55 protein-coding genes and 1 tRNA gene (2 of these 56 cut by a window edge) are annotated in these 54,680 nt (G+C 69.5%); 21 read left to right on the top strand and 35 right to left on the bottom strand.

All coding sequences use genetic code 11. From position 1 onward, the window contains the following. The 3 genes in view from RAMLITH_RS17865 to RAMLITH_RS17875 are tightly spaced (at most 1 nt apart) and all read right to left on the bottom strand, a layout consistent with a single transcriptional unit that may run on beyond the window. Positions 1-778, bottom strand: partial view of a COX15/CtaA family protein gene (locus RAMLITH_RS17865; protein WP_168108804.1) — the 5' portion only. The gene continues 374 nt to the left of window position 1, outside the view; only the first 778 of its 1,152 coding nucleotides appear in the window; its start codon is at positions 776-778; the stop codon falls past the left edge of the window. A 1-nt stretch (position 779) separates the two neighbouring features. Beyond that, positions 780-1,499, bottom strand: a complete 720-nt coding sequence (locus RAMLITH_RS17870; RefSeq protein ID WP_168108805.1) for a hypothetical protein — start codon at positions 1,497-1,499, stop codon at positions 780-782. Beyond that, the gene (locus tag RAMLITH_RS17875) at positions 1,450-2,181 is read right to left on the bottom strand and encodes an SURF1 family protein (protein WP_337786176.1); all 732 of its coding nucleotides are present in this window, start codon (positions 2,179-2,181) and stop codon (positions 1,450-1,452) included. Before RAMLITH_RS17875 ends, RAMLITH_RS17870 begins: the two co-directional genes overlap by 50 nt. 15 nt (positions 2,182-2,196) lie before the next feature. On the opposite strand from RAMLITH_RS17875, the gene RAMLITH_RS17880 reads away from it, so the two are divergent. Further along, positions 2,197-2,418: a twin transmembrane helix small protein gene (locus RAMLITH_RS17880; RefSeq protein WP_168108806.1), complete on the top strand. Its 222-nt coding sequence runs from the start codon at positions 2,197-2,199 to the stop codon at positions 2,416-2,418. Between the two features lie 64 nt (positions 2,419-2,482). On the opposite strand, the gene RAMLITH_RS17885 is transcribed toward RAMLITH_RS17880, so the two are convergent. From RAMLITH_RS17885 to RAMLITH_RS17910, 7 genes are all read right to left on the bottom strand, one after another. After that, complete coding sequence (locus RAMLITH_RS17885; RefSeq protein WP_168108807.1) at positions 2,483-3,364, bottom strand: cytochrome c oxidase subunit 3; 882 nt, start codon at positions 3,362-3,364, stop codon at positions 2,483-2,485. A gap of 45 nt (positions 3,365-3,409) precedes the next feature. Then, positions 3,410-3,619: a DUF2970 domain-containing protein gene (locus tag RAMLITH_RS17890; RefSeq protein WP_168108808.1), complete on the bottom strand. Its 210-nt coding sequence runs from the start codon at positions 3,617-3,619 to the stop codon at positions 3,410-3,412. Further along, on the bottom strand, positions 3,619-4,191 hold the full coding sequence (locus RAMLITH_RS17895) for a cytochrome c oxidase assembly protein (protein WP_168108809.1): 573 nt from the start codon (positions 4,189-4,191) through the stop codon (positions 3,619-3,621). The genes RAMLITH_RS17890 and RAMLITH_RS17895 overlap by 1 nt, the downstream gene beginning before the upstream one ends. 6 nt (positions 4,192-4,197) lie before the next feature. Then, positions 4,198-4,314 (bottom strand): cytochrome oxidase small assembly protein, encoded by a 117-nt coding sequence (locus RAMLITH_RS25860; RefSeq protein ID WP_420376924.1) that lies wholly within the window; start codon positions 4,312-4,314, stop codon positions 4,198-4,200. A gap of 16 nt (positions 4,315-4,330) precedes the next feature. Next, complete coding sequence (gene ctaD, locus RAMLITH_RS17900) at positions 4,331-5,989, bottom strand: cytochrome c oxidase subunit I (protein ID WP_168108810.1); 1,659 nt, start codon at positions 5,987-5,989, stop codon at positions 4,331-4,333. Between the two features lie 36 nt (positions 5,990-6,025). Then, positions 6,026-7,186, bottom strand: coding sequence for a cytochrome c oxidase subunit II (gene coxB, locus RAMLITH_RS17905; RefSeq protein ID WP_168108811.1), 1,161 nt, complete (start codon positions 7,184-7,186; stop codon positions 6,026-6,028). 456 nt (positions 7,187-7,642) lie between these two features. Next, complete coding sequence (locus tag RAMLITH_RS17910; RefSeq protein ID WP_168108812.1) at positions 7,643-8,536, bottom strand: methyltransferase domain-containing protein; 894 nt, start codon at positions 8,534-8,536, stop codon at positions 7,643-7,645. A gap of 27 nt (positions 8,537-8,563) precedes the next feature. Here RAMLITH_RS17910 and RAMLITH_RS17915 point away from each other — a divergent pair, with 27 nt between their 5' ends. Further along, on the top strand, positions 8,564-9,268 hold the full coding sequence (locus RAMLITH_RS17915; RefSeq protein ID WP_168108813.1) for a ComF family protein: 705 nt from the start codon (positions 8,564-8,566) through the stop codon (positions 9,266-9,268). Between the two features lie 21 nt (positions 9,269-9,289). Next, entirely contained in the window at positions 9,290-9,775 is a 486-nt protein-coding gene (locus tag RAMLITH_RS17920; protein ID WP_168108814.1) for a tRNA (cytidine(34)-2'-O)-methyltransferase, read from the top strand. Here RAMLITH_RS17920 and RAMLITH_RS17925 read toward each other — a convergent pair. Both RAMLITH_RS17925 and RAMLITH_RS17930 read right to left on the bottom strand, forming a co-directional pair. Further along, positions 9,766-10,221, bottom strand: coding sequence for a MaoC family dehydratase (locus RAMLITH_RS17925; protein ID WP_168108815.1), 456 nt, complete (start codon positions 10,219-10,221; stop codon positions 9,766-9,768). The two genes, RAMLITH_RS17920 and RAMLITH_RS17925, sit on opposite strands and share 10 nt — an antisense overlap. 29 nt (positions 10,222-10,250) lie before the next feature. After that, a complete protein-coding gene (locus tag RAMLITH_RS17930; RefSeq protein WP_168108816.1) occupies positions 10,251-10,868 on the bottom strand; it encodes a ParA family protein in 618 nt (205 codons plus the stop codon). Between the two features lie 64 nt (positions 10,869-10,932). Between RAMLITH_RS17930 and kefF the strand changes: the two genes are divergently transcribed. After that, positions 10,933-11,586 carry a glutathione-regulated potassium-efflux system oxidoreductase KefF gene (gene kefF / locus RAMLITH_RS17935; protein ID WP_168108817.1) on the top strand — a complete coding sequence of 218 codons (654 nt, stop codon included), beginning with the start codon at positions 10,933-10,935 and terminating at the stop codon, positions 11,584-11,586. Further along, complete coding sequence (kefC, locus tag RAMLITH_RS17940) at positions 11,586-13,421, top strand: glutathione-regulated potassium-efflux system protein KefC (protein ID WP_168108818.1); 1,836 nt, start codon at positions 11,586-11,588, stop codon at positions 13,419-13,421. Before kefF ends, kefC begins: the two co-directional genes overlap by 1 nt. 6 nt (positions 13,422-13,427) lie before the next feature. Here the strand turns inward: kefC and pcaF are convergent, their stop codons facing one another. Next, positions 13,428-14,633 (bottom strand): 3-oxoadipyl-CoA thiolase, encoded by a 1,206-nt coding sequence (gene pcaF / locus RAMLITH_RS17945; RefSeq protein ID WP_168108819.1) that lies wholly within the window; start codon positions 14,631-14,633, stop codon positions 13,428-13,430. A gap of 104 nt (positions 14,634-14,737) precedes the next feature. On the opposite strand from pcaF, the gene RAMLITH_RS17950 reads away from it, so the two are divergent. Next, positions 14,738-15,172 carry a DUF1841 family protein gene (locus RAMLITH_RS17950; RefSeq protein ID WP_168108820.1) on the top strand — a complete coding sequence of 145 codons (435 nt, stop codon included), beginning with the start codon at positions 14,738-14,740 and terminating at the stop codon, positions 15,170-15,172. A 57-nt stretch (positions 15,173-15,229) separates the two neighbouring features. Here the strand turns inward: RAMLITH_RS17950 and RAMLITH_RS17955 are convergent, their stop codons facing one another. Next, complete coding sequence (locus RAMLITH_RS17955) at positions 15,230-15,940, bottom strand: c-type cytochrome (RefSeq protein WP_168108821.1); 711 nt, start codon at positions 15,938-15,940, stop codon at positions 15,230-15,232. A 91-nt stretch (positions 15,941-16,031) separates the two neighbouring features. Here RAMLITH_RS17955 and RAMLITH_RS17960 point away from each other — a divergent pair, with 91 nt between their 5' ends. The 5 genes from RAMLITH_RS17960 (at position 16,032) to RAMLITH_RS17980 (ending at position 19,701) form a co-directional block, all read left to right on the top strand. Beyond that, on the top strand, positions 16,032-16,874 hold the full coding sequence (locus RAMLITH_RS17960; RefSeq protein WP_168108822.1) for an AAA family ATPase: 843 nt from the start codon (positions 16,032-16,034) through the stop codon (positions 16,872-16,874). A gap of 22 nt (positions 16,875-16,896) precedes the next feature. Then, positions 16,897-17,505 (top strand): GNAT family N-acetyltransferase, encoded by a 609-nt coding sequence (locus RAMLITH_RS17965; RefSeq protein ID WP_168108823.1) that lies wholly within the window; start codon positions 16,897-16,899, stop codon positions 17,503-17,505. Continuing rightward, complete coding sequence (locus RAMLITH_RS17970) at positions 17,499-18,689, top strand: vWA domain-containing protein (protein WP_168108824.1); 1,191 nt, start codon at positions 17,499-17,501, stop codon at positions 18,687-18,689. The genes RAMLITH_RS17965 and RAMLITH_RS17970 overlap by 7 nt, the downstream gene beginning before the upstream one ends. A gap of 113 nt (positions 18,690-18,802) precedes the next feature. Further along, positions 18,803-18,877, top strand: a tRNA-Arg gene (locus tag RAMLITH_RS17975). 104 nt (positions 18,878-18,981) lie between these two features. Then, entirely contained in the window at positions 18,982-19,701 is a 720-nt protein-coding gene (locus tag RAMLITH_RS17980) for a LuxR C-terminal-related transcriptional regulator (RefSeq protein WP_168108825.1), read from the top strand. Between the two features lie 10 nt (positions 19,702-19,711). On the opposite strand, the gene RAMLITH_RS17985 is transcribed toward RAMLITH_RS17980, so the two are convergent. Next, positions 19,712-20,467 carry a YdcF family protein gene (locus tag RAMLITH_RS17985; protein ID WP_168108826.1) on the bottom strand — a complete coding sequence of 252 codons (756 nt, stop codon included), beginning with the start codon at positions 20,465-20,467 and terminating at the stop codon, positions 19,712-19,714. Positions 20,468-20,696: 229 nt separating this feature from the next. Between RAMLITH_RS17985 and RAMLITH_RS17990 the strand changes: the two genes are divergently transcribed. Next, positions 20,697-20,930, top strand: coding sequence for a hypothetical protein (locus RAMLITH_RS17990; RefSeq protein WP_168108827.1), 234 nt, complete (start codon positions 20,697-20,699; stop codon positions 20,928-20,930). 12 nt (positions 20,931-20,942) lie between these two features. Here RAMLITH_RS17990 and RAMLITH_RS17995 read toward each other — a convergent pair whose 3' ends face one another. Continuing rightward, complete coding sequence (locus RAMLITH_RS17995; protein ID WP_168108828.1) at positions 20,943-22,532, bottom strand: ABC transporter permease; 1,590 nt, start codon at positions 22,530-22,532, stop codon at positions 20,943-20,945. Between the two features lie 90 nt (positions 22,533-22,622). On the opposite strand from RAMLITH_RS17995, the gene RAMLITH_RS18000 reads away from it, so the two are divergent. Beyond that, positions 22,623-23,783: an ABC transporter ATP-binding protein gene (locus tag RAMLITH_RS18000; protein WP_168108829.1), complete on the top strand. Its 1,161-nt coding sequence runs from the start codon at positions 22,623-22,625 to the stop codon at positions 23,781-23,783. Here the strand turns inward: RAMLITH_RS18000 and RAMLITH_RS18005 are convergent. From RAMLITH_RS18005 to RAMLITH_RS18030, 6 genes are read right to left on the bottom strand one after another with little or no spacing between them, the layout of a single operon-like run. Next, on the bottom strand, positions 23,754-24,491 hold the full coding sequence (locus RAMLITH_RS18005; protein ID WP_168108830.1) for a lysophospholipid acyltransferase family protein: 738 nt from the start codon (positions 24,489-24,491) through the stop codon (positions 23,754-23,756). The genes RAMLITH_RS18000 and RAMLITH_RS18005 overlap by 30 nt on opposite strands. Before the next feature lie 4 nt (positions 24,492-24,495). Further along, on the bottom strand, positions 24,496-25,800 hold the full coding sequence (locus RAMLITH_RS18010; RefSeq protein WP_168108831.1) for a dihydroorotase: 1,305 nt from the start codon (positions 25,798-25,800) through the stop codon (positions 24,496-24,498). Further along, positions 25,797-26,762, bottom strand: coding sequence for an aspartate carbamoyltransferase catalytic subunit (locus RAMLITH_RS18015; protein WP_168108832.1), 966 nt, complete (start codon positions 26,760-26,762; stop codon positions 25,797-25,799). Before RAMLITH_RS18015 ends, RAMLITH_RS18010 begins: the two co-directional genes overlap by 4 nt. Positions 26,763-26,764: 2 nt before the next feature. Continuing rightward, positions 26,765-27,298 (bottom strand): bifunctional pyr operon transcriptional regulator/uracil phosphoribosyltransferase PyrR, encoded by a 534-nt coding sequence (gene pyrR / locus RAMLITH_RS18020; protein ID WP_168108833.1) that lies wholly within the window; start codon positions 27,296-27,298, stop codon positions 26,765-26,767. Further along, positions 27,295-27,717 carry a Holliday junction resolvase RuvX gene (gene ruvX, locus RAMLITH_RS18025; protein WP_168108834.1) on the bottom strand — a complete coding sequence of 141 codons (423 nt, stop codon included), beginning with the start codon at positions 27,715-27,717 and terminating at the stop codon, positions 27,295-27,297. The genes pyrR and ruvX overlap by 4 nt, the downstream gene beginning before the upstream one ends. Before the next feature lie 34 nt (positions 27,718-27,751). Continuing rightward, a complete protein-coding gene (locus tag RAMLITH_RS18030) occupies positions 27,752-28,351 on the bottom strand; it encodes a YqgE/AlgH family protein (RefSeq protein ID WP_168108835.1) in 600 nt (199 codons plus the stop codon). Positions 28,352-28,435: 84 nt separating this feature from the next. Here RAMLITH_RS18030 and RAMLITH_RS18035 point away from each other — a divergent pair, with 84 nt between their 5' ends. Continuing rightward, positions 28,436-29,917 (top strand): cryptochrome/photolyase family protein, encoded by a 1,482-nt coding sequence (locus RAMLITH_RS18035; RefSeq protein WP_168108836.1) that lies wholly within the window; start codon positions 28,436-28,438, stop codon positions 29,915-29,917. Here the strand turns inward: RAMLITH_RS18035 and RAMLITH_RS18040 are convergent, their stop codons facing one another. From RAMLITH_RS18040 to RAMLITH_RS18065, 6 genes are all read right to left on the bottom strand, one after another. Next, complete coding sequence (locus RAMLITH_RS18040) at positions 29,918-36,166, bottom strand: hybrid sensor histidine kinase/response regulator (RefSeq protein WP_168108837.1); 6,249 nt, start codon at positions 36,164-36,166, stop codon at positions 29,918-29,920. A 24-nt stretch (positions 36,167-36,190) separates the two neighbouring features. After that, complete coding sequence (locus RAMLITH_RS18045; RefSeq protein ID WP_168108838.1) at positions 36,191-38,470, bottom strand: methyl-accepting chemotaxis protein; 2,280 nt, start codon at positions 38,468-38,470, stop codon at positions 36,191-36,193. Between the two features lie 19 nt (positions 38,471-38,489). Beyond that, positions 38,490-39,020, bottom strand: coding sequence for a chemotaxis protein CheW (locus tag RAMLITH_RS18050; protein ID WP_168108839.1), 531 nt, complete (start codon positions 39,018-39,020; stop codon positions 38,490-38,492). A 15-nt stretch (positions 39,021-39,035) separates the two neighbouring features. Beyond that, positions 39,036-39,401 (bottom strand): response regulator, encoded by a 366-nt coding sequence (locus RAMLITH_RS18055; RefSeq protein WP_168108840.1) that lies wholly within the window; start codon positions 39,399-39,401, stop codon positions 39,036-39,038. Then, positions 39,401-39,775 (bottom strand): response regulator, encoded by a 375-nt coding sequence (locus RAMLITH_RS18060; protein WP_168108976.1) that lies wholly within the window; start codon positions 39,773-39,775, stop codon positions 39,401-39,403. The genes RAMLITH_RS18055 and RAMLITH_RS18060 overlap by 1 nt, the downstream gene beginning before the upstream one ends. Before the next feature lie 88 nt (positions 39,776-39,863). Then, positions 39,864-40,016, bottom strand: a complete 153-nt coding sequence (locus RAMLITH_RS18065; protein WP_181956435.1) for a rubredoxin — start codon at positions 40,014-40,016, stop codon at positions 39,864-39,866. Positions 40,017-40,132: 116 nt separating this feature from the next. Between RAMLITH_RS18065 and thiD the strand changes: the two genes are divergently transcribed. Both thiD and hemL read left to right on the top strand, forming a co-directional pair. After that, positions 40,133-41,071 carry a bifunctional hydroxymethylpyrimidine kinase/phosphomethylpyrimidine kinase gene (gene thiD / locus RAMLITH_RS18070; RefSeq protein ID WP_168108842.1) on the top strand — a complete coding sequence of 313 codons (939 nt, stop codon included), beginning with the start codon at positions 40,133-40,135 and terminating at the stop codon, positions 41,069-41,071. Then, positions 41,055-42,371, top strand: a complete 1,317-nt coding sequence (gene hemL / locus RAMLITH_RS18075) for a glutamate-1-semialdehyde 2,1-aminomutase (protein WP_168108843.1) — start codon at positions 41,055-41,057, stop codon at positions 42,369-42,371. Before thiD ends, hemL begins: the two co-directional genes overlap by 17 nt. A 91-nt stretch (positions 42,372-42,462) precedes the next feature. On the opposite strand, the gene purH is transcribed toward hemL, so the two are convergent. Genes purH through dusB form a run of 3 tightly spaced genes read right to left on the bottom strand, consistent with a single transcriptional unit; the run spans position 42,463 to position 45,363 of the window. After that, positions 42,463-44,034, bottom strand: a complete 1,572-nt coding sequence (gene purH / locus RAMLITH_RS18080; protein WP_168108844.1) for a bifunctional phosphoribosylaminoimidazolecarboxamide formyltransferase/IMP cyclohydrolase — start codon at positions 44,032-44,034, stop codon at positions 42,463-42,465. Further along, positions 44,031-44,270, bottom strand: a complete 240-nt coding sequence (locus RAMLITH_RS18085; RefSeq protein WP_168108845.1) for a Fis family transcriptional regulator — start codon at positions 44,268-44,270, stop codon at positions 44,031-44,033. The genes purH and RAMLITH_RS18085 overlap by 4 nt, the downstream gene beginning before the upstream one ends. 52 nt (positions 44,271-44,322) lie before the next feature. Continuing rightward, positions 44,323-45,363: a tRNA dihydrouridine synthase DusB gene (dusB, locus tag RAMLITH_RS18090; protein ID WP_168108846.1), complete on the bottom strand. Its 1,041-nt coding sequence runs from the start codon at positions 45,361-45,363 to the stop codon at positions 44,323-44,325. A gap of 199 nt (positions 45,364-45,562) precedes the next feature. Between dusB and RAMLITH_RS18095 the strand changes: the two genes are divergently transcribed. After that, positions 45,563-46,048, top strand: a complete 486-nt coding sequence (locus RAMLITH_RS18095) for a YqaA family protein (protein WP_168108847.1) — start codon at positions 45,563-45,565, stop codon at positions 46,046-46,048. A 9-nt stretch (positions 46,049-46,057) separates the two neighbouring features. Here the strand turns inward: RAMLITH_RS18095 and ychF are convergent, their stop codons facing one another. Next, positions 46,058-47,152 carry a redox-regulated ATPase YchF gene (gene ychF, locus RAMLITH_RS18100; RefSeq protein ID WP_168108848.1) on the bottom strand — a complete coding sequence of 365 codons (1,095 nt, stop codon included), beginning with the start codon at positions 47,150-47,152 and terminating at the stop codon, positions 46,058-46,060. 47 nt (positions 47,153-47,199) lie between these two features. Then, positions 47,200-48,057, bottom strand: a complete 858-nt coding sequence (locus tag RAMLITH_RS18105; protein WP_168108849.1) for an MOSC domain-containing protein — start codon at positions 48,055-48,057, stop codon at positions 47,200-47,202. A gap of 327 nt (positions 48,058-48,384) precedes the next feature. On the opposite strand from RAMLITH_RS18105, the gene RAMLITH_RS18110 reads away from it, so the two are divergent. From RAMLITH_RS18110 to RAMLITH_RS18125, 4 genes are all read left to right on the top strand, one after another. After that, positions 48,385-49,503, top strand: a complete 1,119-nt coding sequence (locus RAMLITH_RS18110) for an FAD-dependent monooxygenase (RefSeq protein ID WP_168108850.1) — start codon at positions 48,385-48,387, stop codon at positions 49,501-49,503. Positions 49,504-49,522: 19 nt separating this feature from the next. Next, entirely contained in the window at positions 49,523-50,239 is a 717-nt protein-coding gene (locus RAMLITH_RS18115; protein ID WP_168108851.1) for a DsbC family protein, read from the top strand. Positions 50,240-50,305: 66 nt separating this feature from the next. Then, entirely contained in the window at positions 50,306-52,069 is a 1,764-nt protein-coding gene (locus RAMLITH_RS18120) for a M61 family metallopeptidase (RefSeq protein ID WP_168108852.1), read from the top strand. Then, positions 52,048-53,145, top strand: coding sequence for a DUF3108 domain-containing protein (locus tag RAMLITH_RS18125; RefSeq protein ID WP_168108853.1), 1,098 nt, complete (start codon positions 52,048-52,050; stop codon positions 53,143-53,145). The genes RAMLITH_RS18120 and RAMLITH_RS18125 overlap by 22 nt, the downstream gene beginning before the upstream one ends. Before the next feature lie 9 nt (positions 53,146-53,154). Here the strand turns inward: RAMLITH_RS18125 and paaK are convergent, their stop codons facing one another. Next, entirely contained in the window at positions 53,155-54,450 is a 1,296-nt protein-coding gene (paaK, locus tag RAMLITH_RS18130) for a phenylacetate--CoA ligase PaaK (RefSeq protein ID WP_168108854.1), read from the bottom strand. Continuing rightward, positions 54,447-54,680: the 3' portion of a hydroxyphenylacetyl-CoA thioesterase PaaI gene (gene paaI, locus RAMLITH_RS18135; protein ID WP_168108855.1), read on the bottom strand. 207 nt of this gene lie beyond the right edge of the window; the window shows 234 of its 441 coding nt (coding positions 208-441); its start codon lies beyond the right edge, outside the window — the gene reads right to left on this strand; it ends in the stop codon at positions 54,447-54,449. The genes paaK and paaI overlap by 4 nt, the downstream gene beginning before the upstream one ends.

Raw genomic sequence — 54,680 nt, forward strand, 5'->3', positions numbered from 1 at the left:
CCTGGCGGAAATCCATCGTCGGCCACCAGCTGCCCTGGCAGGCCGGGAAGTCGCTGCAGGCGAGCACGGCGTAGTTGGTGCTGACCCAGCCGCCCAGCGCCGCCTGCAGCCACGCGAGCGCGGTGGCCGCCACCAGCCAGGTACGCAGCCGCGGCGCGATGGCGACGCGCGAGCGCCCCTGCTGCGCGTGCTCGTAGGCCACCGCCTGCCGGCACAGCAGCGCCAGCAGCACGAGCCCGGCCAGCAGGTGCATGGTCACCACGGCTGGGAACAGCTTCATCGTCACGGTCCAGGCGCCCAGCGCGCCCTGGAACGAGACCCACACCAGGGTGACGGTGGGCCACCACGGACTCACCGCCGCGCCGCGGCGGCGCAGCACCCAGGTGCCGGCCGTGAGGGTCAGGATCAGCACGCCGACCGCGGTCGCCAGGTAGCGGTGGATCATCTCGATCCACGCCTTCTGGTGCGTGACCGGCCCGGTGGGCATCGCGGCCTGAGCTTCGGAGATCTGCGCGTGGGCACCGGTGGGACTGGCCTGGCCGTAGCAGCCCGGCCAGTCGGGGCACCCGAGGCCGGAATCGGTGAGCCGGGTGAAGGCGCCGAACAGCACGAGGTCGAAGGTCAGGAACAGGACCAGCAGCGTCAGCGCCTGCAGGCGGCGCGCTGGAACCGCCTTCTTGTTGCGCAACCACATCCAGGACAGCGGGCCGAGCGCCACCACCACGCCCATCAGCATGATGTGCAGCACCGGCGAGAGGTCGTACAGCGGTTGTTCCATGTCAGGGGTTCCCTCGGCCGGGCTGGTCCCAGGACGAAGACGCCCGCAGCAGCCGCTCCAGGTCGCGCCTGGCCTTGCCGGCGCCGGCCACGTCGAGATCGGCCGGGAACCGCATCATCCAGTGGCCCATCGGATCGACCACGTACAGGTGGTCGGCCAGCCGCCGGCCGGCAGCGGGCGCGAGCCACGCCGCCAGCGGCGCCTCGCCGACGCGCAGCACCGTCGCCTGCCTGAGCGCCGGCAGCAATTCGGGGCGCAGCGGCGCGCCATCGGTGACCAGCCACACCCAGTCCATGCGCTCCTTGTCCTTGCCCAGCGCCTCCCGCAACTGGCGCTGCAGGTAGAGGTGCTTTTCGCACTGCGCATCGCAGGCGCCGCCACCGACGCTGACCAGGAGCCACTGCCCCTTGAGCGACGGCAGTGCGACCGCCGCCCCGTCCAGGTTCGTCGCAGCCAGCGGCGGCACAGGACGCTGCTCCACCAGGTCACCGAAGTTGCGCTGCCCTTGCGGCCGGACCACGTAGTAGCTGAAGTAGGAAGCGACGATGGGCGCCACGCAGACGGCGAGCAGCGCGAGCATCTTGAAGCGCCCGGAGCGCGTGCGGCGGCTGTCGGCGGCGACGGCGTGCTGCGGCGCGGGCAGCGAGTGCACCGTGAGCGCGAGCGGCTCGTCAAGCAGGCGGTGCCTTCCGGCGGGGGGCGATGAACTGGAACCAGACATAGAGGATGGCGGTGACCGCCGCGAGCGCCCACCACTGGAAGGCATAGCCGTAATTCTTGCCGGCACCGCTGGCGGGCTCGGGCCACTGCCGCAGGAGCCCGTCGGCAGCGCCGTCCCCCGTCTGGCGCACGGCGACGGCCAGCAGGGGCAGGCCGGTCTCGGCGGCAAAACGGCCCAGGTCGAGATTCTGCCGGATCGGGCCGGACACCGCCCCGCTGAACTCATAGAGCTTGGCCGGCAGTGGGGCAATGCGGCCGCGGATTTCCACGAGGCCGGGTGGACTGGCCACCGGTGGCAGCTGCTCGCGCCGCTCGAAATTCCGCGGTGCCCAGCCCCGCTCGACCAGCACGGCCCGGCGGCCGCCTTCCAGCAACAGCGGCGTCACGACGTAGAAGCCCTGTCGCCCGTTCATCTGCCGGTTGTCGAGGAACACGGTGTGCTGCGCGGCCCAGGTGCCGCGCACGACGACCGGCCGGTGCATCAGGTCCGCGGCCGGGTCGCCGCCGGGCAACGCCGCGCTGCCGAGCGGCGGCAGCAAGGCTCGCTGCGCGATCGCTGCGTGCAGCGCCTCCCGCTGGCGGCCCCGGTCCAGTTGCCAGGCGCCCAGGGCGAGCGTCGCCCCCACGGTGGCCACGGCGGCAAAGGTGATGATCCAGAAGCGAAGCGTGCGCACGGTGCTCACCCGATAATCCCCGCGATGAAATACCTGGTGATCCTGGGCTTTCTCGCCATCATCGGCAGTCTGGCGTCGGCCCTGTTCTTCATGATGCGCGACGGCCGCGACGGGCGTCCCAAGACGAGCAACATGGCCCGGGCGCTCGGCTTCCGCGTGGGCTTTTCGATCCTGTTGTTCGTGTGCATCCTGCTGGCCTGGAAACTGGGGTACATCCACCCGACCGGAATCCCGGTGGGGCAGTAGGCGCGGACTGCGGCCGCAACAAAAAAGCGCCTTGCGGCGCTTTCTTGTCGGGCTTGGCGGCCGGCTACATCCAGTACACGAGAGTGTAGAGGCCCAGCCAGACCACGTCGACGAAGTGCCAGTACCACGCGGCCCCTTCGAAGCCGAAGTGGCGCTCCGCCGTGAAGTGGCCCTTCATCAGGCGCAGCGTGATGAACAGCAGCATCAGCATGCCGACGATCACGTGGAAGCCGTGGAAGCCGGTCAGCATGTAGAACGTCGAGCCGTAGGCGCCGGAAGTCAGCTTCAGGTTCAGGTCGTTGTAGGCGTGGAAGTACTCGTAGCCCTGCACGGCGACGAAGGTGGCCCCCAGCAGCACGGTAATCCACATGAACGCGATGGTGCGGCCGCGATGGTTCTCGCGCAGCGCGTGGTGGGCGATGGTGAGCGTCACCCCCGAGGACAGCAGCAGCGCCGTGTTGATGGTCGGCAGCCAGAAGGGCGTCATCACCTGGAACGGCTCGATGATGCCGGCCGGCGACGCGGTGGTGCCGGGGGCGACCGTCGGCCAGACGGCCTTGAAGTCGGGCCACAGCAAGGCGTTGTCGACGCCGCCCAGCGCGGGAATCGAATGGGAACGCATCCACCACAACGCGGTGAAGAAGGCGCCGAAGAACATCACCTCCGAAAAGATGAACCAGCTCATGCTCCAGCGGTAGGACAGGTCGATCTTGCGGCCGTACTGCCCGCCTTCGCTCTCGCGGATCGACTCGCCGAACCACTGGTAGAGCACCCAGAAGAGCCAGGCCAGGCCGAAGAACAGCGCGTACTTGCCCCAATCCACGCCGTTGATCCACTGGGCGGCGCCCAGGATCACCCAGAACAGGCCGAATGCCGCGAACGCCGGATGCCGCGACGGCTCCGGGACGAAATAACGAGGCGCTGTGCCCGGTGTTGTGGTGCTCATCTCGACTCCTGATTCCCCAAACTTGTCTCTCTTGTTTCCGAAACCCTAGCCGGCCACCCAGTGCACCAGCGCCACCAGCGACCCGACGAACACCACGACGGCGACCAGCGCCACGACGACGATGTGCAGCGGGTTGAGGCTGCGCATGTCGTCACCCCATGCCCGGTTCTGCCGCACGCCCAGGAAGGCCCAGGCGACGGCCTTGGCCGTGCGCCAGAACGAGCCCTTGCGCGGCCCGGGTTCGACGCCCGCCATCACGTGCTCGGCCCCTTCGGCGCCGCCGGGAACGAGCCGCCGACCTCGAAGAAGGTGTACGACAGCGTGATCGTCGTCACGTCCCGGGACAGGCGCGGATCGATCACGAACGCGACCGGCCACTGCCGGCTTTCGCCCGGCTCCAGCGTGTGCTGCTCGAAACAGAAGCACTGGAGCTTGTTGAAGTGCGACCCCGCCTGCATCGGCGCATAGCTCGGAATGGCCTGGGCGACCATGCGCCGGCTCTGCACGTTGCGGAACTCGTACATCACGGTGGTCAGTTCGCCCGGGTGGACCTGCACCGAGCGCTGGCCCGGCTTGAACTCCCAGGGCCCGCGCGAATTGGCGTCGAACTCCACGGTGATGGTGCGGCTGCGGTCCACCTGGGTGTTCACCGGCGTGGCGGCCGCGTTGCCCGGCACCTGCCGCTCCGCGAGCGACAGGATGTTGATGCCGGTCGCCTCGCAGATCGCCTGGTACAGCGGAATGAGCGCGTAGCCGAACGCGAACATGCCGGCCGCCACCACGGCGAGCTTGCCCAGCATCCTGCGGTTTTCGGCGCGCAGCCCCATGTCGCCTCAGCCTCCGAACAGGACGAACTTGGCGATCACGCCCAGGAAGAAGGCGCCCGCGATCGTCGCCAGGACCAGCGCCATCCGCAGGTTCCTGTGCTTGCGCTCGTCACGGTCCGTCATCACGCTGGTCGCCATGTCAGTGCGAGCGGCCGGAGAGCTGGGGCTCCAGCAGCCGGTTGCCGCTCGCGTCGAGCCGGGGCGGCGTCTCGAAGGTGTGGAACGGCGCCGGCGACGGCACTTCCCACTCCAGGCCCTCGGCACCCTTGCCGTCCGGGTCGTTCCACGGACGCTGGGGCGCGGGCTCGCCCTTGCCGCGCATCATCGGCACGACCACGGCCAGGAAGAAGAACACCTGCGCCAGGCCGAAGCCGAACGCGCCGATCGTGGCCACCGCGTTGAAGTCGGCGAACTGCGCCGGGTAGTCCGCGTAGCGGCGCGGCATGCCGGCCAGCCCGAGGAAGTGCATCACGAAGAAGGTGATGTTGAAGCTGATCATCGACCACCAGAAGTGGATCTGCCCCATGCGCTCGTTGTACATGACGCCGGTCCACTTTGGCGCCCAGTAGTAGAAGCCGGCGAACATCGCGAAGAGCGAACCGGCGACCAGCACGTAGTGGAAGTGCGCCACCACGTAGTAGGTGTCCTGCAGCACGAGGTCGATCGGGGCCATCGCCAGGATCAGGCCGGTGAAGCCGCCGATCGTGAACACGAAGATGAACCCGACGGCCCACAGCATCGGCGTCTCGAAGGTCATCGAGCCTTCCCACATCGTCGCGATCCAGTTGAAGATCTTCACGGCCGTGGGCACGGCGATCAGCATGGTCGCATACATGAAGAACAGCTGGCCGGTCACCGGCATGCCGGTGGTGAACATGTGGTGCGCCCAGACGATGAACGACAGGATGGCGATCGACGAGGTGGCGTACACCATCGACGCATAGCCGAACAGGCGCTTGCGCGAGAACGCCGGCACCACCTGGCTGATGATCCCGAACGCGGGCAGGATCATGATGTAGACCTCGGGGTGGCCGAAGAACCAGAAGATGTGCTGGTACATCACCGGGTCGCCGCCGCCGGCCGGGTTGAAGAAGGTCGTGCCCAGGTGGCGGTCGGTCAGCGTCATCGTGATCGCGCCGGCGAGCACCGGCATCACGGCGATCAGCAGGTAGGCGGTGATCAGCCAGGTCCAGCAGAACATCGGCATCTTCATCAGCGTCATGCCGGGCGCGCGCATGTTCAGGATGGTGACGATGATGTTGATCGAGCCCATGATCGAGGAGGCGCCCATGATGTGCATCGCGAAGATGCCGGCGTCCATCGACGGGCCCATCTGCAGCGTCAGCGGCGCGTACAGCGTCCAGCCCGCGGCGGGGGCGCCGCCGGGCATGAAGAACGAGCCGACCAGCATCAGGCCGGCCGGGACCAGCAGCCAGAAGCTGAAGTTGTTCATGCGCGCGAACGCCATGTCGGGCGCGCCGATCTGCAGCGGGATCATCCAGTTCGCGAAGCCGACGAAGGCCGGCATGATGGCGCCGAACACCATGATCAGGCCGTGCATGGTGGTGAACTGGTTGAACAGCTCCGGATTCACCAGCTGCAGGCCGGGCTGGAACAGCTCCGCGCGGATCAGCAGGGCCAGGACGCCGCCCACCATCAGCATGGTGAACGAGAACAGCAGGTAAAGCGTCCCGATGTCCTTGTGGTTGGTGGCATACACCCAGCGCCGCCAGCCGGTGGGCGCATGGTGGTGGTCGTCGTGGGCGTGGTGGCCGGGATGGTCGAGGACGGCGCTCATCAGGAATTCCTTGTCTGGGGACTCGTTGCGGCCGGCTTACTTGCCGCGCTGCGCCAGCACTTCGGCGGGCTGCACGATCTGGCCGGTCTTGTTGGACCAGTTGTTCTTGGTGTAGGTGATCACCGCCGCGAGGTCGGTGTCGGAGAGCTGCTTCCACGCCGGCATCGCGGCGCGGCCATTGAGCACCACGTGGATTTCCTTGGCCTTGTCCGGATCCTGCACGACCGGCGAGCCGTCCAGCGCCTTGATCGGGCCGGCGCCCTTGCCCGTCGGCTGGTGGCAGGCGGCGCAATTGGCCGCGTAGACCTTCTCGCCGCGCCTGGCCAGGTCGTCGAGCACCCAGACCTTGTTGGGATCGTCGGCGCGCGCGGCCATCTTCTTCTTCTCGCCGTCCACCCAGGCGGCGTAGTCCTGCTGCGACAGCACCTTGACGTGGATCGGCATGTACGCGTGCTCCTTGCCGCACAGCTCGTAGCACTGGCCGTAGAAGTCGCCGGTCTTCTCGCTGCGGAACCAGGTGTCGCGCACGAAGCCGGGAATCGCATCCTGCTTCACGCCGAAGGCCGGCACGCCCCAGGCGTGGATCACGTCGTTGGCGGTGGTGATGATGCGAACCTTCTTGTTGACGGGCACCACCAGCGGGTTGTCCACCTGCAGCAGGTAGTTGTCGGGGACCTGGCCGGTGGCGCCGTCGTTCGACATCTGCCGGTGGCCGGCATCCAGCGTCGAGAGGAAGGAAATGCCCTCGCCCTCGCCCTTCAGGTAGTCGTAGCCCCACTTCCACTGGTAGCCGGTCGCCTTGATCGTGAGGTCGGCGTTGCTGGTGTCCTTCTGCGCGACGACCACCTTGGTGGCGGGCAGCGCCATGCCGATGACGATCAGGAACGGGATGACGGTCCAGACCACTTCCACGGTGACGGACTCGTGGAAGTTGGCCGGCTTGTGGCCGCGCGAGCGCCGGTGCTTCCAGATCGAATAGAACATCACGGCGAACACCAGCACGAAGATCACGATGCACGTGATCAGCATGAACCAGTGCAGCCAGGCCTGCTCGACCGCGATGCGGGTGGCGGCGGCGTGCAGGTTCAGCTGGCGCACCGCCGGCCCCCCGGGCAGGTCGTTGGCCGCATGGGCGGCCGTGCCGAACGCGCCCAACGGGAGCAGCAGCGAGGCCAGCTTGTCCGAAATGCTCTTCATGGTTCTCACTCGTTCTACTTTCACTCAATCCCGGCCGCTGTCTCCGCGCGGCTGTCCGGCGCCTTCACGCACAGGCCCTTCCGATCTTCGGCGCCACCGGCCGGGCTGCCTGCCGCGCATGCACGAGCAACGCGATGCCGGTTGCCGCCGGTTCGGTCCCGGCCAACGGCAGCACGAGCACGGCCCCTTGGAACCGGAAGATCGTGGCAAGTCCAAGCGACAAGGCACGGATCGAGGCACGAAGCCTGTCGAGCCGGGCCGGTCACCGAACGGTTTCGCCGCAGGAACCAAGAACTGCTCTGGTCCTGCACGACGGCGAAACGAGAAAGCGGGGACGGCAAGGTGTCGCTTGAAAAATGAAGCGCGGATTGTAGCGCCGGCCCGAAAACCGCCCGTACTGCAATTCCGACCGTCCCGCAAGGTGCTTTCCGGGAATTCCTTTGAGCCAGGTCAGATTCAGGGCGATTTTCCGGCCCCGGGGCGCAGCATGGCCCGCATGTCGTCGAGGGAAACGGCGCTTTCGCCGGCGACCTTGAACCGCGGCCGCGGCTTGACAGCATGCCCGTAGATGATTTCGAAGGTCAGCGCCAGGCGGCCGTCGGCATCGCGCAGGGCGCTCGCCAGTTCGCGCTCCAGCCGCTCGCGCCAGGCCCGGCCGCGCAGTCCCCCGAAACGCCGGGGATGGAGGTTCGCGCCAAGGCCGCGCAGCTCCTGCAGCAGCCGCTGCGGGTTTTCCCAGGTGATGGTGATCCGCTCCATGTCCATCACCGGATCGGCAAAACCCGCATGAGCCAGCATGTCCCCCCAGTCGTGCATGTCGGTGAACTCGTGCGCCGGCGGCGGCCAGCCCAGCGCCGCATAGATCCCGCGCAGTTCCTGCAGCGTGTCCGGCCCCAGGCACGAGAACATGAGGAAACCCTCGGCCGCGAGCGCGCGATGCCATGCCGCGAGGAGCGACTCGGGATCGGCCGCCATGTGCAGCGCCATGTTGGCCCACAGCATCTGCGCCGCCCCGTCCGGCACGGCGCCGTGCTGCACAGGGGCCGCGGACCAGCGGCGCCACCACGGCCTGGCGAGCTGCTGCCGGGCCAGCGCCGCACGCTGCGGGTGCGGCTCGTACACGTACGTGTGCGCCTGCGGATAGCGCCGCTCCACCAGGGCATGCGCCTCCAGGCCGCCGCGCACTGGCTCCCAGTCGGCCCAGGTTTTCGGATCGAGGCGGATCCACTGCAGCCGGTCTTCCATGCGCCGGCCAACCTCCTCGTGCAGCCACGGCGACGTCGCGGGAGCGACGCGCTGCCAGTGGCCGGCGGCGACCGGATCGATGGTGGGTGGGCGCTGGTTGGACATCGGGAAACCGGTCAGTATATTGACCGGATGCTGCGCCACCTGTTCGACGGACTTGCCGGCAAGCTGCCGGGCCAGTGCGCCGTCTGCCGGGCCTGGCCGGCGCAGCCCGTCTGCGAATCGTGCGCAGCCCGTTTCGGCCAGCCGCAGCCGCGCTGCCGCCGTTGCGCACTGCCGGTGCCCCCGGGCACGATCGACTGCGGCCGCTGCCTGCGCGAGCCGCCCCCGATCGACGCATGCCACGCCACCGTCGGCTACGGCTACCCCTGGGCGGCGCTGATCACGCAGTTCAAGTTCCATGGGCAGCCGGGCTGGGCCCGCACGTTCGCCGAGCTGATGCGCGGCGCCCCCGGCGTGCAGGCCGCGATCCGCCAGGCCGACGTCGTCGTGCCGATGCCGCTGTCGCGCGAGCGGCTGGCCGAGCGCGGCTTCAACCAGGCGTTGCTGCTCGCGCGCGGCCTCGACTCGCACAAGGCGAACCCCGGCGTGCTGCTGCGGATCCGGCATACGCCGGCGCAGACCGCGCTGGACCGCGACGGCCGCCTGGCCAACGTGAAGGGGGCGTTCGCGGTCGAGCCGTCACTGGAGGCCAGCGTGCGCGCCAGGCGCGTCGTGCTCGTCGACGACGTGATGACGAGCGGCGCGTCGGTGTTCGGCGCGGCTGCGGCCCTGCGGCAGGCCGGCGCGGCCGACGTGGCCGCCGTCGTGCTGGCGCGCACCGACGTGCCGGCGTGAGCCGGCCGCGACAATGGCGGCATGTTCCACATCGTCCTGGTCGAGCCCGAAATTCCGCCGAACACCGGCAACGTGATCCGGCTGGCCGCCAACACCGGCTGCGCGCTGCACCTCGTCGAGCCCCTCGGGTTTTCGATGGAGGACCGCCTCATGCGCCGCGCCGGCCTCGACTATCACGAGTATGCGCAGGTGCGCCGGCATGCCGACTGGGATGCCTTCCTGGCGGCCATGCGGCCCGATCCGCAGCGCATGTTCGCGCTGACCACGCGCGGCGAGCGCATCGTGCACGAGGTGCAGTTCCGGCCAGGCGACTGGCTGGTGTTCGGCTCGGAGACCGCTGGCCTGAAGCCGGCGGTGCGGGAATGGTTCGTGCCCGGGCAGCGCCTGCGGCTGCCGATGCGGGCCGGCCAGCGCAGCCTCAACCTCTCCAACGCCGTCGCCGTGACGGTGTTCGAGGCCTGGCGGCAGAACGGGTTCGCGGCTCCGGCGGCAATGCCTCAGGGATAGCGCCGGCTGAGCGACTCGGCAATGCAGACCGGCCGGTCGCTGCCTTCGCGCTCGACGGTGACTTCCCAGGTCATCTGCATGCCATTGGCCTCGATCGGCTTGCACTCCACCAGTTTCATGCGCCCGCGCAGGCGGCTGCCGACCGGCACCGGCGCCGTGAAGCGCACCCGGTTCAGTCCGTAGTTCACGCCCATGCGCGAGTTCTCGATGCGAAACGAGGTCTCGAAGAACTTCGGGATCAGCGAAAGCGTGAGGAAGCCATGCGCGATCGGCGCGCCGAACGGACCGGCCTTGGCCTTCTCGACGTCCACGTGGATCCACTGGTGGTCGCCCGTGGCCTGGGCGAACAGGTTGATCTGCTCCTGCGTGACGGTCAGCCAGTCGCTCACGGCGACTTCCTGGCCGACGCAGGCAGGCAGCTCGTCGAGGGTGTTGAAGGTCTTCATCGCGCGAATGTAGCAAGCGGCGGGGCCACTCAATTGTCCAGCCAGCGACAGATGCTCTCCCACTGCGCCAGGTCGCGCTCGACGCGGCCGGGCGCCACGTCGAACACCGTCAGCCCGCGCGCCGCGAGATGGATGTAGTTCTGCGTATGCCGCAGGAAGCCGAGCACCGGGAGCCCGAGGCTGTCGACGAACTCGTGCAGCTTGTCGGCGGCGATCGTGCGCTCGTCGACCCGCATGCCGACGATCCCGACCTGCAGCCGCCCGGCCTTGCGGCTGGCGGCGAGCTCGTCCAGGAAGGCGCGGGTGGCGAAGATGTCGAACACGCTCGGCTGCAGCGGCACCACCACCTTGTCGGCGAGCTGCAGCACGTCCTTCAACATGCCCCCGTGCATGCCGGCCGGCGTGTCCAGGACGACGTGCGTCGTGCCCTTGGGCGGTTTGGCGACGTTGCCCTTGCCCACCTCCCAGGTGCCGATCGGCCGGGCGGCGGCGGGACGCAGCCCGAGCCAGAGCCGGGACGACTGCTGGCGGTCGGCATCGCCCAGCATGACCGAGCGGCCCTTGCTGGCGAAATAGCCGGCGATCTGGGTGGCCATCGTGGACTTCCCGACGCCGCCCTTCGGATTCGCGACAACCACGATCGGCATGGCAGACTCCTTTGCAAGGTTGCACGCTCCCGCCGGGAGCGCGGCCTGCCGCTATGGTACCCGTATGGATGAGTTCTCGACCGTCGGCAGCCGCCCCGGGATCCTGGTGCTGGCGGCGCACCCGAACTGGCGCGAGTCGCGCGTCAACCGCCAGCTGCTGGCCGCGGCGCAGCGCGTACCCGGCGCCGCCGTGCACGACCTGTACGCCGCCTATCCCGACTACGACATCGACGCGGCCGCCGAACGGGCTCTGCTCGCGGCCGCCGGGCTGGTGGTGCTCCTGCATCCGGTGCAGTGGTATTCGATGCCGGCCCTGCAGAAGCTGTGGCTGGACGAGGTTCTCGCGTATGGGTGGGCCTACGGTCCCGGCGGCGATGCCCTGCGCGGCAAGGATCTCTGGCTCGCGGCCACCACCGGCGGTTCGGAGCGCTCCTATCACCCCCAAGGCTACAACCGCCATTTCTTCGACGCCTTCCTGCCGCCCTACGAGCAGACGGCGGCACTGTGCGGGATGCGCTTCCTGCCGCCGCTGCTGCTGCACGGCGCCCGCAGGGTGAGCGACGCCGCCGTGGCCGCGCACGTGGCGGTCTTCGAAGACCGGCTGCGCACCTATCCGGGCTGGCGCGAACTCGAGGACCTGCCGCAGTGTCCGGCCTGCGAGGTACCGGCCGGCGACCGGCCCGCGCCAGGCGCCGCGGACGACGCGCAGGGGCGGTGATGGAACACGCGCCCGCCTGGCTCACCAGCAGCCTGATCTACCTTGCCGCCGCGGTGGTGGCCGTGCCGCTGGCGCGCGCGCTGGGGCTGGGCTCGATCATCGGCTACCTTGCAGCGGGCATCGTGCTCGGGCCATGGGGCCTGGGCATCGTGAGCAACGTCGAAGCCATCCTGCACTTCGCCGAGCTCGGCGTCGTGCTGATGCTGTTCCTGGTCGGCCTCGAACTGGAGCCGCGGCGGCTGTGGAGCCTGCGCCGCTCCATCTTCGGCTGGGGCAGCGTCCAGGTGCTGGGCTGCGCCGCCCTGCTGTTCCTCGTGGCCACGCTGCTGGCCGGTGCGTCGTGGCGCATCGGCCTGGTCGCCGCCCTGGGGCTGGCGCTGTCGTCCACGGCCGTCGCCCTGCAGGTCATGGCCGAGCGCAACCTGCTGCCCACCATGAGCGGCCAGGCGGGGTTGTCGATCCTGCTGTTCCAGGACGTCGCGGCGATCCCGATCCTGGCATTGCTGCCCCTGCTGGCCGAGTCCACCGCCGCGACCCACCTGGTCGCCGGCGGCGGATGGCTGGCAGCGGCGAAGATCGTGGCGGTGGTCGGCGCCGTGGTGCTCGGCGGGCGGCTCCTGCTGCGGCCGCTGCTGCGGTGGATCGCCAGGAGCCGAACGCCGGAAATCTTCACGGCCGCCGCCTTGCTGCTGGTGGTCGCGACGGCCGCGCTGATGCAGTTCGTCGGCCTCTCGATGGCGCTGGGCGCCTTCCTCGCCGGCGTGCTGCTCGCCGACAGCGAGTACCGGACGGAACTCGAAACCGACATCGAACCGTTCAAGGGATTGCTGCTCGGCCTGTTCTTCATCGCCGTGGGCATGAGCATCGACTTCGGCGTGCTGCTGGCTTCGCCGGCGCTCGTGGCGCTCGCCGTGGCTGGATTCCTGGCCGTGAAGGCGATCGTCATCGCGCTGCTGGCGCGCCGGATCGAGCTGCCCGCGCCGGAGCGGCCGGTGTTCGTGCTGTTGCTGGCCCAGGGCGGCGAGTTCGCGTTCGTGGTGTTCCAGGCCGCGGCCGCCAGCGGCGTGCTGCAGGCCAGGACATCGTCGTTCCTGGTCGCGGTGGTGGCGATCTCCATGCTGCTCAGCCCGGTGCTGCTGGTGATCGCCGATCGCATGCCGCGCACGCGGGGCGCCCGTCCGGCGTCCGCGCCGGGGGAGATCCTCGAGCAGCAGCAAGCCCCGGTGATCATCGCCGGCTTCGGCCGCTATGGGCAGATCGTCGGCCGCCTGCTGGCGGCGCAAGGCATTGCCTCCACCGTGCTGGACCACGACGCCGACATGATCGCCACCGCCCGCGCGTTCGGTTACGAGGTGTTCTATGGCGATGCGACGCGGCTGGACCTGCTGCGCACGGCGGGCGGCGCGACGGCCAGGGTGCTGGTGGTCGCCGTCGACGACGTGCGCCAGTCGCTCGAGATCGTCGAGCTGGCGCGGACCCATTTCCCGCAGCTGGAAATCGTGGCGCGAGCCCGCGACGTGACGCACTGGAACGAACTGCGGGACCGCGGCGTGCGCAAGGTCGAGCGTGAGCTGTTCGAATCCAGCCTGCGCAGCGGACGCACGGTACTGGAGGTGCTGGGCCTCGCGCCGCACGAGGCGCGAATGCTGGCCATGCGCTTCCGCCGGGCCAACCTCCAGCTGTTCGAACGGATGTACCCGCATCACGCCGATCGCGCCAAGGTGATCGCGGTCACCAGGCAGGCGCGGCGCCAGCTGCAGGAACAGCTGGCCGTCGAGCGCGCCGCGAGCCTTGCGCGTCAGCGCGAGGAGGAGCAGGAGCGAGCGGCGCGCTGACGCCGCTCAGACGCGCTCGAGGATCACCGCGATGCCCTGCCACACGCCTATGCACATGGTGCACAGCGCGTAGCGCCCGCCGGTGCGGTGCAACTGGTTGACGGCGGTGGTCGCCAGCCGCGCGCCAGAGGCGCCCAGCGGATGGCCCAGCGCGATCGCGCCGCCGTTGGGATTGACGCGCGCGTCGTCGTCCTTCAGGCCCAGCAGGCGCAAGACGGCGATGCCTTGCGCGGCAAACGCCTCGTTGAGCTCGATGACGTCGATCTGCTCGAGCTTGATTCCGGTGAGGGCCAGCACTTTCTGCGTCGCCGGCGCCGGGCCGATGCCCATGACGCGCGGTGCCACGCCGGCCGTGGCCATGCCGACGATGCGCGCCCTGGGCGTCAGGCCGTGTCTGGCGGCGCTCGCCTCGTCGGCCAGCAGCAGCGCGCACGAGCCGTCGTTGACGCCGCTGGCGTTGCCGGCGGTCACCGTGCCGTCGGGCCTGACGATCGGCTTAAGCCTGGCCAGCGCCTCCAGGCTGGTCTCGCGCGGATGCTCGTCGCGGCTGACCACGATCGGATCGCCCTTCTTCTGGGCAATGGTGACGGGCGTGATCTCGCCTTCGAAGAACCCGGCCTGCTGGGCCGCCACGGCCTTCAACTGGCTGGCCAGGGCCATGCGGTCCTGCGCCTCGCGCTCGATCTTGTAGTCGGCCGCCACGTTCTCGGCCGTCTCGGGCATGGCGTCGATGCCGTACTTCTCCTTCATCAGCTTGTTGACGAAGCGCCAGCCGATGGTGGTGTCGTACACCGCGTTGTTGCGCGCGAAGGCGCTGTCGGCCTTGGGCATGACGAACGGTGCCCGGCTCATGCTCTCGACGCCGCCGGCGATCATCATGGTGGCTTCGCCGGCCTTGATGGCGCGCGCTGCCGTGCCCACCGCGTCCAGCCCGGAGCCGCACAGGCGGTTGACGGTGGCGCCTGGCACTTCCACCGGCAGTCCGGCCAGCAGCGAGGCCATGTGGGCGACGTTGCGGTTGTCCTCGCCGGCCTGGTTGGCGCAGCCGAAGATGACGTCGGTGACGGCCTGCCAGTCGACCTTGGGGTTGCGCGCCATCAGCGCCTTGAGCGGGATGGCGGCCAGGTCGTCGGTGCGCACCGACGACAGCGCCCCGCCGTAGCGGCCGAACGGCGTGCGGATGGCGTCGCAGATGAAGGCTTGTCGGGTCATGGGGAGGCTCCTGTGGTGGCGCGTGTGATGCTGCGCAGGGGGACGGGCAAGGCATTCTAGGACCCGCTGCCGGCGGCGCCAGTCGCGCGTGCTACGCTGGCAGGATGTTCAATCCCTCGCAAGCGGACGTGCGCCGGTTCTTCTGCGCCGTGCACACCAAGGCCCAGGCCGGACAGCCGATGGATGCGCTGGAAACCCTGGCCGGACAGTGGCTCCAGGAGCATCCCGAATACCACCCGGAGATGACGGACGCGGAAGGCGCCGTGGCCCGCGCCTACGACGGCCAGGACGGCCGCACCAATCCGTTCCTGCACCTGGCCATGCACCTGTCGATCAGCGAGCAGTGCTCGATCGACCAGCCGCGCGGCATCCGCCAGGCCGTGGAACTGCTGGCGGCCCGGCGCAACTCCCTGCACGACGCGCATCACGAGGCGATGGAGTGCCTCGGCCAGATGCTGTGGGAGAGCCAGCGTTCGGGACGGCCGCCGGACGGCGACGCCTACATTGCCTGCGTGCAGCGCCGCGCCACCAGCGACTGATCGCGGCGACAGAAGAACAAAGCCCCGCTTCGCGGGGCTTTGCCTGGGAACGAGCGCTCAGCGGAACCGCGGCTCGGGATGCACCCGCAGTTCGCTGTCCAGGGAGGCCATGTAGTTGGCGATGACCTTGAGTTCGGCGTTGCTGAACTGCTTGGCGATCGCGCCCATGACGCCGTTGTTGCGTCCGACCGCCGGATTGTTCTCCGCCTTGTACGCCTTCAGTGCGACGAACAGGTAATCCGCATGCTGGCCGGCGAGCTTGGGATAGCTCGGATCGATCGGCTTGGAGTAGTTGGCGCCGTGGCACGAGGCGCAGGCCGCCTTCTGCAGCAGCCCCGCCACCTGGGCATTCGGTTCGCGGCCGGGCTTGTCGCCGAGCGGCTTCACCTCCTTCGGCAGCGATTCGTAGTAGCCCGAGATCGTCGCGATGTCCTGCTCGGTGAGGCTCACCGCGATCCCGCGCATGGTGGGGTGCTTGCGGTCGCCGTTCTTGTACGCGTTGAGCGCGGCCGCGATGTACTTGGCACTCTGCCCGGCGATCATCGGTACCTTGTGCACCTCGGGAAAGCTTGCCTGGTAGCCGCGGATGTTGTGGCATCCCATGCACATGGCGACCTTCGCCTCGATGCTGGTGGCGCTTCCGGCCCCGGCGGCAGCCGCGGCTGGCTGCTGCGCGGGGGCGCCGGCGGGGTTCGTGGCCTGCGAGTGGGCCAGCCCGGTCGCGCAAGCGACACCCAGGGCGAGGAACGCGGTGAACAACGGCTTCATTTTGCGAGCAAAATCCCTGAAAGAGTTCTAGAAATGAACTTTTGAGTATAGCCACGCGGCTTTTCCGCCCATTCCCCCCGGATTTCTTCCCATGAAGTTCCAAGGCTCCCAGAACTACGTCGCCACCCAGGACCTGATGCTGGCGGTGAACGCGGCGATCACCCTGAAACGCCCGCTCCTCGTGAAGGGCGAGCCCGGCACCGGCAAGACCATGCTCGCCGAGGAGGTCGCGCAAGCGCTCAACATCCCGCTGCTGCAGTGGCACATCAAGTCCACCACCAAGGCGCAACAGGGGCTGTACGAGTACGACGCCGTCAGCCGCCTGCGCGACTCGCAACTCGGCGACGAGCGGGTGAAGGACATCCACAACTACATCGTCAAGGGCGTGCTGTGGCAGGCCTTCACGGCCGACCGGCCGGTGGCGCTGCTGATCGACGAGATCGACAAGGCCGACATCGAATTCCCGAACGACCTGCTGCGCGAGCTGGACCGGATGGAGTTCTACGTCTACGAGACGCGCGAGCTGGTCAAGGCGAAACACCGGCCGCTGGTGTTCATCACGTCCAACAACGAGAAGGAACTGCCCGACGCCTTCCTGCGCCGCTGCTTCTTCCACTACATCAAGTTCCCGGACGCCGACACGATGAAGCAGATCGTGGACGTGCACTTCCCCGGACTGAAGAAGGATTTGCTGACGTCGGCGATGAAGACCTTCTACGACGTGCGCAACCTGCCGGGCCTCAAGAAGAAGCCGTCCACCAGCGAGCTGCTCGACTGGCTGAAGCTGCTGGTGGCCGAGGACATCCCGCTCGAGGCGCTGCAGACGAAGGACGAGAAGGTCGCAGTGCCGCCGCTGGTGGGCGCGTTGCTGAAGAACGAGCAGGACGTCACGCTGTTCGAAAAGCTGGTCTTCATGCAGCGCCACAACCGGTGAGCGCGAAAGCCCAGGGGCCGCGATGAAGAAGCCGGAGCCGGTCACCTTGTCGTCCAGTGCGGTGCGGCTGGAGCCGCTCACGCCGCACCACGTCGCCGGGCTGGAAGCCGCCGCGCGCGACGGCGAGCTGTGGACGCTGCGGGTGACCTCGGTTCCCGCGCCGGGCGAGACGGCCGCTTACGTGGCCGCCGCGTTGAAGGGCCTGGCGGACGGGCACATGCTCCCCTTCGCCGTGCTCGACGCCGCGACCGGCGCCGTCATCGGCAGCACCCGCTACCACGACATCGTGCCGGCGGTCGAGCGGCTGGAAATCGGTTACACGTGGTATGCGAGGCAGTGGCAACGTTCGCACGTGAACACCACGTGCAAGCTCCTGCTGCTGACGCACGCCTTCGAAATGCTCGGGGCGCAGCTGGTCGGCTGGCGCACGGACAACTTCAACTTCGCCAGCCAGCGTGCGATCGAGCGGCTCGGCGCCCGCAGGGACGGCGTGCTGCGGCACCACGCGCTGCGCCGGGACGGCACCGTGCGCGACACGGTGATGTACAGCCTTGCCGCCGGGGAATGGCCGGAGGTGAAGGCGCACCTCGAATACCAGCTCGCCCGCCCGCGTGAGGCATCGCCATGCTGATCGACTTCTTCTACACGCTGCGCAGCGCCAAGCTGCCGGTTTCGGTCAAGGAATACCTGACGCTGGTCGAGGCGCTCAAGGCCGGCGTGGTGGGGCCGCAAAGCGACGGCGCGTACAGCGTCGACGACTTCTATTACCTGAGCCGCACGGCGCTGGTGAAGGACGAGAAGCACTACGACAAGTTCGATCGCGCGTTCGCCGCCTACTTCAAGGGCGTGGAAATGGTGGCCGACTTCACCAAGGACATCCCGCTCGAGTGGCTGCGCAAGAACCTTGAACTCGAACTCTCGCCCGAGGAGAAGGCGAAGATCGAGAAGATGGGCTGGGACGAGCTCATGGAGACGCTGAAGAAGCGCTTCGAGGAGCAGAAGGAGCGGCACGAGGGCGGCAGCAAGATGATAGGCACCGGCGGCACCTCGCCGTTCGGCGCGTACGGCTTCAATCCGCAGGGCATCCGGATCGGCCAGGACAAGGGACGCAACCGCAGCGCGGTGAAGGTGTGGGACCAGCGCGCCTACAAGGACTACGACGACTCGCAGGAACTGGGCACGCGCAACATCAAGGTCGCGTTGCGGCGCCTGCGCAAGTTCGCCCGCGAAGGCTCCGACGAGGAACTGGATCTCGACGACACGATCCGCTCGACGGCCGCGAACGCCGGGTACCTGGACATCAAGATGGTGCCGGAGCGGCACAACAACGTGAAGATCCTGCTGCTGATGGACGTCGGCGGCACGATGGACGAACACATCCACCGTGTCGAGGAGATGTTCTCGGCGGCCAAGGCCGAATTCAAGCACCTCGAGTTCTACTATTTCCACAACTGCGTCTACGACTTCATGTGGAAGAACAACCGTCGCCGCTTCTCGGAGAAGTTCCCGACCTGGGACATCATCCGCAAGTACAACAAGGACTACAAGCTGATCTTCGTCGGCGACGCGACGATGAGTCCGTACGAGATCCTGCAGCCGGGGGGCAGCGTCGAATACAACAACGAGGAAGCCGGGGTCGAGTGGCTCCAGCGCCTGACGAACGCCTTCCCCAAGTTCGCCTGGATCAATCCCGAGCCGCAGGGCGTGTGGCAGTACCGCCAGAGCATCAGCGTGATCCAGCAGCTGATGAACCATCGCATGTATCCGCTCACGATCAAGGGCCTCGAAGAGGCGATGCGCCTGCTGTCGAAATAGCCCTCCGTGTCTGGCTCCTTTCCCCCTCCTGGAGGGGGAAGGCGGGGGATGGGGGAGCCCACATCCGGCCGAACGGCGGCCGCCAGTGCGCCATTACAATGGGCGCACTCTCGGCCGCCGTAGTTCAATGGATAGAACGAGCGCCTCCTAAGCGCTAGATGTGGGTTCGATTCCCGCCGGGGGCGCCATGAGGCTGCCGGGTCGTCGCCCCCCGGAAAACCAGGGTTTCCCCTAGCAGCAATTAGCCACCGAACACCTAAACAAAAGGGTTTGCACAAACCCTTTGTGAGGCGTGGTTATTTCCGTACCGTCCAGTGACCCCTCGCCGCGCGGCGGGCCGCTGACAGGCGCACGCGATGAAGCGCCCACGGCCGGCGCTGGCCCGTGGCGGGTGGTGCTCGCCGACCGCTACGCGATGGTCCGTGCCGCGATCGGGGCGTTGCTGTCCACGGTCACCGGCTTCGAGGTGGTGGGAGAAGCCGCTACCGGCGCCGAACTCGTCGCGCTGGTGGAGCTTGCACACCCAGACCTGGCCATCACCGAAGTGTGCATGCCCGGCCCCGATGCGTTTGGTGCGATCGCCGAGATCCACCGGCGCTACCCGCACGTGCGCCTGCTGGCGCTCTCGGCGGACGAGACCATCGATGCCGTCAAGCACGCCATCAGCAGCGGCGCGTGCGGCTACCTGATGAAGAGGGCGCCCTCGTACGAACTGGAACATGCGGTGCGCAGCGTCATGACGCGCGGCTTCTACTACAGCCCCCTGGTGGCGCAACGGCTCCTGGATCAGCCACAGCCCGCCGCGGACCAGCCACTGACCCCGCGGCAGGTGCAGATCCTCACGCTGCTCGCCCAGGGACGTTCCAGCAGGGAGATCGCCGGCGACCTCGGCCTGAGCTCCAAGACCGTCGACGTCCACCGCGGACGCATCATGAGCCGCCTGGAGCTCAATGACGTCGCGAGCCTCGCCCGCTACGCGCTGCGCAACGGCCTGCTGCCCGGCGGCGGATAGCCCCGCCCATTCACCGCCCCGCCCACGCCCCCACGATCTCCTTGATCGCCCGGCCGCTGCCTTCCAGCGCCTCCGCATCCGGGACCATGTCGAGCAGCCTGAACGGGCGGTCCACGATCTCATGGTCGGTCGGCGCCGGGATCACTCCAATGCCTTCGCGCTCGAACAGCGCACGGGCACGCCGCATGTGCAGCGCCGACGTGACCAGCAGCACCTGCCGGATGCCGCGCTGCCGCAGCAGCCGGGCCGAGAAGGCGGCGTTCTCGGCCGTGGTCACGCTTGCGGGCTCCAGCACCATTGCCGCGGGGGGCACGCCCAGCTCGACGAGGAACAGGCGCATGACCTGCGCCTCGGGCGCTTCGCCTTCGTGCACGGTGCCGCCGGACAGCACCAGCAGCGGCGCCTTCGCCGCGCGGTGCAGGCGCGCCGCGTGCCACAGGCGGTCGGCGGACGCGCCCAGGTCCGGGTAGGGCCGTCGTGGCAGCCTTGCTCCGCGGATGCTGCCGCCCAGCACCACGAGGGCCTGCGCAGGCGGCAACGCTTCGACCGCGCGCGACCCTGCGGCTTCCTCCAGCCAGCCGCGCAACCCGTCGCTGGCGACCGGCAGAGACCAGATCGCCAGCCAGCCCAGTGCGCCGGCGATCAGCAGCAGCCCGGCGCGTCGTCGCACTGCGGATGCGCCGGTGGCCAGCGCCAGTCCCGCCAGCCCCAGCAGCAACGCCGTCCCCAGCGGCGAAATGGCCGCGATCACCAGCTTCGAGAGCAACGGGATCCTTTCTCCGTCAGTGAAATGGCTGAGCGATCTTAGCCAGCACGCCGCAAGGGCCCCGCCGCCACCCGTCAAGAGCCGCCATGCGTAACCTGCTGCAACGCAACATTACATCCGGAGACACCTGTGACGGGCAGTTTGCAAGGGCGGTCCCCCGCCCGGGAGCTGGATGCTTAGCATGGTCCGGACGAACCGATTCCAGCCAGCAGACAGCCAGGGGGCTCCCATGTCGCCAGCCGATTTCCGCGTCGAGAGCAATCACCCGATCACCGGCCGGCTGTGGCCCGCCGCCGGCAGCCAGCAGTACTTCTTCAGCAACCGCGACCTGGCCGTCGCCATGGCGGCCAAGAGCGTGACCAAACCGTCGGGCCAGGAGATCAGGGTGGTCCACGTGCCCACCGGCGAAGTCGTCTACCGCAAGCCGGCCGTCAACCGGTCCGAGTGGGGCGACGAGCTCTGACCGGCCTTGCTGCTACGACGGCGGATTGCGCAGCGTGCGACTGAGCAGCACCACCGGAATCAGGCCCACCAGCACCAGCGCCAGCGAGGGCAGCGCCGCCTCGCCCAGCCGCTCGTCGCGCGCGAGCTGGTAGGCGACCACGGCCAGCGTGTCGGTGTCGAAGGGGCGCAGCACCAGCGTCGCCGGCAGTTCCTTCATCACGTCCACGAATACCAGCAGCGAGGCGGCGGTTGCCGAGCGCCGCAGCAGCGGCCAGTGCACGCGCGCCAGCAGGCCGAAACCGGCCGCACCCAGCATGCGGGCGCTGTCGTCGAGGCTGCCCGGAATGCGCGAATAGCCGCTTTGCAGCGACTGCAGCGCCACGGAGACGAAGCGCACGAGGTACGCCCACACCACGCCGAGGACCGTGGCGGTCACCAGGGCGCCCAGCCCCGCCTGCGGAATCGTCGCCTGCAGCCAGCCCACCGGCAGCAGCAGCCCCACGACGATCACCGCGCCAGGGACGGCATAACCGAGCGCCGCCAGCTGCACCACGCCGCGCGTCACCGCGTCGGGTGAACGCCGCAGGCTGAAGGCAAGCAGCGTGGCAAGCAGCACGGCCAGAGCGGCGCTGATCGCCCCCAGCCGAACGCTGTTGAACGCCCACTCGACGAAACGGTCCCAGGGCAGCACCGACCAGTCTGCAGCGAGCGGGCGCAGCATGAACAGCACCGGGAGAACGAATCCCATCAGGACCGGCACGCCGCAGACGATCCACGCCAGCACGAGGCGACCGCCAGTCAGCGCCACGGGCCGGTTTTCCGCGGAGCCGGCCCGCCCGCCGCGCGCCGAGACGAAGCGCAGCCGGCGCTGGGCGCGCCGTTCGAGCGCGAGCAACAGCGCCACCAGCAACAGCAGCACGGTGGCGAGCTGGGCGGCCGCGATGCGGTTGTCCATGGCGAGCCACGCCTTGTAGATGCCGGCGGTGAAGGTCTGGATGCCGAAGTAGCTGGACACGCCGTAATCGGCCAGCGTCTCCATCAGCGCCAGCGCGACGCCGGCCGCGACGGCCGGTCGTGCCAGCGGAAACGCGATGCTGCGGATGCGCCGCCGCAGGGGCGCGCCCAGCAGGCGGGCGGCCTCCATCAGGTGCCCGGCCCGCTCCACCAGCGCGGTGCGGGCCAGCAGGTAGACATATGGATAGAGCGTGAAGACGAAGACGAATGCGGCACCGCCTTCGCTGCGCACTTCGGGGAACACCCTGCCTTCGAGGCCGGTCGCCGCCCGCAGCCAGGTCTGGAACGGCCCGCTGAACTGCAGGTAGTCGGTGTATGCGTAAGCCACCACGTACGCGGGCATCGCCAGCGGCAGCAGGAGCGCCCATTCGAAGGTGCGGCGGCCGGGGAAGTCGAACAGGGTCACCGCCGCCGCGCCGGCCCCGCCGACCAGGGCGACGCCGGCGCCGACCACCAGGCACAAGCCGATGCTGGTGGCGGCATAGGCCGGCAGCACCGTCCGTGCCATCTCGCCCAGCACCTGGGCGCTGACGCGGTCCCATTGCAGCCAGGAACCCACGATCGCGAGCACCGGCAGCACCAGCAGGCCGGCAACCAGCAGCAACATGGAGTCTTGGAGCCGGCGCACGGCGAGGGCAAGGAGGGAGGGAAGTCCGATTGGACGAAATGAGAATTGTAATTATCTAGAATCGATGACATGTTCGTTGAAGTCTCGCAACTGCGGGTCCAGTACGGGGGCCGGCCGCAACCGGCGGTGGAAGACGTCTCCTTCGGGCTGGCCGCGGGCGACATCGGCGTCCTGATCGGCCCCTCGGGTTGCGGCAAGACCACCTTGCTGCGCGCGATCGCGGGCCTGGAACGTGCGAGCGCCGGCGAGATCCGCATCGGGGGCGCGCTGGTGGGCTCGGCCGGCGTGCACGTGCCCGCGGAGGCCAGGCGCATCGGCATGGTGTTCCAGGACTATGCGCTGTTCCCGCACCTGGACGTCGGGCGCAACGTCGGCTTCGGCATCGAGCACCTGCCCCGCGCCGAGCGCGCGTCGCGTGTCGCCCAGTCGCTGGAACTGGTCGGCCTCGCCGGGATCGAGCGCCGCTTCCCCCACGAACTCTCCGGCGGGCAGCAGCAGCGCGTCGCGCTGGCGCGGGCGCTGGCCCCGCAGCCCCAGCTGCTGCTGCTGGACGAGCCGTTTTCCAACCTTGACGTCGACCTGCGCGAGCGGCTTGCCCACGAGGTGCGCAGCATCCTGAAGGAGGCGCAGACCACCGCGTTGTTCGTGACGCACGACCAGATGGAAGCCTTTGCGATCGGCGACGCCATCGGCGTCATGCACGAGGCCAGGCTGCACCAGTGGGACGACGCCTACACCTTGTACCACCGCCCGGCCACCCGCTTCGTGGCCGACTTCATCGGGCACGGCGTGTTCGCGCCGGCCACCTTGCGCGAGGTGGAGAACCAGGTGGTCGTGGAGACGCCGCTGGGCGAACTGACCGACATGGCCGAATGCCCGCTGCCCTGCGCGTTCGTCGGCGGCCAGTGCGACGTGCTGCTGCGGGCCGACGACATCGTGCACGACGACGCGGCGCCGGTGAAGGCCGAGATCCTGCGCAAGTCGTTCCGCGGTTCCGAGTTTCTCTACACCCTGCGACTGGCGAGCGGCCAGATCGTGATGGCGCACGTGCCGAGCCACCACGACCACCACATCGGCGAGTGGATCGGCATCCGCGCCGAGGTCGACCACGTGGTCACGTTCAATCGCACCTGCCCGTTGAACGGCAACGAGCTGTGCCAGCTGCCGTGCAAGATCCTGCCGGAGCGGCTGGCTGTGGATTCAGCCGTCGCGCAGCGCGGCGACCACTGACCGGAGGTCCGCCGCCCACTCGCGGCGCCCGCGCCCCAGCGCGTGCTGCGGCTCGCCGTAGTGCACCACGGCCACCAGCGGTGGCCCGCTCACCGTGCGCCACACCGACCCGAGCAGCGTCTCGTCGCCGACGTACGAAGGCGAGTGGCTCACGGCGCGGGTCTTCGCATCGATGAACGCGAGTCCCACCGGCTGCGCCGGCGCGTGCGCGGAAATCGCCGCCTGGATCAGGTTGCCGTGGAACGGCAGCAGCGTGATGCCGTCGCTGGTGGTGCCCTCCGGAAAGACGGCGACGACCTCGCCGCGCTTGAGGCTGTCCGCCATGGCGTGCACGACGCGCATCGCGTCGCGCCGCGACTCGCGTTCGATGTAGATCGTGCCGCCGCCGGTCGCCAGAGTGCCGATCAGGGGCCAGCGCCTGACGTCCGCCTTCGACACGAAGCGGCAGTAGCGCGCCGCGTGCATCACCAGGATGTCGAGCCACGAGATGTGGTTCGCCACCAGCAGCACCGGGCCGGATCGCGGCGGCTCGCCGCGCAGTTCGAGCCGCACGTTGAGCAACGCCAGCATCCGCAGCGACCACGCCTGCACCCGCGCCTCGCGCTCCCCGTCGCTCATGCGCGGGAACAGGAACGTGATCGTGGCGAGGCCGCGCAGCGCGTGCAGCACCGCGCGCCACAGCCGCCACGCGGCGCGCAATGCGTTCATGCGGTCAGGCGCGGTCCCAGGCCTCGTGGGCGACGTTGCCGGCGGCGATCGTGCAACGCACCCGCGCCGGCAGTTCGTAGCCCGAGAACGGCGTGTGCTTCGCCTGGCTGCGCAGCGAGCCGGCGTCGACGGTCCAGTGCGCCTGAGGATCGAAGACGCACAGGTCGGCGACGCCGCCCTCCACGATCTTGCCGACGCTGGCCTGCAAGGTGCCCAGCGCGCCGCCCAGGACGCGGGCCGGCTCGCTGGTGAGCACGGCCAGCACGCGCGGCAGCGCCAGCCCGCTCTCCTGGCCCCACTTGAGGGCCAGCCCCAGCAGCAGCTCGAGGCCGGTGGCGCCGGGCTCGGCCTCGGCGAACGGCAGGGTCTTGGCGTCCTCGCTCACCGGCGTGTGGTCGGACACCAGCGCGTCGATGGTGCCGTCGGCCAGCGCCTGGCGCAGCGCGTCGCGATCGCGCTGCTGGCGCAGCGGCGGATTGAGCCGCATACGGCTGTCGAAGTAGCCGATGTCGACGTCGGTGAGATGCAGCGAGTTGATGCTGACGTCGCAGGTCACGGCCAGGCCGCGGTCCTTGGCCTGGCGCACCAGGGCGACGCCGGCCGCACTGCTGATGCGGCACAGGTGCACCCGCGCGCCGGTCGCCGCCATCAGTTCGAGGATGGTGTGCAGCGCGATCGTCTCGGCCGCGACCGGGACGCCCGGCAGCCCGAGCCGCGTCGCGAGCGCCCCGCTGGCGGCGACGCCGCGCCCGAGATGCAGCTCCTGCGGCCGCAGCCAGACGCAATAACCGTAGGTCGACGCGTACTGCAGCGCCCGCTGCAGCACCTGGGTGTTGGCCAGCGGCACTTCGGCCTGGCCAAAGCCCACGCAACCGGACTCGGTGAGTTCCATCATCTCGGTGAGGACTTCGCCTTCCAGCCGGCGTGTCAGCGCGCCGAGCGGGAACACACGCGCCTGGTGCAGCTTCTCCGAGCGGTACTTGAGCATGTCGACCAGCCCCGGCTCGTCGAGCACGGGGTCGGTGTCGGGTGGACAGACGACGCTGGTCACGCCGCCGGCCACCGCCGCGGCCATCTCGCTTTCCAGCATGCCCTCGTGCTCGAAGCCGGGCTCGCCGAGCCGGACCGAAAGGTCCACCAGCCCCGGCACTACGAGGCAGCCCGTCGCGTCGATCACCTTGGTCGGGGCGAAGCCGGCGGGGATGCCGCCGATCGCGAGGATGCGCCCCGCGGCGATGGCGATATCGGCCGTGCGGTCGCAGTTCGATGCCGGGTCGACGACGCGGCCGTTCCTGATCAGGATCTTCATGATGCTTCCGTCCCCGCCACGATGCTCATCACCGCCATGCGAACGGCGATCCCGAACGTCACCTGCGGCAGGATGACGCTCTGCTTGCCGTCGGCGACCGCCGAATCGATTTCGACGCCGCGGTTGATCGGCCCCGGGTGCATCACGATCGCGTCCGGCTTGGCCAGTTGCAGCTTCTCCGGCGTGAGCCCGTAGCTCTTGAAGAACTCCTGCGACGACGGCAGCAGCGCGCCGCTCATTCGCTCGTTCTGCAGGCGCAGCATGATGATCACGTCGCAGCCGCGGATGCCTTCCTCGAGCGAGTGGCACACCCGCACGCCCATCGGGGCCAGGTCGGAGGGCACCAGGGTCTTCGGCCCCACCACCCGCACCTCGGGGCAGCCGAGCGTCGTGAGGGCGTGGATGTCGGAGCGGGCGACCCGCGAGTGCAGAACGTCGCCGACGATCGCCACGGTGAGGTTGGTGAAGTCCTTCTTGTAGTGCCGGATGGTGTACATGTCCAGCAGCCCTTGCGTGGGGTGCGCGTGGCGCCCGTCGCCGGCGTTGATCACGTGCACGTGCGGCGCCACATGCTGCGCGATCAGGTAAGGCGCCCCCGATTCGCTGTGCCTCACCACGAAAAGGTCCGCGGCCATGGCCGACAGGTTCGAGATGGTATCGAGCAGCGACTCGCCCTTGGACGACGAGGAGCGGGCGATGTCCAGGTTGATCACGTCGGCCGACAGGCGGGTGGCGGCGATCTCGAAGGTCGTGCGGGTGCGCGTCGAGTTCTCGAAGAACAGGTTGAAGACGCTCTTGCCGCGCAGCAGCGGCACCTTCTTGACCTCGCGGTCGCTCACGCTGACGAAGCTGGCGGCGGTGTCGAGGATGTGGGCGAGGAGGCTGCGCGGCAGCCCCTCGATGGAGAGCAGGTGAACCAGTTCACCGTGCTTGTTCAGTTGCGGGTTGCGCCTGGAGAGCATGGTCATTGCTCCTCGACCTGGAAACTGAAGCGCCCCGCCGCGTCGCGCGCGAGGGCCAGCGACTGGGTGTCGGGCAAGGCAACACGCGCCGCCGCGAAGTCGGCACCGACCGGCAGCTCGCGCCCGCCGCGGTCCACCAGCACCGCCAGTTTCACGCTGGCCGGTCGGCCGTAGTCGAACAGTTCGTTGAGCACCGCCCGGATCGTGCGTCCGGTGTACAGCACGTCGTCGAGCAGGATGATGTGGGCGTCGTTCACGTCGAACGTGAGATGGGTCTGGTGCCCGGCGCCGGCCAGGCCGCGCTTGGCGAAGTCGTCCCGATGCATGGCCGAGGAAATCACGCTGGCGTCGCCGGCCAGTCCCAGGTCCCGGTGCATGCGTTCGGCCAGCCAGGCGCCGCCCGACGTGATCCCGACCAGGCGGCCGTCCCGGCCGCGCAACTGCTGCACCCCGCGCGACAGCTCGCGGTACAGCGCCTCCGCATCCAGCGTCAGGGCCCCGGCCACGGCTGGCCGTCCCTCCTTCGATGTGCTCACGGCAAGCTCCTCAAGAATTGTTCAAGAATGATGCAGGCGGCCCCGGCATCGGCGTCGCCGCCGCGGCCATCGGCCAGTGCCTCGGTGGTGCTGTAGCGCTCGTCCACCTCGTAGACCGGCAGCCCGAGCCGGCCGCGCAGCTGGCGGGCGAACTTCTGCGCGCGCGCCGTATTCTCGTGGCTCGCGCCGTCGGGATGCAGCGGCACGCCGACCACCAGCGCGTCGGGCTGCCACTCGCGCACCCGCGCCTCGACCTGCGCCATCCGCGCCGCCGCCCCTTCGGCGCGAATGGTCGGCTGCGGCGTCGCCGTCCGCAGCAGGCGGTTGCCCACCGCGACGCCGGTGCGCTTGAGGCCGTAATCGAAAGCGAGAAAAGTGCGAAGCTGGGGAGGTACGTCGGGCACGGCCGCCAGGCTCATGCTGCGGACTCCGCCCGGTGCGGCGCGCAGCGCGTCATGCGTGGCCCGCCGCCGGAGAGAGCATCCACGCCTGCAGCCCGAGCAGCGACAGCGCCTTCTCGTAGCGCTTCTCCACCGGCGTATCGAAGATGACGACCGGGTCCGCCGCCACCGTGAGCCAGCTGTTCTCGGCCAGCTCGGACTCGAGCTGGCCTTCGCCCCAGGCGGAGTACCCGAGCGACACCAGCACCTTGCGCGGACCGGCGCCGGTCGACAGCGCCTCCAGCACGTCCTTGGACGTCGTCATTTCGAGGCCGCCGGGGATGGTCATGGTCGATGCGTAGACCGGCTCTTCGGGCGCCTGGGTGCTGGCGAGGACGGCCTCGTGCAGCACGAAGCCACGCTCGGTCTGCACCGGGCCGCCCTGGAACACCGGGGTGCGCTGCAAGTCGGGGCGGCCGAGCGGCAGGTCGACCTTGTCGAAGAGCCGCCGCAGGTCGATGTCGCTGGGCTTGTTGATGACCAGCCCGAGCGCGCCGCGTTCGCTGTGCTCGCACAGGTACACCACGCTGCCGGCAAAGGACTGGTCTTCCATGCCCGGCATCGCGATCAGGAAGTGATGCGTCAGATTCATCGCGGGACCATCGGCAGGCATGGGGCGATTTTAGCGCGAGCACGACAAAATGCTGCCGGAGAATGGCCGGTTTCCCCAAAGACCGCCGCCGCGCACAGATCAAGGATGTCCTCCATTCCCTCGGGCCTCATGTGGTTCCGGCGCGACCTGCGCGCCCACGACAACGCCGCACTGGCGCAGGCGCTGCGATCCTGCGAGCGTCTGCACTGCGTCTTCGTGTTCGACCGGGCCATTCTCGATCCGCTGCCGCGCCAGGACCGGCGCGTCGAGTTCATCCGCGATTCGCTGGTCCAGCTCGACGAGCGGCTGCGCGAGCTCGCCGCGACGCCGGACGGCGGCCTGGTCGTGCTGCATGGCGACGCGGCCGAGGCGATTCCCCGGCTCGCGCAGGAACTGGGCGTGCAGTGCGTCTTTGCCAACCGCGATGACGAGCCGGCGGCGCTGGCCCGCGACGAGCGGGTGCGGACCGGCCTCGCCGGCTCGGGAATCGGATGGCGCGACTTCAAGGACCATTCGATCTTCGCCCGCCAGGACTTGCTCACCCGTGCCGGCGCCCCCTACACCGTCTTCACACCGTACCGCAACGCCTGGCTGGCGAAAGTGCAGGCCGCGGACCTGGCGCCGCATCCCGCGGCCGCCCGGGCCGGCGTGCTGGCGGCCCGCCCGCCGCGGCACCGCCACGCGGTGCCGACCCTGCAGGACCTCGGCTTCCGGCCGACCAACCTGCCCGAGCTCGGCGTCGGCTGCGGCTGGCGCGGTGGCGCCGCGCGGCTCGACGCCTTCGTCGCGCGGATCGACCGTTACCATGCCGACCGCGACTTTCCGGCGCTCGAGGCCACCAGCGGGCTGAGCGTTGACCTGCGCTTTGGCACCGTGTCGGTCCGCGAGCTGGCCCGCCGCGCCTACCCCGTCGCCCAGGCGGGCGGCGCAGGCGCGGCCAGCTGGCTCGACGAACTGATCTGGCGCGATTTCTACCTCCAGATCCTGGCCAACTTCCCCCGCGTCGCCCCGCCGTCCGGCGAGCACCGCAGCTTCAAGCCGGCTTACGACGCCGTCGAGTGGGAGCAAGGGCCGCAGGCCGACGAGGCATTCGCCGCCTGGGCCGAGGGCCGCACCGGCTATCCGCTGGTGGATGCCGCGATGACGCAGCTGCGCCGCACCGGCTTCATGCACAACCGGCTGCGCATGGTGACGGCGAGCTTCCTGGTCAAGGACCTGGGGATCGACTGGCGCCGCGGCGAGCGCCACTTCGCCGAACACCTCCTCGATTACGACTTGGCCGCCAACAACGGCGGCTGGCAGTGGGCGGCTTCCACCGGCTGCGACGCGCAGCCGTGGTTCCGGATCTTCAACCCGGTGACGCAGAGCCGGCGCTTCGATGCGCAAGGCGAGTTCATCCGCCGCTACCTGCCACCGCTCGCCGGCCTGGCCGCCCCGGCGCTGCACGCGCCATGGACGGCGCCGCCGCTGGAGCTGGCGGCGGCGGGCATCACCCTGGGAGAGACTTATCCGCGCCCGATCGTCGACCACGAGGCGGCGCGCGCCCGCACGCTGCAGCGCTATGCGGTCGTCCGCGCCGTGCGCTGATCAGGCCGCCGCGGCGATCGTGCTGTAGTGCCTGACGAGGCTCAGGAGCTCGTCTTCGGCGTAGGGCTTGCCGAGGTAGTGGTCGACACCGAGCTCCTTCGCATGCTCGCGATGCTTCTCGGCGATCCGCGAGGTGATCATGATGATCGGCAGGTGCTTCAGGCGCTGGTCGCCGCGGATGTTGCGCGCCAGGTCGAAACCATCCATGCGCGGCATCTCGATGTCGGAGAGCACCACGGCCGGCACTTCCTCGGCCAGCCGCTCGAGCGCCTGCAGCCCGTCCGCCGCCATCGCCACCCGGTAGCCCTCGCGCTGCAGCAACCGCTGCGTCACGCGGCGCACCGTGATCGAGTCGTCCACCACCAGCACCAGCGGGATTTGCGGCTTCGCCGCGGCGGTTTCGGGCGTGGCCCCGCGGTCCGCCGGCGAGGGCGCGGCCTCTCCTGCCTTGGCGCCGAGCTGGCGCGCCTGCTCACCGTACACGGTGGCCAGCGCCACCGGGTTGTAGATCAGCACCACGGCGCCGGAGGCCAGCACGGTCATGCCGGCGAGGCCCGGCAGGCGAGCCAGCTGGGGCCCGAGGTTCTTCACGACCACTTCCTGGTTGCCGAGCACTTCGTCCACGTGCATCGCGATGCGCTGCGCGGCGCTGCGCACGACGACGATGTGCATGTTCTTGCCCGGCGGCTCGGTGCTGCCGCGCGAGGACTGCAGCAGCGCGCCGGACCAGTAGAACGGCAGCTGCTCGGCACCGAGCTCGTACCAGCCGGTCTCGTAAGCCTGCTGCACCTCGGCGGCGGTCGCGCGGCGCACGATCTCGACCAGGTTGGCCGGAACACCGACCGACAGCCCGCCGCTGCGGATCATCACCACCTGCGTCACCGCCGTCGTCAGCGGCAGCACCAGCTTGAACGTGGTGCCCTGGCCGGTCGCGGTCGTGGTCTCGATGCGCCCGCCCAGCGCGTTGACCTCGGCGCGCACGACGTCCATGCCGATGCCCCGGCCGGCCAGCTCCGTCACCTGGGCCGCGGTGGAGAAGCCGGGCACGAACACCAGGCTGGCGGCTTCGGCATCGGTGAGTTCCTGGCCTTGCGCGACCAGTCCCTGCGCGGCGGCCTTGCGCCGGATCAGGGCCAGGTCCATGCCGGCTCCGTCGTCGCGGAACTCCACGGACACGTCGTTGCCTTCCTGGTGCAGGCCGATCACGACGGTGCCCGTCGCCTCCTTGCCGGCGGCGCTGCGCAGCGACGGCGACTCGATGCCGTGGGCCACGCAATTGCGCAGCAGGTGTTCGAACGCCGGGGTCATGCGATCGAGCACGCCGCGGTCCATTTCGATGTTGCCGCCGGTGATGTCCAGCTTCACCTGCTTGCCGGTCTCCTTGGACGCGAGGCGCACGACCCGGTACAGCCGGTCGGCGATGCTCTCGAACTCCACCATGCGGGTGCGCAGCAGGTCGCGCTGCAGTTCGCGCGTCTGGCGCGCCTGGTCCACCAGGTTGTCCTCGGTCGCTTCCACCGTGCGCTGCAGGTTGCGCTGCACGGTGGCCACGTCGTTGACCGATTCGGCCATCATCCGCGTGAGTTCCTGCACCCGGGTGAAGCGGTCGAATTCCAGCGGGTCGAAGCCGGCCGCGGAGTCCCTGGCCTGGGCCAGCCGCGACTGCATCTGCGACTCGGCCTGCAGTTCGATGTCGCGCAGCTGCGTGCGCAGGCGGTCGAGGTTGCCGGTCAGGTCGGTGAGCGACGCGCGCAGCTGGCGCACCTCGGCCTCCAGCCGCGAACGGGTGATCGTCACCTCGCCGGCGCGGTTCACCAGCCGGTCGAGCAGTTCGGAGCGCACGCGCACCATGGCGGCCGTGCGCTGCGGCGCGAGCCGCGTGGTGGCCGCTGCGGCCGGCGCGGACGCGGCGGGCGCCGCCGCGGGCCCGGCTGGCGCTGCGGCAGCCGGCTCGCCGGCAACCTCCTGCTGCGCCGCCGCGCTGGCCGCCACGCTCGCCCGCAGCCGGTCGAAACTCGCCTGCAGCGCGTCGAAGCGGTGCAGCAGGGGCTCGAGGTCGCCGGCCGCGAACTCGCGGTCCCAGCCCAGCGACTCGATCGACGACTCCATGCGGTGCGCCATCTCGCCCAGGCGCAGCGCGCCGGCCAGCCGGGCGCTGCCCTTGAGCGTATGCAGCGCGCGCAGCACCTCGTCGCGGGCGCTGCGGTTGTCCGGGCGGGCCGTCCACTGGCGCAAGGCGCCACCCAGCTGCGGCATCAGCTCCTGCGCCTCTTCGTCGAAGATCGGGAACAGGTCGGGATCGACGGCGTCCGCCACGTCGATGTCGCTCTCGTACGCCGCTTCCTCGTCGCCATGCAGCCCGGCTCGTTGCGCGAACGAGGCAGGCGGCGCCACTGCGTCGACCGCAGCCGCGCCAGCCGGCTCGGGCCGCGGCTCGTTCAGGTCCGACGGCTCGGTTGGCAGGACGCTGGGTCCGAACCCGCTGGCGTCCGCGCCCAGCGTCATCGGCGGCTCTTCGATCGCGAGCAGTGCCTCGACCACGTCGGCATTGGGCTCCTTGAGGAAGCCGGCGGCGAACTGGTGCAGCAGCCGCCGGATTTCCTCGGCGGCATCGGTGAACGCCTGCGCCATGTCGCCGCTGCCCACCGGCATGCGCTGCGCCCGCTGCAGCGCGGTCTCGAGCGCGCGCGCAATCCCGGACAGGGCATGGAAACCCACCGTGGCCGAACTCCCGCCGAGCGCGTGGGCCAGGCCGACGGTGGAGTCGGCGACCGGCCGGTCGAGTTCGAGCGCCCACTCGGCGATTTCGGTGGCGAGGCGCCGCGACCACTCGTCGGCCTCGTTGAGGTAGACGTTGTAGAGCGGAATCCCGATGCGCAGCGTGCCGATCACCTTGACCTGCTCGTCGCTCTCGCCGGATTCCTCCTCGACGCCGCAGGCCTCCGACGGCCCATCGGCTGCGGCCGTCGAACCGGCCTCCTCTTCCTGGCCCGCCTGCGGCGCGACCACCTCCGGCGCGGCCGGCAGGTCGCCGCCGGGCTGCGGCGTCACACCGAAGTCGCTCAGGTCCAGCGCAAGCTCGTCCATCGGGACCTCGGCACCGACTTCCAGGCCACCATCGCTCTCGGCCTGCCCTGGCATGGTTTGCTCGACCGGCGCGGCGGCGCGGTCGGAGAACCCCGCGAGCGCATCCAGGTCGATGCCGGCAATCTCCTCGGCCGGCGGTCCTTCTGCGCGAACCGGCATGGACCAGCCGAGCGGCTCGGCGCCGGGCAGATGCTCCGGTTCGGCCCCCGGCGGCGCGGCCTGCGGCCACTCCGGCACGGCGACTGGGGCGTCGACATCGAACATGAGGTCGGCGGCGACGACGGCGGGCAAGGTCTCCGGCACGCCCTGGGGCCGCAGCACCTGCGTCGTCTCCAATGGCCCCGCCGGCTCGGGAGCCAGGTCGAACCCCGGCAGGGAGTCCGGCGCGGCAGCCTCGGGCTGCGGCTCGGGCTCCGGCCGCAGCAATTGCGTTCGTTCGAGCGGCCCGGACGGTGCCGGGGCCTCGAACACCGGCAGCTCCAGCTCGGGCAGTTCGAAGGATGGTTCCGGCAACCCCGGCTCGGGCACCACCGGGGCGGCGGCCGGCGCCGGCAGGTCGAGGAAGTCCATGGCCGGCGCTTCTTCGGCCAGCGCCGCGCCTTCGGCCGGAGGCGCGTCCAGGGCTTGCGCGGTCTCGGCCGCTGCTGGCGCCGGCTCGTCCGCCACCACGGGCTGCTCCTCGCTGGCTGCGGCGGGGGGCGCCTCCACGGTGGAACCCGCCGGCAGGTCCAGCGGCACCAGCCGGTGCTCGATGCGCAGCGCGTCGGCAGGGCCACGGAACAGCCCGGCCTTCCAGCCGCCGTCACGGTGCGCCGCCACGTCGGCGATCCACCGCTCGAAGCCGGTCATGGCCTCGCGGGAGAGCGTCAGCAGCTCGGGAGTGGCAGGCTTCTGGTCGGCCAGCCAGGTGTTGAGCACCTGTTCCATCGACCATGCGGCCTCGCCGAATTCGGCCAGGCCCACCATCCGCGAACTGCCCTTGAGCGTATGGAAGGCGCGGCGCAGGATCGTCAGCTCCGCCACTTCGGACGGCTGCACCGCCAGGGCCTGGAGGGCGGCGCGGCCGTTCTGCACGACCTCACCGGCTTCCTCCAGGAAGATCTCCAGCAGGTCGTCTTCCTCGATGCCGGCCGCTTCGGCCGGCGCCGGCGTGGCGGCCGGCTCCGGTTTCCGGACGGCCAGCCCGCCCAGCGCCGCTGCCGCGGCCTGGGGCCCGTCGGCCGAGACCGCGGCGGCCGCCTGGCGCGCCGTGAGCGCGACGCCGGCCTGGTCGGCGAGCGTCGCCTGCTGGGCCAGCGTGGTGAACTTCGCGGAGAGCTGCTCGCGCGCGCCTGCCTCGTCGGACGCGGCCGCCGCCTCCCGGCCGAGTTCGTCGGCCACCGCCGCGAGCGACGCCGGCGCGGGAGCGACGGCGCGCCCCATCAACGGCCGCAGTTCCGCCTTGCCTTCGTCGTATACGAACAGCTTCTTCGCCAGCGCCGGCTGGTAATTCAGCATGTCGATCAGGAAGCCGAGCGCGCCCAGGTTGTTGCCGAGCTTGTCGAAGGTGCCGGGCCCCTGCGCCTCGGCCGGCTCCTCGGCGAGCATGATCGCTTCGACCGCCTCGCGCATGCGCGCCACGGCCTGCGCCGCCTGGTCCAGCCCCAGCACGGACAAAACCCCGCGCATCTGTGCCAGGTAGCCCGGTGCGTCCCGCAGCGGCCCCTTGTCCGCAGGCTGGCGGAAGAACTGGTCCAGCAACTTCTCGAGTTCGCTCAGCGTGCTTCGCAGCTCGCTGACCACGCTGCCCATGGTCTGGCGGTCGCTGACGCGGCGGTACAGCTCCTCCATCCACGGCTCCAGCGCCGGCGCCTGGCCGCCGCCGCCGACGGCCTCCAGCCGTTCGGCGAGGCGCGCGATGCGCCCGGCCAGTTGCGTATCGGCCGGATCCAGGTCCTGCAGCGCCGCTTCCAGGTAGAGGACGGCGGTGGCGACTTCCATCGCCAGTTCGGGCGCGGGCGGCCGCCCGGCGCGCACCACACCTTCGACCACGCTGGCCAGCGCGTGCGCCAGCGGCGCCGTGCCCGGATGCAGTTTGACGAGCGAATCCGACAGCTGGCGGGTCTGGTCGACCAGCCCCTTGATCTTGGCCACGTCACCGCCGGAGAGCGCGGACCAGGTGTCCTTGGTCGCGGCAATGCGCTTGCGCGCCTGGGCCAGCAGCGCGGGATCGAAGCGCCCGAACTGCGGCGTGGCGTAGTCGACGGGCGGGTGGCGGTCCAGGCGCCAGGCAAGGCGCACGGCTTGCAGGCTGGGAGCCTGCGCCGGCTGCGGCGGCACGGCCTGCGCGCAGAAAAAGACCAGGTCGTGCACCAGCCGGTCGGACACGGCCGGGTCGCCCTTGGCGAGCGACGCGTACTGCAGCAGCACACGGGTCGCCGCCCGCTTGACGTAGACGTCCAGCGGCAGCAACTGCAGGGCCATGGCTTCGAAGAAGCCGGCGCACACCTGCCAGAACACGCGGGGCTGCCGCGCCGCCTGCGTCGCGGCCAGCCCCAGGCTCACCTCGGCAACGTCCCGCGCCGCGCCCGCGTCGCCGGACTTCATCAGCCGGAGCACCGCCGTATCGATGCGGGACCGGACGGCCGGCGCGTAGTCCAGCGCCGCGCGCGGCGCCGGGCTTGCCGGCTGCCGCCAGTCCCACTCGAGCGACCACAGGTCCGCGGGATGGATGCGATCGGCGCCGGCCAGGTCCTGCGCGTCCTTGTACTGCGGAAACAGGGCGACGGCCGAAGCCGGTTTGCCGAGCAGCAGAACTTCCAGGTAGTCCGCGAGCGCGAAGCCGGCGCGTTCGACCTTGGCCGCCGACGCGTCGTTGCACAACTCCGGCCGCTCGACGAATTTCTGCACCGCCGCTTCCATCGCGCGCAGCATGTGGGCGGGCCCGGCCTGTCCCACCATCTCGAGCGCACCGACCGCCTGGTGCAGTTGCTGGCGGGCGATGCGCAGCTGTCCGTCGTCGACCGACGCCATGTCGGCGCCGCGCGCCAGCCCGGTATCACGCACGTAACGGCGCAGGGCGGCCGATGCGGCGGCCAGCGACTTGCGCAGCTCCTCCAGCACCCAGGCGAGCGGCCCGAGGTCGGCGGCGGCCGGATCGAGGTCGTGTTCGGTGGCTTGCATGCAGTGCCTGGCCTGACGCCCTGGTTACGCGATCTTGAACCGCGCCACCGACTGGCGCAGCTCTTCGGCCATGCGGGAGAGTTCGCGCACCTGCTGCGCCGTGGACCGCGTGCCTTCGCCGGTCTGCTCGGTCACGGCGAAGATGTGCTGGATGTTGTCGGCGACCACGTTCGCCGACTGGGCTTCCTTCGAGGCCGAAGCGGAAATCTGCTCGATCAGCTCGGCCAGGCGGCGCGAAACCTGGTCGATCTCGGTCAGCGCGGTGCCGGCGTTGTCGGACAGCTTGGCCCCTTCCACCACGCCCTGCGTCGAGCGCTCCATGGCGGCCACCGCGTCCTGCGTGTCGGTCTGAATCGCCTTCACCAGCGCCGAGATCTGGCGCGTGGCGTCGGCCGAGCGTTCGGCCAGCCGCTGCACTTCCTCGGCCACGACCGAGAAGCCGCGTCCCGCTTCACCGGCCGACGCGGCCTGGATGGCGGCGTTCAGCGCCAGCACGTTCGTCTGTTCGGTAATGTCGGAAATCAGTTCGGTGATTTCGCCGATCTCCTGCGACGACTCGCCCAGCCGCTTGATCCGCTTGGACGTTTCCTGGATCTGGTCGCGGATCGAGTTCATGCCGCCGATCGCGTTCTGCACGGCCGCCAGGCCCGACTCGGCCGCCTGCAGCGACTGGCGCGCCACCTGCGCCGACTCCTGCGCCTGTCCGGACACCTGGTTGATTCGGGTCGCCATGTCCAGCACCGACTGGCCGGTCTCGCGGATCTCGCGCAGCTGCTCGGTGGAGGCCGCGAGCAGCTCGGTCGAGGTGCTTTCCACCTGGGCCGTCGTCTGCGCCACCTTGGTCGCCGTGTTCTGCACGTTGCCCACCAGCTGCCGCAGTTCTTCCACCGTGTAGTTCACCGAGTCCGCGATGGCGCCGGTGATGTCCTCGGTCACGGTGGCTTCCTGCGTGAGATCGCCTTCGGCCACCGTCTGCAGCTCGTTCATCAGCCGCAGAATGGCCGCCTGGTTGGCATCGTTGACGCGCTTGGCTTCCTGCTCCTGCTGCTCGGCTTCCAGCCGCTGCTGCTCGGCGACGGCCTGGCGCTTGCGGCTGTCCTGCAGCTGGACGTAGGCCAGGCCCACGGAGCAGAGGATGGCGAAGCCGGCGGCCAGCGCCAGGGCGATCAGCGCGCCCAGGCCCAGGCCCGTCTGCGCCGACAGCTTGCCTTGCAGATCCTCCAGCGAGCGGCGCAGCGGCTCGCTGTCGCCGATGATGGCCCCTTGCGCTTCGCGCGCGGACACCAGGCCCTGCAGGTTGCCCAGGATGGCGCCGGCCTGCACCCGCGTCTGCTCGTACAGCTTCAGCAGCGCCTCGAGCTGGGCCCGGGTCTGCGGGTCCCTGGAAGCCGCGAGGCGCAGCTCGGCGCTGCCGTCCAGCAGGCCGGTGGCGATTTCCTTGAACGAATTCAGGTCCTTGCCCAGCAGGAACACCGCCTCCTGGCTCACGCCTTCCATCGTCAGGAACTCGTTGGCCGACTTGCCGATGCGCTGCGTCAGCATCACGAGCTGGCCGGCGCCGGAAAGCTCGGCCGCCGGCGCGTTCTGCTGCAGCTTCAGCGCCGACACCGTCTCGGCGATTTCCAGCAGGTCGGAGGACTGCTGGTTGATGGCGCGCAGCGCGGTGCCCACCTGGGTCAGGATCTTCTGCTGGCCCATGACGACGCCAGCGTTCTGCTCCGCGCGCTCCATCATCGGGGTGATCTTGTCCAGCTCCTCCTTGAATTCGGTGCCGAGCGGCTGCAGCCCCTGCGCCTCGTCGCCGGCGCGCAGGCCGCGCACCTTGCGCGCCAGCACGTCGGAGCTTTCCTTCACGTCGGCGAATGCCTGCGGGCTGCCCACGAGCGCCTGCGACACCGATTTCGCGAGCCGCTGCGACTGCATCAGCGACTGGCCGGACGCGGCCACCTGCTGCGCGACCTTTTCCGCCGAAGTGATGGCGAAGCCGGCGACGGTGCCCAGCACCACCAGCGCGATGGCCAGCAGCACGAACAGGATGCGCTGGTGCGCGACGATGGTGCGGCGTCCGAGCAGCGGCACCGACATCAGTTCGGCGCCGTCGACCTCCTCCAGCGGGCCGATCGAGTCCTCGTCATGGCCGATGGTGTCGGGCTCCAGCGTCTGCAGGCTGGCGGAATCGAGGGCCGCCGCCGCCACCGGATCGAGCGTGGCGTCCGGGCTGCCGAGGCTCAGTTCCTCGCTGCCCTCGGCGCGGGACTGCTTCTTCCGGGAGAACAGGGATTTCAGTTGGTGGGCGACGGACATGGGTGGCCTTCCTGGGGACTCAAGCGCTGATACTCAGGAATCTCGGTTGTTGTGACAGCGCCTGGAGGTTGATCTCCTGCCAGTGCGCGCCACTGGCATCGGTGTAAGCGTTGCCGAAATAGCTCGGCGAGCCGGCTGCAGGCTCGCTGGACGCGGTGAACGCATCGGGGTTGCGCAGGCCGGCCAGGCGGTCGATCAGCAGGGCGCAATTCACGTCCAGGGCCGCGTTCAGCGCCACCAGGCGCGACTCGGCGCGGCTGGCGTCGGAGCGCGCCGCGGGAGCCCGCCCGGCGACGAAACTGGCCATGTCCACGACGCCGTAGACGCCGCCCCGCAGGTTGGCAACCCCGAGGAACCAGTGCTGGGTGTACGGCACCGCCTGGGCGCTGGTGAACGGAAAGATCTCGCCGGACTGGGCCAGCGGGAACAGGTACTTGCCGCCGGCGGCCTCGACGGCGAGCCAGGACGCCTGCACGCCCTCGCTGCGGGCGGCCTGCAGCCGGGTCGCCAGCCGGCTCTGGAGCTCACGAAGGGCTTCGCGGTTGGCCATGGGCGCGCGGCGGCGTCAGTTCAGCGCCTTGATCTTGGCGAGCAGTTCCTCGGTGTCGAGCGGCTTCGTGACGTAGTCGCGCGCGCCCTGGCGCATGCCCCAGACGCGGTCGGTTTCCTGGTTCTTGCTGGTGCACATGATGATCGGCACGTCGGCGTAGAGCGGATCGCGCGAGATCGCGCGGGTCAGCTGGAAGCCGTTCTGCCCGGGCATCACCACGTCCATCAGGATCAGGTCCGGCTTCTCCTCGGCCAGCCGGCGGAAGGCATCCTCGGCGTTCTCGGCGGTGCGGACCGCGAAGCCCTTCTTCTGGAGCAGGTCCGTCATGAACATCAGCTCGGTCTTGGAATCGTCCACGATCAGGACGTTACGAATCGCCATCACATCACTCCTTCTTTGGCCCCGAACTGCTTCACCGTCTGCAGCAGCTGGTCCTTGGTAAACGGTTTGGTGAGGTACTCCTGCGAGCCCACCATGCGGCCGCGCGCCTTGTCGAAGACGCCGTCCTTGGAGGACAGCATCACGACCGGCACCGATGCGAACTTGGCGTTGCGCTTGATGATGGCGCAGGTCTGGTAGCCATCCAGCCGCGGCATCAGGATGTCGCAGAAGATCAGGTCGGGCGCGTAGTCGTTGACCTTGGCGAGCGCATCGAATCCGTCTTCGGCCAGCACGACTTCGTGGCCACCCTGCTTCAGGAAGATCTCGGCGCTGCGGCGGATGGTGTTGCTGTCGTCGATCACCAGCACCTTCATTCCGGTCGTGCTCACTTGGTGCTGCTCCTCATCCTGTTACTGCCTCACGGACTCCATGTGCGAGCATGGAACGCCGCCGCCCGTCGCTTCAAATCTGGACCATCTCGAAGTCTTCCTTGCGGGCGCCGCACTCGGGACAGGTCCAGTTCATGGGCACCTGCTCCCAGGGAGTGCCCGGAGCGATGCCGTGGTCGGGCGCGCCGGCGGCCTCGTCGTAGATCCACCCGCAGATCAGACACATCCAGGTCTTGGTATCGGTCACAGCTTAAAGGGGCTTCGAATAGAATGCAACGATTGTATCGAGGCCCTTCGCAGCTCCGCCGCCAGAGCGCCCCGGTGGCTGGAAGAATCAGGCCTATGACAAACCCCAACTTGCCGCAAGCCCCTCAGGACGCCGACGACAGCGAAGGCGACGCCGGCAACCCCGCGTGCGTGATCGTCTTCAACGCGAGCGATCCGAGCGGCGCCGGCGGCCTCGCCGCCGACGTCAGCGCCATCGCCTCGGTGGGCGCCCACGCGCTGCCGGTGGTGACCGGGGCCTATGCCCGCGACTCCGCGGAAACCTACGACCACTTCGCGTTCGAGGAGGACGTGGTGGCGGAACAGGCCCGCGCGATCCTCGAGGACGTGGCCGTGCAGGTGATCAAGGTGGGCTTCGTCGGCAGCCCTGAAACAATCAGTACCATCGCCGAAATTGCGTCAGATTACGCAGAGGTGCCGCTCATTGCCTACATGCCCGACCTGTCGTGGTGGGACGAGGGCCAGATCGACCTGTACCTCGACGCGTTCCGCGAACTGATGCTGCCGCAGACGACCGTGTTGGTGGGAAACCACAGCACGCTCTGGCGCTGGCTGCTGCCGGACTGGAGCAGCGACCGCAGCCCCAGCGCGCGCGACATCGCGAAGGTCGCCGGCGACCTGGGCGTGCCATACACGCTGGTGACCGGCATTCCGCTGCCCGAGCAATACATCGACAACGTGCTGGCCACGCCGCAGGCCGTGCTGGGCAGCGAGAAATTCGAGCGCTTCGAAGCGGTGTTCTCCGGTGCCGGCGACACGCTCTCGGCCGCACTGGCGGCGCTCGTGGCGAGCGGCACCGACCTGGCGGGCGCCGCCACCGAGGCGCTCGCCTACCTTGACCGCTGCCTCGATGCGGGCTTCCGGCCCGGCATGGGCAACGTCGTCCCCGACCGCCTCTTCTGGGCCCAGCCCGAAGGCGAACCCGAAGAACTCACTCCCGAGGAAGTGCAGGCCCTGCAGGTCCTCGACATGCCAGCCCATGACACCAAGCACTGACCGCAACCAGACCCTCTTCGACCGCGCCCGCGAGCTGATTCCCGGCGGCGTCAATTCGCCGGTGCGCGCGTTCCGCGCCGTCGGCGGCACGCCGCGCTTCGTGCAGCGGGCGCAAGGCGCCTCGTTCTGGGACGCCAACGACAAGCGCTACATCGACTACATCGGCTCCTGGGGGCCGATGATCCTGGGCCACGGCCATCCCGCCGTCGTCGAGGCGGTGCAGCGCGCCGTGCTCGAAGGCTTCTCCTACGGCGCGCCGACCGAGCGCGAAGTGGAACTGGCCCAGGCGATCATCGACCTGGTGCCCTCGATCGAGATGGTGCGGCTGGTCAGCTCCGGCACCGAGGCCGCAATGAGCGCCATGCGGCTGGCGCGCGGCGCCACCGGCCGCAGCAAGCTGATCAAGTTCGAGGGCTGCTACCACGGCCACGCCGACGCGCTGCTGGTGAAGGCGGGCTCGGGCCTGGCCACCTTCGGCAACCCGACCAGCGCCGGCGTGCCGCCCGAGGTGGTGCAGCACACGATCGTCCTCGAATACAACAACATCCAGCAGCTCGAGGAAGCGTTCGCCCGGCACGGCGCCGACCTGGCCTGCCTGATGATCGAGCCGATCGCGGGCAACATGAACTTCGTGCGCGCCAGCGTGCCGTTCATGAAGCGCTGCCGGGAACTGTGCACGCAGCACGGCGCCCTGCTGGTGTTCGACGAGGTGATGACCGGTTTTCGCGTCGCCCTGGGCGGCGCCCAGAGTGTCTATGCCGGCCTGATCCCGGGCTTCCGCCCCGACCTCACCGTCATGGGCAAGGTGATCGGCGGCGGCATGCCGCTGGCGGCGTTCGGCGGCCCGCGCGCGATCATGGAGCAGCTGGCGCCGCTGGGCCCGGTCTACCAGGCAGGCACCTTGTCCGGCAATCCGGTGGCGACTGCCTGCGGACTGGCGACGCTGCAGCAGATCGCGAAACCGGGATTCTTCGACGGCCTCGGCGCGAAGACCCGCCAGCTGGTGGACGGGCTGAAGTCCGCCGCGGCGGCCGAAGGCGTGCCGTTCAGCGCCGACTGCCAGGGCGGCATGTTCGGCTTCTTCCTGTTGGCCGAACTGCCGCAGAACTATTCGCAGGTGATGAAGAGCGACTCGGCACGCTTCAACGTGCTGTTCCACGGGCTGCTCGATCGCGGCATCTACATCGCGCCGGCGCTGTACGAGGCCGGCTTCGTCAGCTCGGCGCATACCGACGAGGACATCGCGCAGACCGTCGCGGCGGCGCGCGAGATCTTCAAGGGGCTAGAGGCTAGAGGCTAGAGGCTAGAGGCTAGTGAGAAACCGCCGCCGGAGCACGGGCTGCTTCCCTAGAACCTAGCCCCTAGAACCTAGCCCCTGCATTTCCGCCACCTCAGTGGCGGAAATGCCGCACTCCCGAAAACACCATCGCCACGCCGCGCTCGTCGGCGGCGGCGATCACTTCCTGGTCGCGCATGCTGCCGCCCGGCTGGACGACGCAGGTGGCGCCGGCGTCGACCACCACGTCCAGCCCGTCGCGGAACGGGAAGAACGCGTCGCTGGCGACCGCCGTCCCTTGCAGGGAGAGCCCCGCATGCTGCGCCTTGATGCTGGCGATGCGTGCCGAGTCCAGGCGGCTCATCTGGCCCGCGCCGACCCCCATCGTCATGCCGTCCTTGCAGAAGACGATCGCGTTCGACTTCACGTACTTCGCGACCGTCCAGGCGAACAGCAGGTCCTCGATTTCCTGGCGCGTCGGCTGCTTCTTCGTGACGACCTTCAGCTCCGCGGCCGTCAGTTCGCGGATGTCGGCCGTCTGCATCAACAGGCCCGAGCCGACGCGCTTGATGTCCAGCGCATTGCGGCCGGCGTCCCAGCCGCTGCGGCCGCCGGCCGGCAGCTCGATGCGCAGCACGCGGACGTTCGCCTTCGCCTTGAGGAGGTCCAGCGCCTCGGCACTGAAGTCCGGCGCCATCAGCACTTCGACGAATTGCTTCGAAACGGCCTGGGCCGCGGCCAGGTCCACCGGCCGGTTGAAGGCGATGATGCCGCCGAAGGCGGATGTCGGGTCGGTCTGGAACGCCTTGGAATAGGCCTGCAGCGCGTCCTTGCCGATGGCGACGCCGCACGGGTTGGCGTGCTTGACGATCACGCAGGCCGGCGCATCGAAGCTCTTGACGCATTCCCAGGCCGCGTCGGCGTCGGCGATGTTGTTGTACGAGAGCTCCTTGCCCTGCAATTGCCGTGCGGTGACGAGCGAGCCGGGGGCCGGCCGCAGGTCGCGGTAGAACGCCGCCTGCTGGTGCGGGTTCTCGCCGTAGCGCAGGTCCTGCAGCTTGACGAACTGCATGTTGGCCTGCCGGGGGAAGGCGGCGCGGGCGCCGCCCTCCTCGATGGAGGAGAGGTAGTCGCTGATCGCGCCGTCGTAGTTGCTGATGCGGTTGAACGCGGCGACCGCCAGCGCGAACCGGGTGCGCTCCGACACCTTGCCCTCGGTCCTGAGTTCCTCGATCACCTTCGGGTACTGGCTGGCGTCGGTGAGGACGGCCACGTCCTTCCAGTTCTTGGCCGCCGACCGCACCATCGCCGGGCCGCCGATGTCGATGTTCTCGATCGCGTCCTCCAGCGTGCAGCCGGGCCTGGCGACAGTGGCTTCGAACGGATAGAGATTGACGACCAGCAGGTCGATGGTGTCGATGCCGTGCGCCTGCAGCGCCGCCATGTGCTCGGGCAGGTCGCGCCGCGCCAGCAACCCGCCGTGGACCTTGGGGTGCAGCGTCTTCACCCGCCCGTCGAGCATCTCGGGGAAGGCAGTGACTTCGGCCACTTCGGTCACCGGCAGGCCCTCCTGCGCCAGCAGCTTCGCGGTGCCGCCGGTGGAGATCAGCCGCACGCCCAGGCCATGCAACGCCCTGGCGAGTTCGACGATGCCGGTCTTGTCCGAGACGGAGATGAGTGCGTTCATGATTTCAACAGTCTGTGTTCGACGAGTTTCTTGCGCAAGGTGTTGCGGTTCAGGCCCAGCCACTCGGCCGCCTTCGACTGGTTGTTGTCGGCCTTGGCCATCACCACTTCCAGCAACGGCTTCTCGACCACCTTCACCAGCATTTCGTACAACCCGTCCGGCTCGGTGCCCCGCAGGTCACGGAAATAGCCTTCGAGGCTGGCGCGCACGCACTCCTCGATGTGTTTCTTGCTCATTGACTACCTGCCTTCGCCGCGAGCGCCGACACTGCGGCCGCCTGCCTGCGGTTCATGCGCTGGCCTCCAGCGCCTCGTCCTCGCGGTGCGCCGCCACGGCGGGCATCCGGTCCATGCGAGCCCCGAGCTCTTCGAAGAAGTCACCGACGGCGCGCAACTGCGCCGCCGCGTCCTCGATGCCGTTCATGGCGGCGCGGAACGCATCGGCGCCGGGCAGCGCCTTCACGTACCAACCGATGTGCTTGCGCGCGCTGCGGACGCCCGTGTACTCGCCGTACAGCTCGTAATGGTCCTGCAGGTGCTCCAGCAGCAGCCGCCTGACTTCGGCCACCAGCGGCGGCGCCAGGTGGGTGCCCGTCGCCAGGTAATGCGCGACCTCGCGGAAGATCCAGGGCCGACCCTGCGCGGCGCGGCCGATCATGATCGCGTCGGCGCCGGTCGCCCGCAGCACCGCCTGCGCGCGCTCCGGCGTCGTGATGTCGCCGTTCGCCACCACCGGCACCCGCACGGCAGCCTTCACGGCCGCGATGGTCTCGTACTCGGCGACACCGCCGTAGCCCTGCTCGCGCGTGCGGCCATGCACCGTGAGCATCTGCACGCCGGCGTCCTCGAACGCGCGGGCCAGACGCACGGCGTTCCTGTGCGCGTGCGACCAGCCGGTGCGCATCTTCAGCGTCACCGGGACGCCGTGGGGCGCGCACGCCTCGACCACGGCGCGAGCGATGGCCACGGCCAGCGGCTCGTCCTGCATCAAGGCGGAACCGGCCCACTTGTTGCAGACTTTCTTCGCCGGGCAACCCAGGTTGATGTCGATGATCCGCGCACCGCGGTCGACGTTGTAGGCGGCAGCCTCGGCCATCATCAGCGGATCGGTGCCGGCGATCTGCACCGCGACCGGTCCGGGCTCGCCGTCGTGGTTGGCGCGGCGCGAGGTCTTGAGCGTGTGCCACAGGTCGCGGCGCGAAGTCACCATTTCGCTCACCGCATACCCGGCGCCCAGGCGGCGGCACAGCTGCCGGAAGGGCCGGTCCGTCACGCCCGCCATCGGCGCCGCGAACAGGTTGTTCGCGAGAGGATGGGGACCGATGTTCATGGCGCGTGCTGCTGAAAAATGAGGCACGATTGTATGCGGTGGCGATTTCAGCAATTGAAATCAAATGCCTCCGCGCGCCTACAGGCCGCGACCTGCTGCGCTGCCTATACTGGACCGAGCATGCACCCTTTCCACCGCCTCGCCCTGCACCGTCTCCTGAGCGCGCCCGCGCTCCGGCGGCGCCACCCGATCCACTGACATGCCGCTGTGGCTCACGTCTGCCTTCGACATGCTGGCGTTGCCGCAGTACGGGCTCAGCACGCTGTTCGTCGCCGCCTTCGTTTCCGCGACGCTGATTCCGGTCGGATCGGAACCGGCGCTGTTCGGGCTGCTGCAGCTCAACCCGGACCTGTTCTGGCCGGCGGTCCTCGTCGCCACCGCGGGCAACACGCTGGGCGGGGCCGTCGACTGGTGGATGGGATACGAGGCGCACCACCTGGTCGACAAGTACCGGCATTCGCGCACACACATCAAGGCGATCGACTGGCTGGAACGGCTCGGCCCCAAGGCCTGCCTGCTGGCCTGGCTGCCGCTCATCGGCGACCCGCTCTGCGCCGTCGCCGGCTGGCTGCGGATGCCGTTCTGGCCCTGCCTGGGCTACATGCTGATCGGCAAGCTGCTGCGCTACGTCATCATGACGTCGGTGCTGCTGCACATGTTCCCGGCCGGCAATTTCGTCCGGTGATGCGCGCCGTCAGACGTTGAACAGGAAGTTCAGCACGTCGCCGTCCTTGACGACGTACTCCTTTCCTTCGCTGCGCATCTTGCCGGCGTCCTTCGCGCCCTGCTCGCCCTTGCAGGCGATGAAGTCGTCGAACGCGATCGTCTGTGCGCGGATGAAGCCGCGCTCGAAGTCGGTGTGGATCACGCCGGCGGCCTTCGGCGCCGTGTCCCCGACGTGGATCGTCCAGGCCCGCACTTCCTTCACCCCGGCCGTGAAGTAGGTCTGCAGGCCCAGCAGCCTGAAGGCGGCGCGGATCAGGCGATCGAGCCCGGGTTCGTCCTGGCCGATCTCGGCGAGGAACATCTGCTTGTCCTCGTCGCTCATGTCGGCCATCTCGGCCTCGATCTTGGCGCAGATGGCGACCACCGGGGCGTTCTGCTTCGCGGCGTACTCGCGCAGCCGGTCCAGGTAGGGGTTGTCCTCGAAGCCGTCCTCGTGCACGTTGGCGACGAACATCGCCGGCTTGGCCGTGATCAGGAACAGCTGCTTCAGCAGCGCGCTCTCCTCGTCGTTCAGACTCAGCGTGCGCACCGGCTGGCCGGCGTCGAGGCAGGCCTGCACCTTGGTGAGCACCTGCACCAGCTTGGCCGCCTCCTTGTCGTTGCCGGACTTGGCCGCCTTGGTGTAGCGCTGCAGGCTCTTCTCCACCGTACCGAGGTCGGCCAGGCACAGCTCGGTCTGGATCACCTCGATGTCGGAGACCGGGTCGACCTTGCCGCTGACGTGCACGATATTCGGATCGTCGAAGCACCGCACCACGTTGACGATGGCGTCGGTCTCGCGGATGTGCGCCAGGAACTGGTTGCCCAGGCCCTCGCCCTTGCTCGCCCCGGCCACGAGCCCGGCGATGTCGACGAACTCCACGATGGCCGGCACGATCCGTTCCGGCTTGACGATCGCCGCGAGCTGTTGCAGGCGCGGGTCGGGCAGTTCCACGATGCCGACGTTCGGCTCGATGGTGCAGAAGGGATAGTTCTCCGCGGCGATCCCGGCCTTGGTCAAGGCATTGAACAAGGTGGACTTGCCCACGTTGGGCAACCCGACGATCCCGCACTTCAGACTCATGACGCTTCCACCACAAACAAGGGCGAAAGTGTACCCCCGGGCGCCGGTCAGTCCGCAGCCGCGTCCACCTGCTGGCCCACGCGCAGCGTCTGTTCCACGCCGCGCGCCACGATCGCGTTCATGCCGAACGCCGCCTTGCCGGCGATCAGGTCGTTGCGGCGGTACTGCATGAGCGTCGCCAGCACGTGCGGCGATACCTCCCCCGTCGCCGGATCGATGTTGGGGATGGGGCAGCGCCCGCACGGCTTGACCAGCCGCAGTTCCACCGGCTCTGCGGCCGCGATCGTCATCCGCGCCGCTCGGTCTTCCTCGTGGGCCGGCAGCCCGGCCAGCACGATGTTGGGCCGGAAGCGCTCGATGCCCACTGGCGCATGGCCGGCGGCGCCCAGCCGGCCGTTGAGCTCGTCGACGGCGGCTTCGCCGAGGACCAGGAGCGGAAAGCCGTCGCTGAACTGGTTGAGCGCTTCCGCGCCGCTGGTCCAGCGGGCATCGGAGAGGCGCCGCTGCTCGGGGTCGAAACGCACGAGGCGCAGCGGCTGGCCCAGGAAATCCGTGAACCACTGCGCCGCCACCGCGCCCATGTCGTACGCGGCGACCTCGTCTCCCCAGACCCGGACCTTGACCGGCTCCTCGACCGAGTCGATCGACAGGTGCAGCGCCAGCATGCCCGGCGCGCGCAGCACCACCTCGCTGTGCCTGATCTGCGGCCGCACCAGCGCCATCCGCGGCAGCTGGCGCTGCGTGACGAACCGGCCTTCGCCATCGACCACCATCCAGGCGCGGTCGAGGTCGAGGCCGGTCTCCGTGAGCAGCGCCTCGCGCACCTCCACGCCGGCGCAGGATTTGACCGGATAGACGAAAAGGCGGGCGATCCGTGCCCGGACGGCGCTGGCGGAAGAGTTCATCGCTAGTGTCCTGTCCCAGAAATATCTGTGCTCTCGCTGGTTCGTAGCGGGCCGCAGGCAAGGCGCGGGCGCCGGCCAATACTTGACGTATTGGCCGGTGACCGTAACGCGGCATGCGGCCCGCTACGAGCCAGCCCGAAGGGTTCGGCGCCTGCGGGGCCCTCGGCGGCCGTCCGAAACGGGTCCAGACGTCCAGTCTGGACCCGCTCCGGCCAGCCACCGATGATCCCCGCATCCATCCGAACGAGAGTACAGATATTTCTGGGACAGGGCACTGGGCTGCTGACGGGCAAGCCGCGATTGTGCCCCGCTCCTACAATCCTTCGCATGGCGATCGCTCCTGACGTGTGTATTCGCGGTGCCGGCATCGTCGGCCGCACCCTGGCCCTGCTGCTTGCGCGCGAGCGCCTGCGGGTCGGACTGGTGCGCGAGCACGCCCCGCGCACCGGCGCCACGAGCGACGTGCGGGCCTACGCGCTCAACGCATCTTCGCGCGAGCTGCTCGAACGCGTGCGCGCCTGGCCGGACGAGCAGCACGCCTGTCCGGTGCTGGGCATGGAGGTCCATGGCGACGAAGGCGGGCAGGTGAGCTTCGACGCCAAGGACACGGGCGCTGCTGCGCTGGCCTGGATCGTCGACGTCGATGCCTTGCAGCAGCGGCTGGCAGACGCCCTGCGTTACCAGCCACTGGTGGAGTGGCTGGACGCGCCCGTGCCCGCGCCGCTCACGGTGGTCTGCGAAGGGCGCCACAGCGCCACCCGCAGCGAATACGGCGTCCAGTTCGGCATTCGCCCCTATCCGCAGCGCGCCATTGCCGGCCGGCTGCACTGCGAGAAACCGCACGGACACGTGGCGCGGCAGTGGTTTGCCAACGGCGAGATCCTGGCCTTCCTGCCCCTGCACGGCGGGCCGGCGCCGGCCGCCGGGAACTCGGTGGCGTTCGTCTGGTCAGTCGATGAGCACCGCGCGCCGCAACTGCTGGCCCACGCCGATACCCTGTTCGAGAGCGAGCTGGGCGCCGCCAGCGAACACGGGCTGGGCAAGCTGACGCTGTCCACCGAGCGCGCCTGCTGGCCGCTGCAACTGGCGACGGCCGACCGCTGGTGCGGCCCCGGCTGGGTGCTCGCCGGCGACGCGGCGCACACAGTGCACCCGTTGGCCGGCCAGGGCCTGAACCTGGGCCTGGCGGATGCGGGGGAGCTGGCGCAGGTGCTGCACCAGCGCGAGTACTGGCGCAGCGTCGGCGACCTGCGGCTGCTGCGGCGCTACGAACGCGCGCGCAAGGCCGACGTGCTGGCGATGGGCGCCACCACCGACGGCTTGCAGCAGTTGTTCGCGCAGACGGCGACCCCGTGGGCGCAGCTGCGCAACTGGGGAATGACGGGATTCGACCGCACCGGTTGGCTCAAGCAGTGGGTGGCCAGGCAGGCGATGGGACGGCTTTGACTTTGGAAGCGAAGGACACATGAGATTCAACCGAACCGCTGCGCTGGCAGCCACGCTCGCCGCCGCGCTGCTCGCCGCGCCGGTTCAGGCCCAGGAAGCCACCATCCGCAAGAACCTGGCGGAGCGGGTGCCGCAGTTCCAGAAGATCGACGAGGTTCGCAAGACGGAAATGCCGGGCCTCTACGAAGTGCGGATCGGCACGGACATCCTGTACAGCGATGCCGAAGGCAACTTCCTGATCAACGGGCAGCTGATCGATACCCGCGGCAAGCGCAACCTCACCGAGGAGCGCATGGAGAAGCTGCTGGCGATCGACTTCTCGGCCTTGCCGCTGAAGGACGCGTTCACGATCGTGCGCGGGAACGGCAAGCGCAAGCTGGCCGTCTTCGAGGACCCGAACTGCGGCTACTGCAAGCGCTTCGAGCGCGACCTGCAGAAGGTCGACAACGTCACCGTCCACATGTTCCTGTACCCGATCCTGGGGCCGGATTCGGTCGAGAAATCGAAGAACATCTGGTGCACCAGGGACAAGGGCAAGGCGTGGCTGGACACGATGCTGCGCGAACAGCCGCCGGCGGCGGCCTCCTGCGACACGAGCGCCCTGAACCGCAACCTCGAGTTCGGCAAGAAGCACAAGATCAGCGGCACGCCGACCCTGATCTTCGCCGACGGCACCCGAGTGCCGGGTGCCGTGAGCGCGGCCCAGGTCGAGAAGATGCTCGCCGAGGCGAAGTGAACGCCGGCCGCATGGCGCGGCCGTCCGCGCGCCCGCCGCAGCCCGGCGGTTGCGTATAGTCCCTCGATGCCCAGCCTGTTCCCGCCTCGCAGCGCCAGCGTCCATTACCGGGTGGAAGCGGCCGACCTGCACGCCCACCTGTTCCACGTCACCCTCTGCATCGACCAGCCGGCGGCGCAACAGCGGGTCTCGCTGCCGGCGTGGATCCCCGGCAGCTACCTGGTGCGCGAGTTCTCGCGCCACCTGCAGCGGCTGTCGGCCCGGCAGGATGGCCGGCACGTCGCCGTGCAGCAGCTGGACAAGTGCACGTGGCAGGTCGAATGCGTCCCGAGCACGCAGCTGCTGCTCACGTACGAGGTGTACGCGTTCGACACCTCGGTCCGCACGGCCTGGCTGGATGCGCAGCGCGGCTTCTTCAACGGCACCAGCCTGTGCCTGCGGGTGCACGGCCAGGAGAAGCTGGTGCACTCCATCGAACTGGTCGCCGACAAGGCGATGGCCCAGTGGCAGGTCGCCACCGGCCTGCTGCCGCACAAGGTCGGGCGGCACGGTTTCGGCACCTACCTCGCGACCGACTACGACGAGCTCGTGGACTGTCCGTTCGAACTGGGGCCCTTCTGGAGCGCGGAGTTCAGGGCCGGCGGGGTGCCGCACCGCGTCGTCGTCTCGGGCGCGGCCGAATCCTTCGACTCGGCCCGCCTCGTTGCCGACATGCAGAAGATCTGCGAGGCCCAGATCCGCTTCTGGCACGACCGCAAGCGCCCGCCGCACAAGAACTACCTGTTCCTGCTCAACGTGGTCGACGACGGATACGGCGGCCTGGAACACCGCAACTCCACGGCGCTGATCGCCGCGCGGCGGGACCTGCCGCGCGTGGGCGAGCCGCGCCAGTCCGACGGCTATGTCACGCTGCTCGGCTTGATCAGCCACGAGTACTTCCACACCTGGAACGTCAAGCGCCTGCGGCCCGCGGAATTCCTGCGCTACGAGTACGGCCGCGAGAACTACACGCAGCTGCTCTGGTTCTTCGAGGGTTTCACCAGCTATTACGACGACCTGCTCCTGCGGCGCGCCGGGCTGCTCGACGACGCCGCGTACCTGAAGCTGCTGAACAAGACCATCAACCAGGTGCAGCAGACGCCCGGGCGCGAAGTGCAGTCGGTCGCGCAATCGAGCTTCGATGCCTGGGTGAAATACTACCGGCAGGACGAGAACACCGGCAACGCGACGGTGAGCTACTACACCAAGGGAGCGCTGGTCGCGCTGTGTTTCGACCTGACGCTGCGCGCCGAAGGACACACGACCCTCGACGAGGTGATGCGCGCGCTGTGGCAGCGCTGCAAGGCCGGGCCGATGACGGAAGCGGATTTCGCCGCGGTGCTCAAGGAACTCGGTGGCCGGTCGTTCAGCCGCGAGATCGCCGCGTGGGTGCACGGCACGCGCGAGCTGCCGCTGGCCGAGCTGCTGCCCGCCCACGGCGTCGGCGTGAACGAAGAGCCCGCCGCATTGCAGCAGCGGCTGGGGTTGCGCATGGCCGAGACCCCGCCCCTGCAGATCAAGACGGTGCTGCGCGGGGGCGCCGCCGAGCAGGCGGGCCTCGCGGCCAACGACGAATGGATCGGCGTGGAAGTGGCGGGCACCGGCTGGCGGCTGGCGAAGCTGGACGACCTGCCGCTCTATGCCGGCGCGCACCGCAAGCTCACGGCGCTCGTCGCCCGCGACCGGCGCCTGCTGCGGCTGGAGCTGAACCTGCCGGCCGCCGCCACTACCTGGAGGCTCGTCCTGCGTGATGCGGCGCGGGCCCAGCCGTGGCTGGCGCCGGCCGCCTGAGCGGCCGCACCGCGCGGCGCTGGCTCGCGCTGCTGGCCGCGGTGCTGCTGCTGCACCTGGCGGCGCTCGACTGGATCGGCCGCCGGCTGCAGCACACCGGCTTGCTGCAGCCGCTGGCCGAGCCGATGTTCACGCGCGTGCTCCAACCGCAGGCGCCACCCGAGCCGCCCGCTGCAGCGCCGGCGCCGGCTCCGGCGTCCACCCGTCCCGCAGTGCGCACGGTCGCACCCGCCGCGCCCAAACCGGCGGCGCCGGCCTCGACGCCGGGCGAGGCCGAACCGCTGCCGGAACCCCCTGCCCCCGTCGCGGAGGCGACCGAGCCGTCACCGCTGGAGGAAGTCGCCGCCGCACCGGTGGTGCCGGCGAGTGCCCCCGCCGTCGCGGACCGGGCGCCAGCCGCGCCGCCGGCGGCCGAGGCCGCTGCGCCCCCCAGCCTCGAGGGCTGGCCGCTCGACACGCGCGTCAACTACCGCCTCGGCGGCGCCTTCCGCAGCGGCGACCTGCACGGCGACGCCCGCGTGCAGTGGCTGCGCCAGGACGACCGCTACGAAGTTCGCATCGACATCGACGTCACCCTGCTCGCGCGGCTGGTGATGACCAGCCAGGGCGCGGTGACGCCGCAGGGGCTCAAGCCAGAGGTGTACGAAGAGCAGCGCCGCAGCGGCGTGCGCCGGGCGACGCTGCGCGAGGGGACCATCCTGCTGGGCAACGGCGAGGTGGTGCCGCGGCCGGCCGGGGTCCAGGACACCGCCAGCCAGTTCGTGGAGCTGAGCCACCGCTTCGCGAGCGGCCGCGAACGGCTCGAAGTAGGCCGCAGCGTCGAAGTGTGGCTGGCCCGCCCCGGCCACCTGGCGCTGTGGACCTACGACGTCGTCGCGCGCGAGACCCTGCAGACGCCCGGGCTGGGCCCGGTCGATGCGTTCCACCTGAAGCCGCGGCCGCTGGCCAATCCGCGCGGAAACATCACGGCGGAGATGTGGTTCGCCCCGAGCCTGCAGTACCTGCCCGTACGCATCAAGGTCAACATGGACCCGGCCTATGTCGACCTGATGGTCGAGAGCATCGAGCAGCGCTGAGGCGCCGACTCACAGCTTGCGCTGGTCGACCACCCGCCTGGCCTTGCCCAGGCTGCGCTCGATGCCGCCGGCGGGGCGCAGCTCGATCCGCGCGGAGGTGCCGATGTAGGTCTTGATCTCGTGCGCCAGCGTCGCGGCCGCCTCCGTGGCTTCCGGCGAGCCGGGCGACAGGTCGGGGCGGGTCTCCACCGCCACCGTCAACTCGTCCAGCGGTCCCTCGCGCGTGAGCACGCACTGGTAGTGCGGCGTCAGTTCGCCGCGCTTGAGGATCAGCTCCTCGATCTGCGTCGGGAACACGTTCACGCCGCGCACGATCATCATGTCGTCGCTGCGGCCGGTGATCTTCTCCATGCGGCGCATGGTCCGCGCGGTGCCGGGCAGCAGGCGCGTCAGGTCCCGCGTGCGGTAGCGGATCACCGGCAACGCCTCCTTGGTGAGGCTGGTGAAGACCAGTTCGCCGAACTCGCCGTCGGGCAGCGGCTTGCCGGTCTCCGGGTCGACGATCTCCGGGTAGAAATGGTCTTCCCAGATGGTCGGGCCGTCCTTGGTCTCGACGCATTCGTTGGCGACGCCGGGCCCCATGACCTCGGACAGGCCGTAGATATCCACCGCTTCGATCTCCAGCCGGCGCTCGATCGCGGTTCGCATGTCGTTGGTCCAGGGCTCGGCGCCGAAGATGCCCAGTCGCAGGCTGGTGCGCGCGGGGTCGAGCCCCTGGCGCTCCAGCTCGTCGGCGATCGCCAGCATGTAGCTGGGGGTGACCATGATGATGTCGGGCCGGAAGTCGTGGATCAGCTGCACCTGTCGCTCGGTCTGGCCGCCGCCGAACGGCACCACGGTGAGCCCCAGGCGCTCGGCGCCGTAGTGGGCGCCGAGCCCCCCGGTGAACAGGCCATACCCGTAGCTGACATGCACCAGGTCGCCCGGTCGCGCACCCGACGCACGCAGGCTGCGGGCCATCAGGTCGGCCCAGAGGTCGATGTCGGCGCGGGTGTAGCCGACCACCGTGGGCTTGCCGGTCGTGCCGCTGGAGGCGTGGATGCGCACGCACTGTTCGCGCGGCACCGCGAACATGCCGAACGGGTAGCTGTCGCGCAGGTCCTTCTTGGTCGTGAAAGGAAACTTCGCCAGGTCGGCCAGCGACTGGCAGTCCGACGGCCGCACGCCGGCCGCATTGAACTTGGCACGATAGACCGGCGAATTGGCGTAGGCGTGTTCCAGCGTCGCCCGCAGGCGCTTGAACTGCAGCGAGCGCAGCTCGTCGACGCCCGCCGTCTCGATCGGTTCGAGGGGAAAGTGTCTCATCCCGCGTTCTCCAGGACATGTCCCTTGATCTGCGTGCTCTTGCCGCGGAACAGCGCCACGACCTCGCCGCGCTGGTTCACCACCCGCATGTCGTACACCCCGTGCCGGCCCTGCAGGACCTGCTCCTGCCCCTCGCAGGTGAGCACGTCGCCCAGGTGGGCCGGCTTCAGGAAGTCGATGCTGCAACCCGACGCCACCGTCGCATGGTTGCGGCTGTTGCACGCATACGC

Origin of the sequence: Ramlibacter lithotrophicus (assembly GCF_012184415.1) — a bacterium.
In the GTDB taxonomy this organism is placed as follows: Bacteria; Pseudomonadota; Gammaproteobacteria; order Burkholderiales; family Burkholderiaceae_C; genus Ramlibacter; species Ramlibacter lithotrophicus.

Coding starts and splice junctions, on each gene's coding strand:
- RAMLITH_RS17880 (WP_168108806.1), top strand. CDS start 2,197: ATGAAATACCTGGTGATCCTGGGCTTTCTCGCCATCATCGGCAGTCTG.
- RAMLITH_RS18030 (WP_168108835.1), bottom strand. CDS start 28,351: ATGCCTGCCGATGGTCCCGCGATGAATCTGACGCATCACTTCCTGATC.
- RAMLITH_RS18095 (WP_168108847.1), top strand. CDS start 45,563: ATGCCGCTGTGGCTCACGTCTGCCTTCGACATGCTGGCGTTGCCGCAG.
- RAMLITH_RS17910 (WP_168108812.1), bottom strand. CDS start 8,536: ATGTCCAACCAGCGCCCACCCACCATCGATCCGGTCGCCGCCGGCCAC.
- RAMLITH_RS18065 (WP_181956435.1), bottom strand. CDS start 40,016: ATGTGTCTGATCTGCGGGTGGATCTACGACGAGGCCGCCGGCGCGCCC.
- RAMLITH_RS18035 (WP_168108836.1), top strand. CDS start 28,436: ATGTCCTCCATTCCCTCGGGCCTCATGTGGTTCCGGCGCGACCTGCGC.
- RAMLITH_RS17890 (WP_168108808.1), bottom strand. CDS start 3,619: ATGGCGGGCGTCGAACCCGGGCCGCGCAAGGGCTCGTTCTGGCGCACG.
- kefF (WP_168108817.1), top strand. CDS start 10,933: ATGGATGAGTTCTCGACCGTCGGCAGCCGCCCCGGGATCCTGGTGCTG.
- RAMLITH_RS17915 (WP_168108813.1), top strand. CDS start 8,564: ATGCTGCGCCACCTGTTCGACGGACTTGCCGGCAAGCTGCCGGGCCAG.
- ychF (WP_168108848.1), bottom strand. CDS start 47,152: ATGAGTCTGAAGTGCGGGATCGTCGGGTTGCCCAACGTGGGCAAGTCC.
- RAMLITH_RS18115 (WP_168108851.1), top strand. CDS start 49,523: ATGAGATTCAACCGAACCGCTGCGCTGGCAGCCACGCTCGCCGCCGCG.
- RAMLITH_RS17970 (WP_168108824.1), top strand. CDS start 17,499: ATGCTGATCGACTTCTTCTACACGCTGCGCAGCGCCAAGCTGCCGGTT.
- RAMLITH_RS17930 (WP_168108816.1), bottom strand. CDS start 10,868: ATGCCGATCGTGGTTGTCGCGAATCCGAAGGGCGGCGTCGGGAAGTCC.
- RAMLITH_RS17995 (WP_168108828.1), bottom strand. CDS start 22,532: ATGTTGCTGCTGGTTGCCGGCCTGCTGGTGCTGCCGGTGCTCGCGATC.
- RAMLITH_RS17960 (WP_168108822.1), top strand. CDS start 16,032: ATGAAGTTCCAAGGCTCCCAGAACTACGTCGCCACCCAGGACCTGATG.
- RAMLITH_RS18010 (WP_168108831.1), bottom strand. CDS start 25,800: ATGAAGATCCTGATCAGGAACGGCCGCGTCGTCGACCCGGCATCGAAC.
- ctaD (WP_168108810.1), bottom strand. CDS start 5,989: ATGAGCGCCGTCCTCGACCATCCCGGCCACCACGCCCACGACGACCAC.
- RAMLITH_RS18045 (WP_168108838.1), bottom strand. CDS start 38,470: ATGTCCGTCGCCCACCAACTGAAATCCCTGTTCTCCCGGAAGAAGCAG.
- paaK (WP_168108854.1), bottom strand. CDS start 54,450: ATGAGACACTTTCCCCTCGAACCGATCGAGACGGCGGGCGTCGACGAG.
- RAMLITH_RS17920 (WP_168108814.1), top strand. CDS start 9,290: ATGTTCCACATCGTCCTGGTCGAGCCCGAAATTCCGCCGAACACCGGC.
- RAMLITH_RS18105 (WP_168108849.1), bottom strand. CDS start 48,057: ATGAACTCTTCCGCCAGCGCCGTCCGGGCACGGATCGCCCGCCTTTTC.
- kefC (WP_168108818.1), top strand. CDS start 11,586: ATGGAACACGCGCCCGCCTGGCTCACCAGCAGCCTGATCTACCTTGCC.
- RAMLITH_RS17895 (WP_168108809.1), bottom strand. CDS start 4,191: ATGGGGCTGCGCGCCGAAAACCGCAGGATGCTGGGCAAGCTCGCCGTG.
- dusB (WP_168108846.1), bottom strand. CDS start 45,363: ATGAACATCGGTCCCCATCCTCTCGCGAACAACCTGTTCGCGGCGCCG.
- RAMLITH_RS25860 (WP_420376924.1), bottom strand. CDS start 4,314: ATGACGGACCGTGACGAGCGCAAGCACAGGAACCTGCGGATGGCGCTG.
- RAMLITH_RS18055 (WP_168108840.1), bottom strand. CDS start 39,401: ATGGCGATTCGTAACGTCCTGATCGTGGACGATTCCAAGACCGAGCTG.
- RAMLITH_RS18060 (WP_168108976.1), bottom strand. CDS start 39,775: ATGAAGGTGCTGGTGATCGACGACAGCAACACCATCCGCCGCAGCGCC.
- RAMLITH_RS18050 (WP_168108839.1), bottom strand. CDS start 39,020: ATGGCCAACCGCGAAGCCCTTCGTGAGCTCCAGAGCCGGCTGGCGACC.
- RAMLITH_RS17870 (WP_168108805.1), bottom strand. CDS start 1,499: ATGTCTGGTTCCAGTTCATCGCCCCCCGCCGGAAGGCACCGCCTGCTT.
- RAMLITH_RS18040 (WP_168108837.1), bottom strand. CDS start 36,166: ATGCAAGCCACCGAACACGACCTCGATCCGGCCGCCGCCGACCTCGGG.
- purH (WP_168108844.1), bottom strand. CDS start 44,034: ATGAACGCACTCATCTCCGTCTCGGACAAGACCGGCATCGTCGAACTC.
- RAMLITH_RS18000 (WP_168108829.1), top strand. CDS start 22,623: ATGTTCGTTGAAGTCTCGCAACTGCGGGTCCAGTACGGGGGCCGGCCG.
- RAMLITH_RS17990 (WP_168108827.1), top strand. CDS start 20,697: ATGTCGCCAGCCGATTTCCGCGTCGAGAGCAATCACCCGATCACCGGC.
- RAMLITH_RS17955 (WP_168108821.1), bottom strand. CDS start 15,940: ATGAAGCCGTTGTTCACCGCGTTCCTCGCCCTGGGTGTCGCTTGCGCG.
- RAMLITH_RS17950 (WP_168108820.1), top strand. CDS start 14,738: ATGTTCAATCCCTCGCAAGCGGACGTGCGCCGGTTCTTCTGCGCCGTG.
- RAMLITH_RS17885 (WP_168108807.1), bottom strand. CDS start 3,364: ATGAGCACCACAACACCGGGCACAGCGCCTCGTTATTTCGTCCCGGAG.
- RAMLITH_RS17965 (WP_168108823.1), top strand. CDS start 16,897: ATGAAGAAGCCGGAGCCGGTCACCTTGTCGTCCAGTGCGGTGCGGCTG.
- RAMLITH_RS18120 (WP_168108852.1), top strand. CDS start 50,306: ATGCCCAGCCTGTTCCCGCCTCGCAGCGCCAGCGTCCATTACCGGGTG.
- hemL (WP_168108843.1), top strand. CDS start 41,055: ATGACACCAAGCACTGACCGCAACCAGACCCTCTTCGACCGCGCCCGC.
- RAMLITH_RS18005 (WP_168108830.1), bottom strand. CDS start 24,491: ATGAACGCATTGCGCGCCGCGTGGCGGCTGTGGCGCGCGGTGCTGCAC.
- thiD (WP_168108842.1), top strand. CDS start 40,133: ATGACAAACCCCAACTTGCCGCAAGCCCCTCAGGACGCCGACGACAGC.
- coxB (WP_168108811.1), bottom strand. CDS start 7,186: ATGAAGAGCATTTCGGACAAGCTGGCCTCGCTGCTGCTCCCGTTGGGC.
- RAMLITH_RS18015 (WP_168108832.1), bottom strand. CDS start 26,762: ATGCTCTCCAGGCGCAACCCGCAACTGAACAAGCACGGTGAACTGGTT.
- RAMLITH_RS18085 (WP_168108845.1), bottom strand. CDS start 44,270: ATGAGCAAGAAACACATCGAGGAGTGCGTGCGCGCCAGCCTCGAAGGC.
- ruvX (WP_168108834.1), bottom strand. CDS start 27,717: ATGAGCCTGGCGGCCGTGCCCGACGTACCTCCCCAGCTTCGCACTTTT.
- RAMLITH_RS18110 (WP_168108850.1), top strand. CDS start 48,385: ATGGCGATCGCTCCTGACGTGTGTATTCGCGGTGCCGGCATCGTCGGC.
- pcaF (WP_168108819.1), bottom strand. CDS start 14,633: ATGACCCGACAAGCCTTCATCTGCGACGCCATCCGCACGCCGTTCGGC.
- RAMLITH_RS17925 (WP_168108815.1), bottom strand. CDS start 10,221: ATGAAGACCTTCAACACCCTCGACGAGCTGCCTGCCTGCGTCGGCCAG.